This window comes from Aedoeadaptatus coli, assembly GCF_900343085.1.
Classification (GTDB): domain Bacteria; phylum Bacillota; class Clostridia; order Tissierellales; family Peptoniphilaceae; genus Aedoeadaptatus; species Aedoeadaptatus coli.
In genome coordinates this window covers 1-57,671 of record NZ_OPYI01000005.1, presented here as the reverse complement: position 1 = coordinate 57,671, position 57,671 = coordinate 1, and the positions used below count along the sequence as shown (strand labels likewise).

Here is a 57,671-nt window from a genome sequence, read left to right as displayed (position 1 = left end):
CGAAAAGGTACACGGCCAAATAGCCGTTGCCGTCAAGGACGCCGGTGAGGGAATAGGTGCCCAAGGCCATGGCGAAGACGTAGATGGTAAAGAGCCCTTCTTTTCTGAAGTTCACGTGCTCCGTAATAAAGAAAAACACCTTTGTCATGAGAAAGCCGATGACCAGGGCGAAGCCGATCTGCTTGGCCACCAAGACGGGAATGGAAAGATCCGATCCCAAGAGGATGCTCAAAAAGATCATGGTCATGGTGTAGGCCGTCGGGTCATTGGAGCCGCTTTCCAGCTCCAAAAGGGGCGCCGAGCGGTACTTCAGGTTCAGATTTTTGCTCTGCAACACGGAGGAGACAGAGGCGTAGTCCGTGGAGCCCACCACGGAGCCGAAGAGCATGGATTCGATCATGGGAAATTTCAGCACGTAGTGGACGAAGAGGCCCGTCACCGCCGCCGTTATGACGACGCCCAATGAACTTAGTATGACGGCGGGCTTTAAGACGGGCATGCCCATTTCAAGTTTCGTACCGTAGCCCCCGTAAAACATAATGATAAACAGGGCGAAGGAGGCGTACTGCTCCATAAAGTCGTAATTTTCGAAATTCAGTCCCGCCCGACTCGCGCCGATCCCTAAGAGAAAAAACAGCAAGAGGGCGGGGATGCCGAATTTATGGGAAAAGCGAATGGCCATAAGGGCCAAAATAAACACGACGGAGACAAACAGCAACAACTGATTCACGACACACCTCTTTCAAACGCCAGCAAGGCGCGCTTCTTCTCGTCGCCGCCGGCGTAGTGGCCGACGGTGCCGTCTTTGTACACGACGCGGTGACAGGGGACGGCGATAATGTGGGGATTTTTCGAAAGAGCTACCCCCACAGCACGGGCCGCCCCGGGAGAGCCCACGGCCCGGGCGATGTCTCCGTAGCAGCGCGTCTCGCCAAAGGGAATTTTTTTCGTTTCGGCGTAGACTTTTTTCGCAAAGGCAGAGGACGCTTCTTTAAGGGGCAAATCGAAGGTTTTTCGCTTTCCCGAAAAATACGCCCGAAGGGCCTCCGCCGCTTCCTCGCATCGCCCATTTGGATTCGAGGGGCCTGCTTCTGCGGCGAATGTGAGGGAGAGAATCAGTCGATCCGTGGCTTCAATTTTGATCGCGCCCACAGGCGTGTCGATATAGGCAAAATAAACCGTCTCGTTTTTCGCTTTCATTTCTCTCCCCCTTTCCGTCCTATTATATCAGAGATCTTCCGAAAGGTCGGCGATGAAGAAATCCGTTTTGTTCCACAAAAAAATCGACAGGTTTCCCCGTCGATTCCCTATCTTCTTTAGCCGAAGAGCTTTTTCTTCAGTCGGGCGAAAAATCCCGGCGCCTCTTTCTCTTCGCTTTTTATAACCACGCTGTCCTTCTTCTTCGGCCCTGCGTCCTTTGCAAAGCGATCGGCTTCTTCGATTAAGTAGTTCTGCGCAATAAAGTTTTCCTTGTTTTCCACATGGGCGTAACGCTTCGAGGGCAAGAGCTCCCGCCGCTTCACGTCGTCTTTAAACATAATGTCCATAAAGTCCAGAATCCGCTTTTTAATGTCCGGATCCAGGATGGGCGCCGCCACTTCCACGCGCTTTCTGAGATTTCGCGTCATGAAATCCGCCGAGGAAATATACACCTCGGCCTCCTCGCCGCGACCGAATTGGTAGATGCGGTGGTGTTCCAAAAAGCGCCCCACGAGGGAGTAGACGGAGAGATTTTCCGTACGCTCGGGAATTTTCGGCACGATGCAGCTGATTCCCCGCACCATCATATCCACGGTGACTCCGGCATTGGAAGCTTCGGAGATCTTGTCGATCATTTGTCTGTCGGAGATGGAATTCATCTTCAGGCGCACATAGCCTTCGCCCCCGGCCTTTACCTTTTCGATTTCTCTGTCGATGGCTGCTTCCACGCCTTCGGGCAGAGTCTTCGGGCTCACCCACAAATGGTCGTAGGTGCCGTTTAATTCCCCGATGAGGAAATTGTCGAAGAGGCGATTTACGTCCCTGCCGATGCCCTGATGGGCGGTCATAAGGGCGAAGTCCGTGTAGAGCTTCGCCGTCTTTTCGTTGTAATTGCCCGTGGCGATTTGCGCCATGTAGACGGGCTTGTTATCCATAACCCGGGTGATTAACAAAACTTTCGAGTGGCATTTAAATTTGTTAAAGCCGTAGATCACGCGGCAGCCGGCTTTTTCCAAATTCGACGACCAGAGAATGTTGTTTTCTTCGTCGAATCGGGCGCGAAGTTCCATTAAGACCAAGACGTCTTTTCCGTTTTCCGCCGCTTCCATGAGCTTTTCCGCCACCAGAGAATTTTTTGCGATGCGGTACAAGGTGATTTTAATGGACACCACCGTGGGATCCTTGGCCGCTTCATCCAAAAGGCGAATGATGGGATCCATGGATTCGTAGGGATAGGACAGAAGAATGTCTTTCGCTTCGATTTGCGCCATCATGGGTTTTTTCTCGTCCACGTAGCGGCTGTTTTTCGGTTCGAACGGCGCATCCACGCTCTCCGGCCCCATTAAGGGCTCAAGCGCGTCCACCAGGCCGAAGAGGTAGCCCAGGCGCACCGGGCTCGTCGTGACGAAGACGCGGCTTTCATCCAGAGAGAGCTTGTCTAAAAGTATATCCAGCACCCCTTGAGTCGGCATGCGGTTCAGCTCCAGGCGCACGGGCACGAGGCGCTTTCTCTTTTTCAGCATCTTCTTCATGTGGGAACGATAGTCTTCGGCAAATTCGTAGTCCTCGTCGTCCCAGTCGATGTCGGCGTTTCGCGTCACGCTCATAATGTAGCTGTCTTCGATGTCGTAAGATTCGAAGAGCATGGCGCCGTATTTTTCGATGACCTTCTCCAGGAGAATGTATTTGTTCTTGTCCAGGCGAATGGTTCGATTTAAATTGGGCGGCACCTGAATCACCCCGATGGAGCGCACATCGTCGTCGCCTTTCTTTCTGAGGCGGTAGACGATGACGATGCCCAAATTGGGAATGTGCGGGAAGGGATGGGTCAGGTCCACGATTTGGTAATTTAAGTAAGGGCTGATGGTGTTTTCGAAGTAGGGCAAGAGGATTTTTTCCTCGTGCTCCGTCATTTCTTCACTTTCGATGGCATAAAAGCCTCGAGCGCGGCATTGGTCTCTTAAATCCTCGTAGACGTAATCCTTTTTTTGGTACAAAATCCGCACCTGCTCCATGATGGCGGCGAGCTGCTCGTCCTGATCCATGTCGGATTTATTGTCGATGACCCGCTTGTGGAGCATGGAAAGGTCGGTGAGAGAGCCGACCCGCACCATGAAAAATTCGTCTAAATTTGAATCGAAGATGGACAGAAATTTCATCCGCTCCAGAAGGGGCACCTGCCCGTCCTGTGCTTCGTCCAATACCCGCTCGTTAAAGCGCAACCAGGATAATTCGCGATTTTGAGTGAAAGAAATGTCATGCATTATTAGCCTCCTATGATTCGGCTGATAACGTACCCCTCCCGGATCCCCGTCTGGGCGACGGCGATTTTTTCCACGTGAAAATACTTGGCGATTCGATAAAGAATCGAAAGACCGGGCAGCAATGTATGGATACGGTCTGCTTTTACCTTTAAAATAATTCCCATTTTTTCTTTATCTTCAATGTCCAGCAAATGCTTCATCAGGGTCTTCAAATCGTCGGTGTTCATCTCGTCGTTGTCCGGATGCTCGTCGAAAAGGGTGTTGTACATTTTAAGCGTCGCCCGGGCACTGCCGCCGACGGCGCAGAGGATGGGATATTTGCCCCGCTCGATAGCCTGAGCGTTTAAGAGAAATTTCAGCCGCTCGTCCATGGCCTTGCGCTCGTCGTTGGTTAAAAACAAGCCGTCCACGTAGTCGCGGAACACGGACAAGGACCCGATGTCCAATGAGGCCGAATCCACCACCCGCCCCTCGCGAAAGAGCACGATCTCCGTGGAGCCGCCGCCGATGTCTGCGAGGACGCCGTCTTCGTGGCCCGAAATCGTCCCTTCGGCGCCGACAAAAGCCAGGTGAGCTTCCTCCTCGCCGCTTAGTATTTCGATGTCCATGTCCAGGGCCTCTTTCACCCGCAGGAGCACCTCGTCGGAATTGTTGATGTTTCGTATGGACGCCGTGGCGATGGCGTGGGTGTAGTGAATGTCGCCCAGCTGATCCAAGATAAAGGCGAAGTGGCCCAAAGTCTCGATGAGCGCGCGAATCCCTTCTTCCGTGAGACATCCGTCTTTTCGGTAGCCGGCCAAGCCGACCGTTTGCTTTTCATTGAATAGATTTTGCGCCACGCCGTCTTCCACGCGGAAGACCGACAGGCGCACGGTATTTGAACCGATGTCGATGACGCCGTGCATCATGCACCCCCTTTTTATTGTAACGGTGAATTGTTTTGTCTTTGTAAAATTTAATTTAAGCCTGTGTTCGGATCGGCGATGTAGCGGGCGATGTAATCTTCGTAATTCATCTTGGCGTCTCTGAAACTTCCGTCTTCCTTGATCTCAATGATGCGATTGGCGATGGAGGAGATAAATTGATGGTCGTGGGAAGTAAAGAGCAGATTCCCCTTAAAGTCCATGAGCCCGTTGTTCACCGCTTCGATGCTCTCAAGATCCAGGTGATTGGTGGGTTGGTCGAAGATCAGCACATTGGCGGGATCGATCATCATTTTGGAAAACATCATCCGCACCCGCTCGCCCCCGGAGAGCACGTCGGCTTTTTTCAGGGCTTCGTCCCCGGAAAAGAGCATGCGGCCCAAAAGGGAGCGCATGACGATTTCCGACTGGTCTTCGCTATAATCTCTCAGCCAGTCGATTAAGTTTTTGTCCACGCCGTCGAAAAAGGCGTTGTTGTCCCTGGGGAAGTAGCGCATGGTAATGGTTTGGCCCCATTTAAATTCGCCGCTGAAATCGTCGCTGTGGCCCGTTAAAATTTCGAAGAGGCGAGTAATGGCCACTTCGTTTCCGATAAAGGCCACCTTGTCGTCCTTGTCCAGGCGGAAGGACAGGTCCTTAAAGAGCAAGCTGCCGTCAAGTTCCGAAGAAAGATTTTCCACGGTGAGAATTTCATTGCCCACTTCCCGGGACAAAGTAAAACCGACGAAGGGGTAGCGGCGGGAAGAGGGGCGGATTTCCGTCAAGTCGATTTTATCCAAGAGCTTCTTGCGGCTCGTGGCTTGGCGGGATTTGGATTTGTTGGCGCTGAAGCGGGCGATGAAGTTTTGCAGCTCTTTAATCTTTTCTTCCTTCTTTTTGTTTTGTTCCTTAATCAGCTTCGCCGCCAATTGCCCGGATTCGTACCAGAAATCGTAGTTCCCCGTCACCATATTGATCTTGCCGAAGTCGATGTCCACCATATGGGTACAGACATTGTTCAGGAAGTGGCGGTCGTGGCTCACGATGATGACGATGCCTTCAAAATCCGCCAAAAAATCCTCCAGCCACATGACCGCCCGCACGTCCAGCCCGTTGGTGGGCTCGTCCAAGAGAAGAATCTCCGGATTGCCGAACAAGGCTTGGGCCAAGAGCACCTTCACCTTTTCCGATTCCCGGAGCTCATACATCATCCGGTCGTGTTTTTCCAGATCGATCCCCAAGCCCTGCAAGAGGCGGGAGGCGTCGGCTTCCGCTTCGTAGCCGTTCATTTCCGCAAAGCGCGCTTCCAGCTCACCGGCGCGAATGCCGTCTTCGTCGGAAAAGTCCGGCTTCATGTAAATGGCGTCCTTTTCCTTTTGAATGGCGTAAAGCTCCTCGTTTCCCTGAATTACCGTGTCCATGACCGTGAACTCTTCATAGGCGTAGTGGTCTTGCTTTAATTTCGATAAGCGTTCATTCTTGTCCTTGGACACGTGGCCCGTGGAGGGCTCCTTTTCGCCGGAAAGAATCTTTAAAAACGTGGATTTCCCCGCGCCGTTGGCGCCGATGACGCCGTAGCAATTGCCCCGTTGAAAGAGCAAGTTTACGTCGTCGAACAATTTCTTATCGGGAAAAATTACACTTACATCTGTTACTTGTAACATCATTCACCTTCTCATTCTTCATTCTAGTTGCACATATTGTACCACGAAACGGCCCCGCCTGAGGATAACGCCGCGCCCATCTTGCAATTGAAAATGTTTGCCGCATCCCGCCGAGGCGACTTGTGCTATAATGAGAGAAAAGGTCTAATGAAGGACAAGAAAGAGAGCACTATGAAATTTACAGATCAGAACAACTACACCCTCTTGGCGGATTTCTATGAATTCACCATGGGCAACGGTTACTTTGAAAACGGTATGCAAGACGAAATCGTGCATTTCGATATGTTTTTCCGCGCTGCACCGGACGATGCCAGCTACGTTATTTTAAGCGGCTTGGAACAACTCATCGAATACTTGGAAAACTTGAGCTTCGACGACGAAGACATCGCCTTTTTGCGCTCCAAAGGCATGTTCAGCGAGGAATTTTTAGACTACCTGGCGAATTTCGAATTTGCCTGCGACGTGCGCGCCATTCCCGAAGGCACCGTCGTCTTCCCCTCGGAGCCCTTGGTCACCGTAAGAGGCCCAGCCATTCAGGCCCAATTGGTGGAAACCATGGTGCTTCTCACCATCAACCACCAAACTTTAATCACAACCAAGGCCAATCGCATCTGTAAGGCCGCCGGCGGACGGGCCGTCACCGAATTCGGCTCCCGCCGCGCCCAAGGTTACAGCGGTGCCAATCTGGGCGCCCGCGCCGCCTACATCGGCGGATGCAACGGCAGCGCCAACACCTTGGCCGAACAACTCTACGGCGTCCCCGCCCTGGGCACCATGGCCCACAGCTGGGTCCAAATGTTCGACGAAGAAATCGACGCCTTCAGAGCCTACGCCAAAGTCTATCCCGACAGCTGCTTCCTCTTGATCGACACCTACGACGTGCTGGATCAAGGACTCCCCAACGCCATTCAGGTCTTTAAAGAACTGCGCGAAGCCGGCCACGAAGGCCGTGGCGTTCGCATCGACTCCGGCGACATCGCCTATCTGAGCAAGCAGTGCCGAAAAATTTTAGACGACGCGGGCTTCCCCGACGTCACCATTATGGCATCCAACTCCCTGGACGAATACGTCATCGAAGACTTGTTGAAACAAGGCGCCCAAGTGGATTCCTTCGGCGTCGGCGAGCGACTGATTACGTCCAAGAGCCACCCCGTCTTCGGCGGCGTGTACAAACTCGTGGCCACGGAAGCTGACGGCGTCATCAAGCCCACCATTAAAATTTCCGAGAACGTGACGAAAATCACCACCCCCGGCGTCAAAGACATCTACCGCTTCTACGACAAAGATCAGGGCAAAGCCATCGCCGACGTCCTCACCGTAAAAGGCGAAGAAATCCCCGAAGACGGCTACGAAATCTTCCATCCCCTCTTTACCTGGAAGCGCAAGACACTGAAAAACTACGAAGTGCGCTCCCTTTTGGAAGACATCTACATCGGCGGCAAACTCGTTTACGAAAGCCCGAGCCTGGAAGCCATTCGCGAAAAAGTGCAGCGGGAACTGAACAGCCTCTGGGACGAAGTGAAACGACTCAATACCCCGCAGGAATACATCGTGGACTTGAGCCCCGAGCTTTGGAAGATGAAGGACGAACTTTTAAAGAAGCACAACTCCAATTAAAAAGAAGGCACCGATGTGCCTTCTTTTTAATTGGGCAAAGCGCCGCTTTTCCATTTCTTTTTTCTACTTCGCTGAGAATTTATTCTCCCATGGCTTAGGAACTCCAAGGCGGGCGCCAGCCATATAAATGCGTAGCCAACTGATAGACGTGTTGCTTTCTATTCTGCTTAAAATACCATTCCCGCACGGTTTTGAGACCCGGGGAAGGGGCCAGGGCGTTGCGATTCGCCCTCTGCCCCTTCCCCGGGGCCCCATCCCCATCCACCCACAAACGCCTTTTAGCAGTGCGAAGCCCTGACGGGCTTCGATTTGTATTGGTCCGTGTCGCGGAAGAAAAATTTTTAGTAGGGCAAATCTACTTTTTGAAAGGGATAGAAAAAAATAATTATAATACTTCTTCCCATTCTTTTTCTTTAAACCCAACGAGTACTCCGTCATCAAAAATAAGAAGTGGTCTTTTCACCAACATCCCGTCGGTAGACAGTAACTCATATTGTTCTTCTTCGCTCATGTCTTTCAGCTTATCTTTAAGCCCGAGTTCCCGATACTTCATGCCGCTGGTGTTGAAGAATCGTTTCAGGGGCAGGCCGCTTTTTTCGTGCCATGCTTTCAATTCCTCTGCCGTGGGATTGTCTTCCACGATGTGGCGTTCGGTGTAATCGACGCCCCGTTCGTCGAGCCATTTCTTTGCACGTTTACAGGTGGTGCATTTAGGATAATGGATAAATAACATATTTTCTCCTTTCATCGACTCGTGTCGTTAGTGTCGTTCAAATCGCTTTTTATTCACGACCGTTATTCCGAGGCCCACAAGCAACAGGGCCATGGCGGCGAGGAGGATGGGCCGCGTTCCTTCTTTTTCCAATAAAATGCCGGCAGCTGTGGTTCCCGCCATAATGGCGAAGTTAAATGCCATGGACTGCACGGCATTGGCCACGGCCACGCCTTCAGTGACCTGCCGTGCCGTGGCCGTTTGAAACATGCTGCTCATGGCGCCGAAGCCCAGGCCCCAGAGGACGAAGGCGGCGTGAAATAAAATCACGGATCCGCCGAAGCAGAAGGCGGCCATGGTGGCTGCGCCGGAAAGGTAGAGGGCCACAAACATGCCGTACAACCGGCGGTCGATGAAGATCATGGAAAGAATCACGGCCAAAATCGATCCCGCGCCGAAGAAAAGTTGCGCCACGGCTACGCCCGGGTAGTTCACTTCCGCCACCAGATTTGTCACGTAGGTGTAGACGCCGTAATTGGCGCCGACAGCCAAAAAGGTGAGGGCGATCATGATCAGCACGCCCGGATTTTGAAGCATGGACAGAGGCGAATTGCCCTTGCTCCGCGTCTCCCCCGCCACTTTCGGAAGCGCCGCCCGCGAAGCCGCAGCAATGACCGCCGGCGCGACGGCCAAAACGAAAAAGGACGCACGATAGCTGAATTTGGTGCCGATCCAGGTCATCAGGGGCAGCCCCAAACTCATGCCCACGGTAATGCCCGACATAATAATGGCCACGGCCCGCCCCTGATCGCCCTCGTCCACCAGGGCCATGCCGTAGGCCGTGATCATGGGCCAGAGGGTGCCGGCGCAAATGCCGCCTAAAAAGCGGCCCGCCATGGCCACTTCGTAATTCGGTGCCAGGGCCACAATGCCGTTAGCCACGGCAAAGCCGAGCAAGAGAATGACAAGTAGACGCCGCCGCTCAAAGGGCACCGTCCACGCCACGAGGGGCAAGCCGAAAATCGCCGAGGCGATGGCGTAAGATCCCACCAAGCCCCCGGCCTTTGCCGTGCTCACGCCGAAAGCCTCGCTCATTTGCGGCAAAACCCCGGAGGGCACGAGCTCACAGAGAATGGCCAAAAGTGTCACCGTGGCCATGAGGAGCAATAGGGGCGCGTTCTTTTTACTGTTTCTTGTATTTTCCAAAACGACCTCCAAATACTTTAGTCTGCCCTATTCTATCAAAAGATCGCCGAAGACGGAATTTTTCCCGCAAAAAAAGAGCCTGTCAAAGGCCCTTTTCAGTGATTTTCTTTTTGATTTAAGGAGCAGCAGTCCAGAGGTGCGTCCCCAAAGGCTTTCTTATTTTCGTCGGCCAATTTATCTAAGAACTGTTGCCATTTGTTCTTAATCGCTTCGGTAAATTTCATTCTTTCGCCTCCTCGACGAACCCTCAGTTTCTTACGTTCATTTAATTCATACCAATTGAGCCTATATTCCAATCGCGCGACCGAAAAAAACATTGTATTTTCAGAAAAATAGGACCCCGAAAGGTCCTTTTGGAGTAACCTAGGCCAAGTGGCGTTCTTCTTCTAAACCGACCCGCTCGTCCATTTTCATTCGAATCTTCTCGTATCGTTTCAGGTGCACCTCGTGGCTGAAATTGGTCATAAGCAAATCATAGGAGGAATCGAAGTAATTTTTTACACCTGCTTTGGCGCTCGCTCCGGCCATCATGTAAATAAAGTAGAGCCCCTGCAGAATGGCCCGCGTCACCAATGGATCGCCGGCGGAATAGAAAATAATTTGACTGAAAACCGAGTAAAGCTCGTCTTCCACGGAATAGCTTTGGTAAATGATCTTCGTATCCCCGTCTTCTTGTAAGACGATAAACTGATTGGCCGTGGAGAGGAGTTTGCCGAGGAGCGTGGAAATTTTATTGATACAGGCCACCGCCGTGTTCGGGTCCTTCGTCCCCGGACTCAGGGCCAAGACGGAAATCTCCGTGAGAATCACCAGGCCGTGATGGTAGTCGTCTTGAATATTTTTAAAAATATTAATCACCATGGCCCCGCCGACGACATCGATCAGTTCTTCGATCTCGTCTCCGCTGAGATTCTTTCCGCCGAAAAGCTTCAACACACCCACAGACTCCCCTTCCGTGGCGTATTCGCCGATTCGTTTTTTAATGGTAAATTCGGCCTTGATCCCGTCCAGCGCCTTTAAAATCGCCTCGGTTTGAATGTCGTAAAGGTACCCTGTCGTCGCGGCCAACACGGGAAACTCCTTCGCGTCCTTGTCGTCCTCGTAGCGCTTCGCACGTTCTCGACGGGCCACCTCCCCATCGATCAAGGCGTCGCAATCCGTGTACACCCCTTCGATAATGTTCGATATTTTGATGTTTTCAAGCACCTGCTTCGCAAAGACGATAAAGCCGATCATGGCCACAATGGCATAGGCGATGGCGAAACTCCCCGCCATGACGTGGTCCTCCGCCGCCACATTTTGGAGCAGAAGAATGCTGATGATCGAATAGAAAAAGCCGCTGATGAAAATGCCGAAGAGGCCCAACACATCGGTGCGGTCGATAAAGGTTTGGAGCATGCGCGGGGACACGCTGCTGCTGTATTTGTTCAGCACCGTGACGATGGTGGTAAAAGAAAAAATACTGATGGTCAGAAAGACGCCGGAAATATTGGAGAGAAAATCCATGGTTACATCCGCGGACAAAAGCAATTGATCCGGCACACGGGCCTTCAGCTCGGGGTACCCATGGTCGAAAACCCACGTCAAAAGGAGAAGTGCCATCGTCAATGCCACATATTTCATCATCTTAAACAAGTTCTTTTCGTTAATAAACCATAATTTGATTTTCGCTCCCATGGACCGTCCTTTCTCTACATCGTCGACCTATTTAGTAAACAGTTTATCATTTTTCCGAGGTAGAGAAAAATGATATAAAAAGAAAATCGTTTCTTTACATACACAGGGATCACATTAAAGCAAAACCCCGCCGATCATAAAACCTGCGGGGCTTCATTTATATTCTCTTCTGATTCTTTCTTACAACTTTTCTCTCTTTCGCGAGAAGCCGCCGAGGGCGATGGCCATCGTCATGAGGAAGGCGCCGGCGACGGCAAAGAACACGGTGCCGGGCCCGGCGGCTTCGGGGAAGACGCTGTGCTCGTTGACGATATTATAAGGCTTGTAGTTTGTGCCGTATTTCGGCGTCCAAGCTTCGCCGATTTTTTCTTCTTCATAGAGTGTCGCCAGAACATTCTGCGGATCCTTTTCGTCGATTTCTTCAACCATTCGCCCCTCTTTGGCGGAATCCGCGGGAATGGTGTAGCGCAATCGAATCGGTGCATCAAGCGCCCGGTAACCCATCGGGGCCATATCTTCGGTCAGCTCATAGGTTCCCGCCGGCCAATTCGACGGAATAATAATCTTGAGTCCGGTTTCGCCCGTTTCTCCGATTTTTTCATAATCTTTGGACAAATCGAAGGTAAAGGTATCCGTATATTCCTTCTTCACTTCATCAAAGGGAACAGAAGTAAGTCGCAGGATCAATTTCCCTTTTTCAACGCGCTCTTCGGTGCCGTCGGCCTTCTTGCCCAGCTTGTTTACATAGAAGACAAGATTCGGCAGATTGTAAATATCCGCGCCGCTTTTGCCGGGGACCGAATTTCCGTCTTTGTCCTTAACCATGAAAGCGACTAGTTTACCCTCTTTGTCCATGACCTTGAGGTCTTGCACCTCGCCGGTTTTTTCCGACACGGTAAAGGTGGCCACCGGCGTGGTGATTTTCCTATAGCCCTTCGGTGTGGTAACTTCCATAAGCCGATACTCTCCGGGCTCCAGTTTTTCAAAATGGATTTTTTGACGCTCGATCTCGATCTCTTTTGTACCGGATTCCGGCTCGGTAATCTCTACTTTTTCTTTAACGGTTTCCGTCGATTGATTCGTATAACTATCTCTGACATCGACCCACTGTTCTTTCGGCTCGGTACCGTCTTCGGTGCCGCCGGGTGTGGTTTCGTCGCCGGGTGTCACTCCTGCAGTGGGATTGTCTTCCTCCACATGCTTCTTTTGCAAGGTGAATTTTGCACCGGCGAGGGGTTTGCCGTCGCCGTCCACCTTGTAGAAATCCACTTCATTGGGCGCGTTGGTCACCTTCAGCAGTTCGTGCTTTTGGTTCACGATGGTGTAGTGATGGGTGGGCTTTTTGGTTCCGTCCGGCTGTGCCTTCTCTTCATAATCGTAAAGATAAGACACGTCGAAGCCGGGAAGGGGTTCTTCTTTGACCCGGTAGACGATTTCTGCGGCTTCGCCGGTGGTTTTGTCGATTTGGCTCGTGGGCAGATCCGTAAAACTGCCCTTCCAACTCGGTCCGCCGACGGTTAGTTCCGTCGGCTTACCTTCGCCGACAAGGGTTTGGAGTTCGTCTCCCTCAATGGGCTCTTGCGTACCGTCGCCCTTAAGGCGATAGGCCAACAGCTTTACTTTCACGGGGACCTGATCATCCGTCGTCGTTCCGGCGCCCCACTGAATGGTTGCCTCCACGTCTGTCTTTATGACTTGGGGCTCCATTTGAGCGCCGATGTAGAAGGTTTGTTTCAAAGAATCGTCGTCTTGAATCAAATTCGTCTTCGTCTTGAACAGGGCGTCGTGGTACTCCGTCGCCTTGTATTCAATTGGCTTCCCGTCATTGTCGTAATAGGGCAAAAGCTTTTTGAAGGATGAACGCTCGTAGGGGCTTTCCATTCGCTGGCCCACGCCGATCTTGGTCTCCTTATCGTCGGAATAGGCGGTATCCGAATACACGAGAACTTGCGAGCTCTTTCGCTTCGATTCGGCCAAGGGATTTTTCGGTGCCGTCGGCGAATTGGTGCCCGTCTCAGGGAAATCGGCAAAGCTTTTATTGTCCGCGTCCGTATTTCCGTACCAGTACTTCGTTACCTCCGTTTCCCAACCGGGGATCCTTAATTGAGGAATGGGCATGGGGGAGGTTTTATCCGCTTTCGTGCCGTCGGGATTTGTCCACGAAACCTTCAGGCCCGTGGTATTGGCGTCGTTAATGTTTTCAAAAACATTGAATTTCGCCGTACTCGCCTGGGAATTAGCCTTCACGTAGTAGGAAAATTCCAGAGGCTTATTCGAAGTCATTGTGAAATTCGATTTCGTCAACGATCCCGTGGCCTCGTCATAGCTTATCTCTGCCGCGGCCATGGATGTATCAGAGGGTTCTTCTCGCCAAAGGACATTGTCCGCCAGGCGAATGCGCAGATCCAATGTGTCGCTGCTTCCGGAGCCGGATGTGATGTTCTCGGCAATGGCGTTTATGGCATTGTCGTAGGCGGCTTCCATGGACGTATCATCTACCTGATTCCAATATTGGTCTTTATCCGGCCAATACTTTTTTGTCTTTTGCAAAAAATGAATCTTGGAGGGATCCGGCAAACCATTGTCCTTGTAGTCCTTCGATTGAATAAAGTAATTATCATAATCCGACGGATCCAATTCCACGAGCCAGTCGACATTTGCGATTTTTTGTATCTTGGCGAAAGTACGTCTCGCATCTGTGGATCGGCCCTCATCCCACCACCATAAATATTTTTGACTGACCGTAGGAAATCCTTGTAGATGGAAAAATACTTTCTTCTTAGCTTTGGATCCATTTAAAACATCATAAGCTTTTTGCATAGCCTGAGACAAGCCCGCTCGGCCAAAGAATCCCGTAAAATCCCACCTCGGCAGAGGATCATTTCTATTCGCTTCCACTGTCGGATGCATGTTCAAGTTATTATTAATCGCATCATTTATGTCCGCGCTTGTGTAGGGATTGTTGAAAAGATAAGGCTCGTTTAAATCACGCCCGCCGGCGCCCAACAAAGTGACCTTGGCGTGGGGGTATTTTGTTTTGATTTGATTGAGCAATTCGGTCAAACGACCATCCTGAACGACATTACCCCTGTTGTCTTTTACGCCTCGGAAATAATAGTCCACCCAATCGTACATGGTCGGGTAGGGCTCGAGCGTTCCTCCCACAATGCCCGCCCACTGGACGCGGTCAATTTTATCACCTGCCCGAGTGGATATAAGATTTCTCTGAGCAAATGCCGATGCATTGTCCATCAAAATAACCAGTTCCATGGTCTCGGGCATTTTTTCCACTTTCACATTGACCTTGTATTGGCCGGGGGTGGATCCGTCCGGCGTCATGGTCTGTGTGATTTTATAGTCGGCTTTGCCGTCGCCGTCTACATCTACTTCCTGAATGTTATTCGGCCACTTGGTCTGATCCACTTCCTGCGGATTATTGTATTGATATTTCCCGCCGCCTGCCGAACGCAGAGGCATCGCCGACGCCGGCGCATTCGTTTTTGCAAAGCGGGCCGTCAATTTCGACAGGGGGCTTGAGGGAAGTCCCGCAGGGCCACGGGAGCGAAGCAGTGTCGCATTTTCCGTTCCGCGGCTTTGGGCCACGGGCGCTTCCTTCGCGCCCGGTTCGGCTTTCGTCACCGTGGTAACGACGCCCTTAATGTCCGGATGGTTCGGATCGAGGGCTTCTTCTTTTACCTCTACCGTCCAGGTCGTATCTCGCAAAAGATAGCCCGGCGCCGGTTTGGTTTCCTTTAATTGGTATTTGCCTAAAGGCAGGCCGGAGAAGGTGAGATCGCCGTTTTCATCCGTGGTTTTCACTACGGCTTTTGACGTGTCCGGCGTGCCGTCCTCTTTCAATGGCGTTAAGGTAAATTCCGCGCCTTTCAGAGGCTTTTTGTCTTTTTCATTTTCTGCATTGTCGGTCTTGTGGATGGAGAAGCGACCTTCCATGCGGCCGTTGACCAATTTGCCGTCGGCCGGATCCATCTTGATGATTTCTCCGTCTTCGTTTACGGAAAAAACGGACATGGGTATGGGATTTCCGTCTTTATCTTTGGGAATTTCGTAGCCTTCCGGTGCCTTGGTTTCATACAATTTATATGAACCCGGGGCCAAGCCTGAATCGGAGAGGCGGCCGTCGCGATCGGAACGCAGGCCGTTTTTGACATCGGCTTCATTCGCGCCGTCGACGCGTACCAGTTTAAATTCCGCCCCTTCCAGGGGAATGCCCGATTCGTTGACCTTGGTCCACTCGATGGAATTTTTCGCATTGGACACTTTCACCGACGCATTAAACTCGACGCCCGTGGCCGTGGCCTCGTGCTCGTAAAATTTCATGTAGGTTTGCGCGGCGGCCCAATCGTAATCGTAGTAGCTGTAATTGTAATACCGACTCCAATAGCCGTTGTGATAGCCATAAAGCTTGGCCACCATGCCCAAATCCTCCGTAGACGAGGGGTCGTAGCCCGTGGTCACCTTGACGATATAAGCTCTGTCTCCGCTTGCCAGTTTATCGCCCAAGTCGATGGTAATTTTTCCGCTGTTGCCGTCGATTTGCGGATTCAATCCCGCAACCGGCGTCAGATTGTCGGGAACAAGGCCCCAAGAAGGAACCATGGTATTGGTGCTTCCGCTTCCTCCGTCATAAACTTTTACATCGGTTAAGGCATTGACCAAGACGGAGCCTTTCCCCGTAATTTCTAATTTTGATTTCTTCAACGAATTGGTCAATGGATTGACGTAGATATAGGTGGTGGCGGTTTTCTTGTCGGGATTATAAATAGAATACATGGTCCCGATATTGGAGCCGCCGGTTCGTTGGGGATAGTAATAGGGCTTGTAAAATACTTGGAAGTTCGAACTCGAAGCTGTCTTGCCTTTTAGTCCGTAGGTAAGTGTCACGTTCTTCGTCTCTTGCGGCACCTTCACCTTGTCGATGAACAGCACCGTGTGAAGCTTAATTTCATTGGCCTTAAATGTCTTCATTAAATTGGTAAAGGTGTAGGTGATGGTGCGGGTTTCGGGATCGAATTTGCCTTCGGCCAATTTGCCGCCGTTTGCGAAAATATCCAGCCCCTGTTCCGCCGAGCGAACCAAGCCGTAGGTGTCCACATTGTCCGACAACTGAACCGTAAACGTGTCGCCGGGGACGATGGCTTCGCCGTCAGTCGGCACCTTAATCACCGAATCCACGGTTAGGGATTCCGCCTGATTGGGGTAAATGGTGTTGACGCCATTCTCCACATGGGGCGGATTCCACGTAACCGAATCCAAGGTAAGGCGACTCGTTACATCTTTTCCACCGACATAGGGCACGTCGGAATCTTTTCCCAACATGACGTGGATTTCTTTTTTGCTCACCACGTAGCCTTCCGGTGCGGAAACTTCTTTAAGAATGTATTCGCCGTAAGCCAGATTTGAAAATACCGTCTTCCCTTCTGTATCTGTCTCGGTCGATGTACGGCTTCCGGCGGCATCGCTGTCCACCGGCCCCGCGAGTTGGAAGATGGCGCCTGGCAGCGGATTTCCGTTTTCATCGACCTTATTGACGGTAAGGTTTGCCTCCCCTTGCGGAATACTTTCGATTAGGGGAAACACCAAATTTTGGCTGCCTGACGGAGAAAAGGCCACGCTTTTCTTTCCATCGCCGTCGGCCGTGACCGTGATGGTGGTGTAGACCTTGGTGGAATCGATGGAGTATTTCTCCTTAGCCGCGTCTGTTGAAACTTGGGGCGTGGCTTTTAAGGTGTAGGTGCCCACGTCCAAAGCCGCCGCATCGAAAAGCTCTTTATTTTCCGAATAGACTAAATTGCCTGCGCTGTTTGAATTAAAGTAGCCCTGAATGTTCGCTTCTCCCTCTTTATAGAGACGAAAGGCGATGCCTTCAGCCGGACGATTATTCGTATCTTTCGCCGTCATCGACACCGCGTCGGTCGGCGGGGGCGTCGGCGGCGCCTCTTTGCTTTCAAGAACGATGTTCGTGCTGCTATACGTCACCCTCCCATTGGTAATATTAAATTGAATAAGTGATTCATTGGGATCTATATTATACTTCGACCAATCGCCTAATTGATTCGATGCCACCACGTCGTAATTGCCTTGGTAAAATCCTGCATTTTCTAGAGCGATTTTCTGATATTTATTGTTTACGTAAAGCAATAGGGTCCCGTTTTCAGCTTTGCCGTAATAGTATACACCGGAATATGTCTTGCTTTTTAAAGTGAAATATACATTGTTGACTGCACGCCCATTCTGATCTTTCACCGTAAAATACGTGCCGACGGATTGACCCACCGGCGGCGTGTAGTAATCATCCGGCGAAAGTTCAGGCGTTGTATCAAAAAATGTCTCGGAAGATTGACTCGCCGAGGGGATGTAGAAATCGTCGGAAGACTCGGCTACAGGCGGCACGTAATAATCCTCTTCAGAATCGGCAAAGGACACGGATTGAAAAAGGGGCATAACAAATGAAAGGACCATGCCTATTGCCAGCAACAGGGCCCATCTACGTTTTCGATCGTCTTTCTTCATGAACTTCATGGCAACTCCTCCGGAGGCACGTTTCTCCACGGGTTATAACGGACAAGGGCGTATGATTTTGTCCTTCCCTTTACAAAGGAAAGCAAATCATAGAAATTATTCATTTGTGAATGGAATTTAAATTATCTTATTATAATTTTAATCTTCTCTACCCCCCCCCTGTCAATTTTTAATTCTCTCTTCCCCGCTATTTTTCGCCCTTTCTCAACAATTTATTTCGTAAAACAGACTTTGAATCTTTCGCCTTTTTCACTGTTCTTTTTTTAAGCGGAATCGATTATAATCGGAGCCATAAGGAGGGGCCTATGGACGAGAAAAGAAAGCTCAAATTCACCTTTTACTCATTTGCGTTTTTGCTCATCTTCGGCATGGTCGGCTACAAAATTCTGCTGGATGTGGATTTCATCGACGCCTTTTACATGACCGTGATCACCATTTCCACGGTGGGCTTCGGCGAGATCGGCACCACCAGCGATGCGTCCGAAATGTTTTCGGTCCTGATGATTTTTTTAGGCGTGGGCATTGTGGGCTATGCCTTTTCCACGGTGGTGGCCATGTTCGTCGAAGGGAAAGTGGGAGATTTGTGGAAGGGAAGTAAAATGGACAGAAAAATTTCCGCGCTCAATGATCACTACATTATTTGCGGCTCCGGCGAATTGGCCGAGGTCATCATCAATAAATTTATTCACGAAGAAATGGCCTTCGTCGTCATTACCGACAATCGAGAAGACCTGGACGATTACAGTCACCACGACATTTTGGTCGTGGAAGGCCATTCCACGGAAGAAAGCGTGCTGGAACACGCCGGCATCGAGCGGGCCAAGGGGCTTTTGGCGACGCTGGATTCCGAGGTGGACAATATCGTCACCGTGCTCACGGCGCGAAACATGAACAAAGACATTTACATTATCGCCAATTCCGTGAGTAAATCGGGCAACGACAAATTATTAAAGGTGGGCGCAAACAAAACCCTCTCCGCCGTAGAAATCAGCGGCAAGCGCATGGCATCGCTCATGATCAAGCCCAACATCATTAATTTCCTCGACGTGGTTACCCGCATCGGCGACGTGGAGCTGGATCTGGAGGAAGTGGCGGTCTTCCCGGGCTCCTACCTGGAAAACAAAAATTTAATCGAAGCGGAGATCCCCAGAAAAACAGGCCTCGTGGTCTTGGCCATTAAGAAAAAGGAAGACGGAAAGATGCTCTTCAATCCGCCGGTGGACTACACCTTTCAAATCGGCGACGTGCTCATCGTCTTGGGGCGGGAAGAACAGATCGACAAGTTGCGCCACTTAGGCGACGAAATAAAAGATGAAATGAAAAATGAAGGAAAATAATTTCAGGCGACCGCAAAAGGTCGCCTGTTTCCGTTTCTATGTAAAATTCGGTACCGAATTTCTTTTCTTTCCGCTTACAAAACTCCATTTTCAGCTGTTTTCCATTGCACCCTAATCCGCTCATTATTCCGCATTATTTCCCTTTTATGCTTGTTAAATTAAAATTTAATCCGACAATGTCGTCAAATTCGTTTACTAAAGTAAAACGTTATATTATAATTGGAATGGTAGATAGGAATCCTCGGATCCCATGCACGCATATGATTTTTTTAAGGAGGAGAACATGATTAACAAAAAGGTACGACTACTGTCGGTCCTCATCGCCTGCGTCATGTTGCTCGCAGCTTGTGGCGGCGGCGCAGCAAACAACGGCGCAAACAAGAAGGCTGAAGGCCAAGCGGCTTCCGGCGAATCCGACGGAACAAAGATTTTACGCACCAACAACAAGTCTGAACCGGGCACTTTGGACCCGGCCATCGCAAAGGGTACCCACGAATCTTTCGTCCTTTTCCACGCATTTGAAGGTTTGATGCGCTACGACGAAAACGATAAGCTCGTTCCCGCACAAGCTGAATCTTACGAAGTATCCGACGACGGCATGACCTACACCTTCAAGCTGCGCGACGGCTTGAAATGGTCCAACGGCGATCCGTTGACTGCCAAGGATTTCGAATATGCGTGGAAACGCGTCATCGATCCGAAGTTGGCTTCGGACTATTCTTTCCAACTCACCACTTATGTTAAGGGTGCGGAAGAATACTTTAACGGCAAAGGCTCCATCGACGATGTGGGCATTAAGGCGTTGGACGACAAGACTCTTGAAGTTCAATTGAAGGCTCCGACCCCCTACTTCTTGGACATCACCGCGTTCTATACCTTGCTTCCTGTCGACGAAAAGGTCGTCAGTGCCAATCCCGACTGGGCAAAAGATCCCCAAAGCACGGAATTTGTCTCCAACGGCGCCTTCAAGATTACGGAATGGAACCACAAAGAAAACATCAAGATGGTTAAGAACGACAATTACGTTGATGCCGATAAGGTAAAATTAGACGGCCTTCAATTCGATATTTTGGAAGACGATAACACGGCTTACCAAAAATACGAAGGCGGCGAATACGATGTACTCGTTCAACCGGCACCGGCTGTTACGGCAAAGGCTGTTCAATCCAAGGATCCCGAACTTGAATTAGGTAAGGACCTGGGTGTTTACTACTTCGAATTCAACACCACGAAGAAACCCTTTAACAATGCCAATGTTCGCAAGGCGCTCTCCATGGCCCTCGACCGCAAGACCATTGTTGAAAACATCACCCAAGGCGGTCAAATGCCGGCTGAAGGAATCATTCCTTACGGCTTGAACGACGATGCAGGCAAAGACTTCCGCGAAGCCAACGGCAATCTCATTACTGAAGATGCTGCAAAGGCAAAAGAACTTCTGGAAAAAGGCCTGAAAGAAGAAGGCATGACCATGGACGACTTAAAGAACTGCACCCTTTCGTACAATACGGATGAAGCGCACAAGAAGATCGCCCAAGCATTGCAAGAAATGTGGAAGCAAAAACTCGGCATCGAATTAAATCTCGAAAACATGGAATTCCAAGTTTTACTGGACAACCGCAAGGCCGGTAACTTTGAAATCGCTCGTGCCGGTTGGATGGGCGACTACAAAGACCCGATGACCATGCTCGATCTGTTCATGACCGACAATCCGCAAAACGACTCCAGATGGTCGAACAAGGAATTTGACGCCCTCTTGAAGAAGGCATCATTCACCGGCGATCAAAAGGTTCGTATGGACAGCATGAAGGCTGCAGAAAAGATCATGATGGAAGAAATGCCCGTCATCCCCGTTTACTTCTATACGCAACCCAGATTGCAAAAGCCCAATGTCACCGGCGTTTATAAACCGCTTCTCGCTTATCCGAGATTTATCTACGCAGATATCGAAGCGAAATAATAAACCCAAGATCAATTAAATGACAGGGATAATAATAGAGAGAACCGAAAGCTGGTTCTCTCTATTGTTCATCTCGGTTCCATTTTATGCAAAACGGAAAGGACGCACGATGAAAAAATTTGTGTTGAAGCGATTGCTCATGGCAATTGTCACAATGTGGGTCATCATCACCATTACATTTGTGATCATGCACGCCGTGCCGGGCGATCCCTTCGCGCGAGAAGGAAAAATGCCGGAACAGGTGTATCAAAACTTGCGCGCACAATATGGTTTGGATAAGCCCCTCGGCGAGCAATACGTTATTTACTTAAAGAACATTATGAAAGGCGACTTCGGCAAATCCATGAAGTCTCAGGCCGAAACGGTCAATCAAATGATTAAGCGCGGCGCACCCGTGTCGGCGCAAATCGGTTTGCAGGCCTTTATTATCTCCATGATTTTGGGCCCGGCCCTGGGAAGCATCGCCGCTTTGTACCAGAATAAGCTGCCCGATTACATCACCATGATTATTGCCATCATCGGCATTTCGGTGCCGAGCTTTATTTTTGCCACGCTGCTGGTTCAGTTCGTGGCCAAGCAGGTGGCGTGGCTGCCCATCAGCGGCTGGGGCACCTTCAAGCACTCCATCCTGCCCTCGCTCTCACTGGCCCTCATGCCCATTGCGGCCAGCGCGCGGCTGATGCGCTCGTCCATGCTGGAAGTGTTAGGGCAAGACTACATTCGCACCGCCCGCTCCAAGGGCCTGTCGAAGTTTAAAGTCATTATGGGACATGCCGTACGAAACGCCATTTTGCCCGTCGTCTCCACTTTGGGCACCACCCTTTCGGGCCTTTTGACCGGTTCGTTCGTTATTGAAAAAATCTTCGGGGTTCCCGGCTTGGGCAACTTCTTGATCTCCTCGGTGACCAACCGGGACTACACCCTGATTATGGGCACGACGATCTTTTATTCCATCGTCCTGATCATTCTGCTCTTGATCGTAGACATCCTCTATGTCATCATCGATCCCAGGATTCAATTGACGGGAGGGAAGCGATGAAAAACGAAACGACTTTTAATCCCATCGATCCCTCGCTCTTTACCCCGGCTCGAAAAGACGACAATGCCGAGCGCATTACCCGGCCGGTCATCGGCTACTGGTCCGATGTGTTCCGCCGCCTGCGCCAAAACAAATTGGCCATGGTGGGCTTGATCACGATTATTCTGCTTTTGATCATGGCCTTCGTGGGACCTGCCATCGTGGGCTTCGACTACTCCACCCAAGATTACACCAGGCTCAATATGGAGCCCAATAGCGTGAATCTTTTCGGCACCGACGAATTGGGCCGCGACCTCTTTACCCGGGTCTGCTACGGGATTCGCTACTCCCTCTTGATCGGGATCTTGGCCGCCGCCATGGACTTTGTCGTCGGCGTCACCTACGGCGGCGTCGCCGGCATGGCCTCCGCCCGCGTGGACAACATTATGATGCGGATTGCGGAAGTGGTCTACGCCATTCCCTATTTGCTCATCGTCATCCTGATCTCGGTTATGCTCTCCAACGATCAGGGCGCCAGCCTATTTACCCTGGTTCTCGCCATGAGTATTACGGGCTGGGTGCCCATGGCCATTATGGTCCGCGGCCAGGTGCTGCAACTTCGCGAAAACGAATACGTCACCGCCGCCCGCTCCCTCGGTGCGGACAAGGGCTACATTTTAAAGAAACACATCATCCCCAACACCCTGGGCCCCATCCTCGTTAATATCACCCTCACCGTGCCCCGCGCCATTTTCTCGGAAGCCACCCTGAGCTTCATGAGCTTGGGTCTGCAGCCGCCCCAACCCTCCTTGGGCGTGCTCTCCAACGACGGCCTCGGGGTCATGGGCATCGGCCTCTTTTATCAAATCTTCTTCCCGGCTCTCATGATCTCTCTTATCATGTTCTCTTTTAATGTGCTGGGCGACGGTTTGAGAGACGCCCTGGACCCGAGACTTAGAAAGTAGGTGGCATCGTGACAAACAACATTCTGGAAATACAAGATTTATCCGTCTCCTTCGCCACCTTCTTCGGCGAAGTGGAAGCGGTGCGCCACGTGTCTTTTTCCGTCGGAAAGGGAAAGACCCTGGCCATCGTCGGCGAAAGCGGCTGCGGCAAGAGCGTCACGGCCAACGCCGTCATGCGGCTATTGCCCCAACCGCCGGCCCTCTACAAGACGGGCAAGGTGCTCTTTAACGGCGAAGACCTCCTTCAGAAGACGGAAAAGGAAATGACCGCCATTCGCGGAAACAAAATCGCCATGGTCTTCCAAGACCCGATGACCAGTTTAAACCCCACCATGAAAGTGGGGGCGCAGATCATCGAAGGCGTGAAGCGCCACAGAGACATCACAAAAGAAGAGGGCGAAAAGCTCGCCATCGAGATGCTGAGAAAAGTATCGGTGCCCAATCCGGAAAAGCGGATCAACCAATACCCCCACGAATTCTCCGGCGGGATGCGTCAGCGGGTGATGATCGCCATCGCCATGGCCTCCAATCCCCATCTGCTTATCGCCGACGAGCCTACCACGGCGCTGGACGTGACGGTGCAGGCCCAAATCTTAAAGCTCATGAAAAAGCTGAAAGACGACATGGATGCCTCCATCATCATGATTACTCACGACCTGGGCGTCGTCGCCGACATGGCCGACGATGTCATCGTCATGTATGCGGGTGAAGTCATCGAAGAAGGCACCGTCGACGAAATTTTCGCCGCGCCCAAGCATCCCTACACCGTGCGCCTCTTGGCCGCTGTGCCGCAACTGACCATGGACAAGGAAGAAACCCTTCACGCCATTGAAGGGACGCCGCCGGATCTGTACAAACCGCCGGAAGGCTGCGGCTTCTACGATCGCTGCTCCGAAGCCATGCGCATTTGCGAAAACCAAAAGCCCGAATTCATCGAACACAGCGAAGGCCACCGTTGCCGCTGCTGGAAGTACCACCCCTCCTATCCGAAAGCGAAGGAGTTGACACATGAATGAACCCATTCTGCAGGTAAAAAACCTGTCCAAACACTTTAAAGTAGAAAACGGCTTTCTCCAAGCCGTGGACGGATTAAATTTCGACATCTACAAAGGCGAAACCTTCGGCCTCGTCGGCGAAAGCGGCTGCGGCAAATCCACCGCCGGCCGCACCATCCTGCGCCTCTACGAGCCCACCGCAGGCGAAGTCCTCTTTGAAGGGCAAAACATCTACGATCTAAACCCCAAAGAAATGAAAGAGCACCGCAAAGAAATGCAGATGATCTTTCAAGACCCCTACGCCTCCCTGGACCCGCGGATGACCGTGGAAGAAATCATCGCCGAGCCCCTGGTCATCTACGGCATCGGCAACAAAAAAGAGCGCAGAGAACGGGTCATCGAGCTCCTGGAAATGGTGGGCCTAAGCGCCGAGCACAGCCTCCGCTTCCCCCACGAATTTTCCGGCGGGCAGAGACAGCGGATCGGCATCGCCCGTTCCCTGGCCCTGAACCCGAAATTCATCATCTGCGACGAGCCCATCTCCGCTCTGGACGTCTCCATTCAGGCGCAAGTCGTGAACCTTCTGAAAGACGTGCAAAAGAAACTGGGCCTCACCCTGCTCTTTATCGCCCACGACCTTTCCATGGTGCGCTACATTTCCGACCGCGTCGCCGTCATGTACCTGGGCAAACTCATGGAAGTCGGCACCACGGAAGACTTCTACGCCAATCCCCTGCACCCCTACACGAAAGCCCTCCTTTCGGCCATCCCCATCGCCGATCCCGAGGAGCAACGCAAACGCGTGCAAATCGAATTGGAAGGCGACGTGCCGAGCCCCATTAACATGAAGCCCGGCTGCCGCTTTGTGGATCGTTGCCCCTACGGCGACGATACCTGCCGCGGAAGAGATCCCGAAATGGAAGAAATCCTCCCCGGCCAATACGTGGCCTGCTTTAAAGTGCGGGAAATCAATAAAGATCGACTGTAAAATGATAAGACCCCTGCGGCATCTGCGCCGCGGGGGTCTTTTTTGTTGGGGAGATTGATTATACTGAAATATCCTTTGGGGTAGAGCAACCTCCTCATTAAATAATTTTTGCTTTTTCATTTCCGTGGTTGTTCATTCTGCGGAGGGCTACTACAAACTACTAGAAACTACTACGAACTACTACAAACTACCAGAAACTACTACAAACCGCTAGAAACCGCCACAGACAGGTGCAAGCTACTACGAACTACTACGAATTACTACGAAGTACTCTGAATAAAATTCAAGATCCCTTCCCACAAAATTAAGGCACAGCATTTTCCCTTAGCTTTCATGAAGATAAATCTATATGAAATGATCATGTCTAGATTATAGTAGATGATTTCTCTCTTGACCTCTCGATTTCCTTCCAGTTGAACTTGTCGGAATTTCCGACGAGTTGATTCTTTATCTAATTCCCCCTCGAGGTATATGTTTTTTATATGCTCTAAAACATTTGAGCGCGACGAATGAAACAAGTCCATAAGTTGAGGGACATTTAGCCATACTGTTTCATCTTCTAGTTTGACCTCGAGTCTACTTGAGCCATCCTCACTTTGATAGATAATCATTTCTCCGTTTAAGTTCTCTTTATTCATGTCCCTACCACTCCCTTAAGTAAACATTTTATGAAAAAGACTCCTATCCAGTGAAGACTTGCCCTAATTTCTACTTCTACATAAAACGTCGGTTCTTTTCATGTTTTCACTCGAAACCAATATTCATATCTATTTTATCGTCAATTTCATTCTTTATCCACTTCCCATTCATGCATTTTCCCCATTCAGCTTTCTTCCAATCAAAAACCCGACGACATCTTAAGCTCGTCGGGTCCGTATTAATTACTCGCTCATTATGCCGTCATCATGACGCATGAAAAACTTCAGATATTATATACCAGGGTGATGACGGATACGATCAGGCCGACGAGGGCAAGGACGAGCCATTTCTTTTCTCGCTCTTTGGAAAAGTAATAGCCCACGGCTCCGGCGAAGGACAGAATCGTTTGGGAGGCGATGGCCAAGATCTTCGGGTAGGTATTGGAGGGATTGCCCGAAAGATCCACTTGCACCGTCACCATTTCCGGCAAGTAGATGTAGCCGAAAATCCCCAGCGCAATGGACGCGGCGAAAATCCCGACGACGACGATTTTCTTATTCATTTTTTCCACCATCACTACATCTCCTTTTCAAATGTTGCGCGCCAATACAGGCCATAGAGCTGGATGGACAGGTAGACGGCGACGATGATGACGATTTGCAATTTATCTACGCCCATTAAGGAAAACATAATGAGCATGGCGGCGAATAAGTAGATCATAAGGTCGTAGGCCTTGGATTTGGCTTTTTCCGCGATTACAATATTCCTCTCGTCGTTCTTTTCGATTTCGATTTGCCGCCTCAGCGCCTCGTTGTCTTTCGTAGAGAAATAGCTGATGATATTTCCCGCGAAATGGCCGAACACGCCGCAACCCATACCGATCAATAGATAGTACATGGCATCGAGGGGTTTCTCGGCGCCGTATTTGTGGCCGAAAACACCGAGGAGCACCAGTGCAAGTCCCAAAAGCGCAAAGAATGTATTTTTCAAAACCCTGTTATTTTTTTCCATCTTCCTCTCCCTCTTCATAGATAAAAATGTCTTCAATGGTCAATTGAAAGTACGCCGCAATTTTAAAGGCCAATAGTATGGACGGATTGTATCTTCCGTTTTCCAAGGAACCGATGGTCTGCCTGGACACTTCGAGAATGTTTGCCAGTTCCGCTTGCGTGATGCCGCGTTCCTTTCTTATTTCTTCGAGTCTGTTTTTCAGATGCGATCACCTCCGAATGACAAGCTAGCTTTACATTTAGTGTAACCGGTCTTCTCTTTGATGTCAAGCTTGCTTTCCATTTATCGCGCAATTTTTTCTCAAGCAAATACATCTGTTCCACGACACCAAAAAAGCACCTACTTTTACGTAAGTGCTTTATCTCAGTTTCCATATCTCATTCCTCCTCAAGCCATCCGCGTTTTTTCCACCCGCGAAATTCCGCCCGGGCCATAATGACACACAGAAGGCAGGTGAGGCAGTCTGCAATGGGCACGGCGAAAAGGGCGCCGTCCAATCCGTAGGTTGCGGAGAGGGTGAGTGCCAGGGGGATCAAGAGGACGCCCTGCCGCAGAAGGGGGATGGCCAGGGAGCGGAGGGGTTTTCCGATGCCTTGGAAGAAGGAGGCCGTGGTCATGTGGATGCCGTAGAGGAAGAAGGCCATCATGTAGAGCCTAAAGAAATGGGCCGCGCAATCCTGATAGAGGGGATTGTCGGAGACAAAGAGGGCGGCGATCTGCCGGGGCAGCAGCAGGTAGATGGCGCACCAGCAGGCGGAGATGACGAGGGCGATGGTCGTTGCCATGCGGTAGGTGTGGCGCACCCGCGCGTAGTTTTTCGCCCCGAAATTGTAGCCGTTAATGGGCTGAATGGCGGAGGAGACGCCGACGAACATGGCGTGGGCAATTTGGTATACTTTCATCATCATGCCGTAGACGGAAAGGGCCATGTCGCTGCCGTAGATGGTGGCGGCGCCGTAGATGCGCATGAGATTGTTGAGCACGATTTGCACCAATGCAGTCAATACCTGTGTCAGAAAACTGGGAAAGCCCAGCTTTAATATCCGAATGGTCAAGGCCCGAGTCGGGCGCAAGGCGGTGCGCGTGAGGCGCACGGTCTCAAGTCGCCGCAGGTAGAGGAGGCACAGGCTTCCGGCGACAACTTCGCCGATGACCGTGGCGATCCCCGCGCCGACGACGCCCATATGGAAGCCGAAGATAAAAATCGGATCGAGAATTACATTGATGGCGGCGCCGGCCATCATGCATTTCATCGTGTATTTCGGCGAACCGTCGGCCCGAATCATGGCGGTGAAGGCGGGACAGATGAGTTGAAAGGGAAAGCCGACGGCGATGGTCCTGAGGTAGGCGAGGGATTCGTCGTAGGCCGTGTCCGTGGTGCCGAAAAGCCGCACGATCCGCGGCGCGAACAGGGCGCCGACGATGGCCATGACGAGGCCGCTCACGATGATCCAGGTAACCCCGTGGCCGAAGATGCGATCCGCCGTATCCTGGTCTTTTCGCCCCAAACACAGGCTGACGTTGGCGGCGCAGCCGTCGCCGAGCATGAGGGCCACGGCGTTCACGAGGATGGCGACGGGAAAGGCCACGTTTACCGCGGCCATGCCGGTGATTCCCGCGCCTTGGCCAACAAAGATCTGATCGACGATGTTATAGAGGTAATTGACCATAAGAGTCAGGGTCGTCGGCACCGAGTAGCGGATGAGGAGCTTCGAAATCGGCTCCGTCGCCAAGGGGCTGTCGACGGTTTGCATCTTTTTCACCATGCACCTTCCTTTTTGCGCTTTTCACTCACGAGGAAGTGCGCCGCAAATAAAAACATCCGGCGCTAAGGCTCCCAAGGGAATTGCCTGCACCGGATGCTTTTTTTCGGAAGACGAAGGGAAAGGGCATCCGGCGACAAGCCGAAAAGCCTCCTTCTCCCTTCCAGACTACACTGTTGGCTTCGGACTTGCACCGAATCGGCTATGCGCTCGCGGGCTTTTACCGCCAGTAGAATACATTCGTTTCCGAAGAAAACTTTCATCTTTAATTTATCACCATTTTATGGCTCGGTCAATGATTTCGTTTAATTTTTTGTTTTTTCGGGTGTTTATCCGATAAAATCGCATCGGACGCGCCGTCAGACGCAGAAAAATCGAGCAAAGGCGCAAAGGCCGCCTGCTCGATTTCATTCTTTTCCAGGTCAATCTGTCTGTTCGCCATTTTCTTCTTCCAATTCCTCGGCCACTTCTTCCTCCACGGCTTGTTTGATTTTTGAGTCGTCGATAATCGAGGCTTCGGCAATTTTTTCCAGTTTTTCTTTGTCTTTTTTCGTAAATTCCAAGTCGTCGTCCAATTTCTTTCGTGTCAGCCGACTCAGTTTCTTTCTTTTTTTGATCTCGGACTTGATTTCGCTCCGCTCCCGAATCCACGCGGCGATTAATATCAGGATGAGGATCAGTCCCAAATAGCCTAAGATCGGATAGAGAATGGCCATTAATTTTTTAAATCCCAGGAAGGACAGGCCGAATCCGGCCAAAGTAAAGAGGATCAGATTGCGCTTAAAGGTGCCTTCTGTGGCGGAAAAGCGCCTGGCGGCGGAGTAAAAAAGGGACATGCCCGTGTTAAAGATCATGCCGAAAATGATGACGGACATGGCGAGGCCCATGGCGGGATGCACGCTGTCTAAAACGGTCTGCATGGGAATGTCCGCATCTTTCACGATTTCCAAGGCGAGAAAGAGCGTCACGCCGACGAGCCCCGTGAGAATGGCCACGAGGGCACCGCCGATCATGCCGCCGATGCGCGCTTCGGCCGGGTCGGTTTTGCTGCCCCCTAAAACGAAGGCCATGGAAATGCCGCTGATCATGCAGAGGCCGAAGTAGTTGATGGTGGAGAGGGGAAGGTTCGGCAGGGCAGGAGGCAGGGTTTTTCCCAGTGCGTCCAAAAGCGCCACGTCCGGCGTCGCCTTAGCCATGGTGTAGACCGCGCCGATCAAGGTAAAGACCAGAACCAGCGGCGTAAAGGCCCCGATGATTTTGGCCACTTTATCGAAATCCAACATGCCCACGACGACAATGAGGGCCGTGCACAGGAGGGAGCCGATCCAGGGCGCCAGGCCGAATTGTTGCTCCAGATTCGATCCGGCGCCGGCGATCATGACAAAGCCCATTAAAAAGCAATTGACGATGAGGGCGTAGTCCATAAATTTCGTCACGGCGGTAGAGGTCACCTCGTCCAGCACGTCGATGTGACTTTGGGCGACGAAGTGGCTGCCTAATTGCAAGACGATGCCGCCCACCACCACGTGCAGCACGCCCACCGCGGCGATGCCGTAAATCCCCGGCAGACCGAAGGACAGAAAATACTGCAGGAGCTCCTGTCCGCTGGCCAGGCCGGCCCCGGTGAGGACGCCGACGTAGGCGAAAATAATGCTTAGTGTTTTTTTATTCATTAAGACTCCTTTGTAAAATGCAATAACTTAACTTAAATAGTTTATCATAAAATTTCCTCTCATCAAAATCGCCCGCTTTTTCCGCTTTTTTCACCTTCGATACCGACAAATTATCCCTTTCGTCAAATAGGATACTCACACTTTTCGCTTCAATCGTCCTTATGCAACAGAAAAGCCCTCGCACGGGCTGTATTTAAGAGGCTCCTCGTCCGGTCTCTCATTTTTACCATTTCTTAAAATGGATTACCCGGCATCCCGCGCTCTTCTTCTCTTTCACCTTTTATCTTCAGCAGATAGGCGCAGTAGGCCGCGGATATAACCGCCGTGGCGATGACGTAGATCCACAAAATGTTCGTCGTCTCTATGCCGTATTTCGAGCTTGCATTGATAAAGCCGTGGATCAGGATGCAGGGCCAAAGGCTCTTGCTCTTATAAAAAACAATGGTAAACATAAAGCCCCACGCCACAGCAAAGATGATCTGGGCCACGGTCTCCGGGCCGGCTTGTCCCGTAAGCAGGTTGATGATGTGGCCCATGCCGAAGGTGACGGCCACGATGACGATGGATTTTCGCAGGCCGTCTCGCGGCACCAGGGCTTTAAAGAGGAAGCCGCGGAAGATCACTTCCTCGACGAAGCCGATGAGGAGCATAGACAAGCACGCCCACAGTTGGGCGAGGCCGCCGTAGGCGGGAGCGATGCCGTTCCACAGATTGCCCGTGGCCAAGAAGCACATGGGGAGAAAGTAGAGGAATCTCTTGCCGTCTTTGGGCCACATGTTTAGCCCGTATTTTCCTTGTAAATCGTATTTTTTCACCCACAGGCCGATCACCGCCGCCATGGCAAGGAGGACGAGGAGCAGGTAGATGCTTTCGTCGCCGAATTGCCCGCGAAGGCTCATGGTCACCACGCAATAGAGAGCGATCCACAATAGCGCGAAGGCCAATTCGTTTCTTTTGTACAGGCTGTGCATGTCGTTCCTCCTCTCTTTTTCATTCATTGGCATGGAAAAAGCGGACCCGCGATCCGCCTTTTCCATATGGATAAATACCCTGCACTCCGATCCCTTTGTGATCCCTCATGCGTCTTTAAGGCAGGGACTTTCAGCGAACAGGGATAGGCTAAGTCACTCGACGGCAAAGGGATCGTCGTCCGCGCGGTCGTTCCAAATATACTCCGATCGGGCGGCATTTTCTTCTGCCGCGGCGCGTCCGAAAATGTCCGACACAAAGCCCAATGCCATGTCGATTCCCGCGGAAACGCCTGACGATGTGTAGTACTTTCCGTCGCGAACCCATCGCGCCTTGGCGATCCAGTCCGCGGGACCGGTGGTTTTTACCCAATCAAAAGCGCGCTTGTTCGACGTCGCCTTGACTCCTTTCAACAAATCTGCGGCGGCCAACACCGCGGAACCTGTGCACACGGACATAACATAGGTCGCCGAATCGGCGAGGGCCCTTAACTTCTCTAAATAGGCCTCGTCTCCCACCAGCTTGCGCGTTCCCATGCCGCCGGGTACCAAAAGCACGCTGTCTTCGGGCAAACTGTCAACCGTTTCCGTCAGAATCTGTGCCCCTTGAAAGGTTGTCATCAAGCCGCCTTCCATGGAGATGTAATGCATGGACGCATCTTCCGTGGCTCCGAATATCTCTACGGGCCCGAAAAGATCCAGGGATTCACATTGATCAAATAAAAGAAAATAAAAATTCATATTCGTCTCCGATTCTTATTTTTTCCTCCCATGGTCTCCAATGAATCCACGGAATGCGACTCAAAGGATCTGCCTTCTCTTAATTTCTTAAAAACGCTACTTTTTGCGTTCAGATACTATTTACCCTTTTTTTATTTTTTTCTCTATGCTTTTCCGCACAAATTTTTCGTCGCACATTTTGGCCTCTGCATGTTTCCGTGCCCGGAGCTTTCCGCCGAATGCATGTTGATCATCGGTAAATCCGCTTGTACTTCTTATGCACTTGATGCAACAATTCGGAAAACTCTTCCGATTTCGACTCCAACAGACCGTGGCTGGTGTTCTTCATCAAATACAGATCCTTTTGCGGCGCGCGCACCGCGTCGAAATAGGCTTGTGCCAGCTCATTATTCGCCTGATAATCCATGTCCCCGTTGATGTTGACATAGGGGACCGGATAGGTCGTCTTGCCTTTCAGGGAAAATGCCTGAAATTCATCGGACAGATAAAAATCAAGGTATGCCCGCGAATCCCGACGGAAGTACATAAACCAATCCTTCAGCGAGTAATTGGGATTAAATAATACCACCCCGGGCAGGCAATAATCCGTCCCGTCTTTCATCATGCCGTAGCCGTACTTTTCCAACTGGCTTCCCGCTGCGTAGGCGCTGAGAAGCAGCACGAGAAGGATGCCCAAGATGCAAGGGATGATTTTTAATGCCTTTTTTGTTCTGCCCATTAGATCGCCCAAAATTTATACATTTCAAAGGTGACGATGACCATGCATTGGACCATGGCCAAAAGCACGGTGATGAGAAATTTCCGTCGTTCTTTCTTTGTCACATTTCCGCAGGCATTTTTTCGTGCCAAAAACAGCGTCAGTGCCATAAGAATAACCAACACGCCGAAAAGCGCGCTTTGAATCATGTAGGATTCCGGCCTTCCGATATTCCCCGTACTGTATCCGGTGCTCAGTCGCGCAAAAAGAATGACGAGATTCGCAAGGGCAAGGGCCATCCACCCCGACAAGACATAGGCGTGCTTTCGTAGCGAATCGGCGGAAACATGGCGCTTTTTCTTTATTAAGGAATCTACGATAAGTCCGCCGACGATTTTTACGAATCCGCAAAGGCCCGCAAGGATGAAAAGGACCATGCACGTTAGATTGGCGATCGCCTGAACCGTGGACAAGGTGAAGTCTGAAAAGGGCGTTTCCACCGTTTTATCTTCTTCGTACCACCAATTGTCCAAATCTTCTTCACTGTAGGTGATCACGCCCATGGCTCCCAAAAAAGACAGGGGCCCTTCAATGATTCCGCGGGTATTGAGCAAAAGACCCTTCGGTACCTCTCTTTTCACCCGGGCGAGGGGCGAGTCGGCAAACTTTCCGTAAATCAGCTCATACATATCGTAATTAAAGACGGTTTCGTGGGCTTGATTGGTCATCAATACCATCCCCACACCGCTGACAGGGTCAAACTGCAACATGGAGGAGCAACCGAAGGTGTTTCCGCCGTGGCCGAGGGTCTCAACGCCGTAGTAGCTCGCGAAAAATCCGTGGAGATTTTTTTCCACATCTGTCGATCCGTAAAAAGCCGTGGGGCTTTCCATTTCTCTTAAAGTCGCCTGTTTTTTAAACAGAGGCGAGGGGTGGGCCTCATCGGGCGTCAGTGCCCGGGCAAATTTCCCGAGGTCTTCGATGGTACCCGCTGCACTGCCTGCCGGGTAGAGTAATATATAATAAAGTCCGGCGCCGCCGATGGCTTCGCCTTCGGTATCGTAGCATTTCAACTTCATTCGCCGGTCATGCACCCATTCGTTGTCCCCATAGTTGGGGCTTATGGAGGTATGCTCCATATGGAGGGGTTTAAAGATGTGTTCATGTACATAGCTGACATAATCCATGCCGGAAACCCGTTGGACGATGTAAGCCGCCAAGGCCGCGCCCCAGTTTGAATAGGCCGTGTGTTCTCCCGGCGCATACACCTGCTTCGGTTGCCTCGTCCTTAAAGTCGCTTCAAGGGATGTCAACTCGGAAGGATCCGCCGTCTGAATAAAATAAGTATCTTGAAAACCAGCCTGATGGTTCATTAAATCGACCATGGTCATGGGCTTATCATAACGCAGATTGGTAAGAAAACCCTCAGGCAAGTATGTTTGAATGTCCGCATTCAGATCGATTTTCCCTTCTTCGACCAGTTGCATGACGCTGACCCAAACCATGAGTTTGGAGACGGATCCCCATTCGTACACCGTGTCCTCATTGGTGGCAAGCTTTTTTTCTTTGTCGGCGTAGCCGAAAGCATTTTCGTAGATCGTCCCGTCACGATCGTAGACGAGAACATTCAAGCCGCAGGTGGTTTTCTCGTGGTCGCTAACATACCCTTCGATTGCCGTGGGAAGATCCCCGTTCGCCAGACCCGAAGGAAGCGTTTTTTCAGCCCCTTCCGCCGAAGCTTGTGGCGAGAGAGCGAAAGTAAAGATCAAGCTGAACACCAAGGCCAAGCTGAGTATTTTTTTCATCCGACACCCCTCCTTATGCCCATTTTATTCTTGAAGTCTGTTCCCCATGTCATGGGGGCGTAAAATCTTCGTCAATTTCAGAACAGCTTCAATGCTTTTCTAAAGCCTGTATCCGACATTCGGGCAACGCAAAAAATCGACGTCTGCTTCATGGCCGACGCCGATCTTTTCTACTTTCCGAAACATATTTTTTTCTTGTTCAGGATAAAGGAGCCGAGGAGGACCAGGGCCAAGCCCACGGCCATATTTAGGGTAAATGTCTCGCCTAATACGATGACCGACAGAAGGGAGCCGAAGATCGGTATAAACAGTTTGTAAACGCCGAATTCGTTGGCGTTGTAGCGCTGGAGCACCGAGGTCCAGATGGAAAAGGAGGTCGCCGAGATAAAGGAGCCGTATAAAATCATGAGGCACGCTTTCGGCGTCAAGGCCAAGGGCCGGCCGGCGATGGCGAGCCCCAAAAGGATGAGCACCACGGCACCGATCATAAATTGAAAGGACGTGAGGATAAAGGAATTGACGCCTTTTCCGTACTTTCGAATCATTACCGAGGCCAGGGCGTTTAATGTGGTGGCGATGAGCACGAAGCCTTCCCCGGCAAAGCGAATGCCGCCCGTTGCTTCCGCCGGTCCGTTGGAAATAATGATGCCCGCGGTCCCCAAGATCAGGGCGATGAGAATATTCGGGTTCACCTTTTCGTTCGGGATCAGAATCGCCGAAATCAACACGACGAGAAAGGCATTGGTGGATTGGATGATCGACGATTTCACGCCGGCCACATGGGATAGGCCGATGTAATAGAAAATATATTGCAAGGACGTTTGAATCAAGGCCAGGATCACGACAAATTTCCAATTAACTTTTTTAAAGGCGATGGGCCGCCCCTTTTCGCTGATTTTAAAATAGACGAGGGTCAAAAAACCGGCCAACAGAAACCGAATCCCCGCCACCAGTATTTTTAGTCCCGCGTCCCCTTGGCCGATGCCCAGCTCCGTAAAGGTGGATTTAATTAAGGGGATGGCGCTTCCCCACAAAAGCATGGCAAGGATACTTAATAGTACGGCATTTCTCTTTTTTGATAACAACTTGACCTCCGCATTTTCTTTTATTTTCAACGCTCGTACATCTCTTTGACGAATCAAAAACCCGACACGGCAAGGGAAGATAGGCCATGTCGGGATTCGCTTCATTTATTTCTCTTTTTTCTTCATGTTCATTCCCGCCGCCATGCCCAGTAGCATGCCCACAGAAATTCCCATGGGTATATTTTCTCGTCCCAAGGAAACTGCAACGGCGGCGCCAAGCGCCATTCCCGTCGCCATACCTTCGACGAAGTAAGTCTTCTTTTCTGTTGCGACCCCGCTTTTCGATTGCTTTACCGCCTTTATAATAACATAAAACATGGTCGCAACAATCACAATTAAAGGGAGTATGATTTTCAGTGATTTTATATTTTCAAAGTTCATGATTCTTCATCTCCTTTTTGGGTTTTTAGATTTATACCCTACGGAGATGAAAAACCACATTTTTGATACAATATATCACTTGACTTCCGGCACGCTCCTCCCAAGCAGTCTTAAAGATGAGCGTTCTCTTGTCCGAAATTTTCGACAAGCTTCCATTTCCCTACAAAAAATTAAAGGAGAAGATTGAAAACTCGCCGGTCGTATCGTAGGTGCCGTCGTCTCTCAATTCCCACGATCGATTAGCCCTTGCCCATAACGGACATGAAACGCTTAAACATCAGATTGGAATAGCCCTCTTCTTCCACGAGATCCTTCCAATTGAGAACGGCCTCCGCGTCGGTGACTTCATCGGGCAGCATCATGCTTCCGTCCTTCAAACTGATGGAAGGGGAGAATGCCGTGATATCGTCTCTGAAGCGAATGGTGATCTTGCCGTTTGGCGCCGTTTCGCTGATGTTTTGGCAGATAAATGTGGCGCCGGTGGTGCCGAGGGTGTCCAAAGAAGGATTGTCCACTTCCTTTAACTTTCCAGCCTCTGAAATCTCAAGTTCCTTCAGAGAGACGGAGGCGTTTTTGTACTTTGGAATGACCAGGTAGCATTCCTCCCCGTTCAGACAAGGCCTGTCGCCGCCCTCGCTCTCTTTCACGGAAATGAGCATGTTCGGATCTTCCCAATTTGTGAACACGCCTGTCCATGCGTGCAATTTGGCCAGGGTCTCCTTCAAGCTCGCTTCGTCGAAGGCGGCGCCCAGGTGAATGATAAAGGCCTTGTGGTTTTCATCCTCGGGATCGACGCCGAGTTTTCTCGCCATTCTTACGTACACCTCGGAAAGCGGATCCGCGTCAAATTTGTCTGCCCTCAGTTTCAAAAGCGGCGGACACGGTCCCTCGTCCGGGTCGATGGATTGGGCGCAGACAAAGGTGGGTGCGCCCACTTCGTCCAAAAAGATTCGGCGATCCCGCGCCTCGCCTTTGTCCCACAGATTGTTGAGAACCAAGCCGGTGTAGCTGCTCGGATTGTAGAAATAGGACGTATCGGTGACATCTCCGAAATAGAGGCTCGTATCCAAGTCCTGGGCTTCCACCAAGCTGTTTTCAATGAGGCCCGAAAGCTCGCCCTTCTCCACGCCGAAATGCTTCATAAGAGCATCGTCGTCCATAAACTTTCCGTCGGGGAGAGAGAAGTTAAACACGGTGTAATGAGCCGCCCCTTGTTCCCAAATATCGTAGTTTTCGATCATGACGCTCAACACATCCTCGTCTTGATACGCGGAAAAAGAAGCGCAAATCCCCGTATCGAAACCTTCCATTTCCTTCTCGTGCTCGGCGTAGGTGTCTTTCATGTGTTTTACCATGGCGTCGATCTGCTTATTTGCCGCAGCTGCGTCCTCGGAATCCAGTAGAATCCGCGGCACGTGGATGCCGCGCACGCCCCGCTTTGCGGAGGCCGAGTACTTCTCGTCGACGAAATCCTTCCACACCTCTCGGTCTTCCACATAATAAGAAACGGATCCGATCGTCGCCCCTTCAACAGGCTTTAATTTGGCCACTGCCTTTGAGGCGCCGCCATTCGCCGCCGCATTTCCGCGATTTGCGTCGTTCTTTCCTGACCCCATGGAATTGTTTGCGCATCCTGCGAGGAGTACCGCCGCCAAAAAGAGCATCAACAGCTTCGAATTTTTTTTCATACCATCGCCTCCTTTAAATAAAAATATATCCACTTTGCTTTATTATAATCTATAAAGCGGTATGGAAGGCTTCTTATGTAAAACATAATCGAGAAAGCAATATGCTTACGATTATGTTGACTTAAAGTGTGCGCAAGTAGATACGTGATTTATTATTTCAAGATTCATCTTGTTTTTTAAGAAGTTTTTTATACTCTTCCTCCAACTTTTCTCTCTCAGTTTTAGATATATCCATTGCCAATCTAGAATTGATAGTAGATAGCCTGAAATCGCGCAATAATTTTTCCCCATTATCGCTCTTGTTGAATTTATTCTTTCTTTCTTTGTATTGTAGTAAGTCACCTTTAAAACCAGTAATTCTTTCATCCTTAATGATTAAAAGACTGTTTGCTATGTTATTTATAAACTCTTCATCATGGGTTACAAAAAGAAATGGTCTATCATAAGATTTCAATAGATTTTCTAAACTTTCAATTGCTCTTATGTCTAAAAAGTTTGTCGGCTCATCAAAAATAAGATAGTTAAAGTCAGCCGTCAGAATTTTAGCTAATTTTACTTTAGCTTTTTCGCCATCGCTTAAAACTCCGATAATTTTATGTGCATTTTTATTCCTAAAGCCCAATTTTGCAAGCACAATCCTTGCCAGGGTTTCATCATAGATAGTTGTATTCAGTACATTCTCTAAAATACTATTATCTTCCTCTAATGTCTCATCCATCTGACTTAAATAACCAATTTTGAGATTCGGATGCACCCAAATATTCTCTTTATTAAGAATCATTTTTAATAGAGTGGTTTTCCCACTACCATTATCGCCGATAAGCGCCACCTTGGAATTGTTTTCTATTGTAAATTCTGACTTCTCAAATAGAACTTTTCTATTAAACGCTTTATTTAAATTTTCTGCCCTTATTAATACTTTAGAGTGAATCCGTTTATTATCCGGCACAGATAACTTTATGTCCTCTCCTTCCTTTGGTTTTTCTTTCGCGTCAAGTTGATGTATTCTTGACTCCACTGACTTTACTTGCTTATCAAGTTTCTTCTTGTTTTCCTGACCGCCCATCTTATGAAGTCTGGCTTCTGAATTTCCCATTCTTTTAGGTGTGGTTCTAACTTTTGACGCCTGTTCCTTTATATTAACTGCTAGGTTTTCAAGCCTTCTTTTTTCTCTTATATAGTTTGTATATTCTTTTTCTTTGAATTTTTGCCTTTTTTCTCTTTCTTCAAGGTAAAATTGATAGTCTCCATTATACTCTTCAATCTTTCCATCTGATAATTCTAAAATCTTATTGCAGGTTTTATTAATAAAGTCACGATCGTGCGAAATGATCAGGTATCCCATCTTTCTTGAATTTAATTTCTGTATTATTTTCTCTTTTTGCACGATGTCTAAATGTGATGTTGGCTCATCCATTAAGAGAAACTTAAAATCATCAGACAATAGATCGAAAAGCTTTAATCTTCTAAATTCTCCCGGGCTATACCTCTCGTCAATATTTAGTTTTGCCTTAGAATAAATTTCATTGGAAATATATTTGTCTTCAACACCATCATTCAATAGATAGTCCAAATCTCCGTCGACATTTACTATCCCCGTATATTCCTTATCAAACCCTAAAATAAGTCGAAATAGTGTTGTTTTACCCGCACCGTTGTCCCCGATCAGAGCAATTTTATCGTTCTCGTTAATCGATAAGCTATTGATTTCAAGTGGTTGTTTATCAGGCAATATCTTTCTTAAGTTGTTTATATTTATCATAAATCCTCCTTTGATTTTTGAGAGGATTTCTTTCCTCTCTTATCTGTTTCTTGTGTTCTTTGTGTTAATCATTTTTCTATACCTCCAAATATTATTATTTTTTGTATACCCGTATTAAAAAACATCAAGCCTCTATCGCCATAAAATAAACGGATTCGGCCGTCTCATCACCTCATCCAATCATTCTACCATAAATCAAGATCGAAACTCTCCAAGTACTTTAAGGAAGCATTTTCGTTTCTGCAGACAGATATTTTCAAACCTCACACTTTCGTGTGATGTAAATAAACATCCTTGCCCCTATAATTTATATAAACTCAAAAGACATCCGTTACGGAAACCATAACTGTTTGAAGGGAGGATTTGAACATGAAGATGCGTTTTACGGCCTTGAAAAAAGCGGTGCCCTGCGCTTTCGTCATGGCGCTGCTCTTGACCCTCTCCGCCTGCGATAGCGGAAAAGATCAGGTCACTGAATTCAAAATCAGAAACGACCGCGTCGGCACGGAGGTGTCCTTTAATCTCCCCGGTAGCGAAGAGGATTGGGACGTGGTGGATCATCAATTCGGCACGACCTCGGAAGATATCAGCTACTATCCCAAAGGCGACGGTTTAGACGGCACCAACAGCTGGAGCGTCCAGGCACAACTCTCCGCCGAAGATACATTCTATAAGAAAATAGTCATCGAAGGGAGAAGAGCCCGTGGACGACAGCCAGAGCGTGGTGGAATCCGATTCGGGCATGCGATGGCTTAAAACCACAGGCGACGGCGACTACAATGCTTACGTCACTTGCCTGGACAAGTATTTGAACGGCTACCATGTCGTTCGATTTATTATCTTGCCGAACGGCGAACTCGAGGAAGGCCAAGAGCCCGACAAAGAACTTTTCGACAAAATTGAAAAGACGATTCTGAACAGCCTGAAATACGACAGCGAGTACGAGGGCAAGCCGGACTATTCCGATGCAGCCTACACCGGCACCCATCAGGTGAAATGGCCCTTTGAAATTCCCTTTGAAAGCAGCGCAATCAAGGTCGAAGAATTTGTGGATGACAACGGCTTAGTGGTCCGCTTTAAATACGAAAGCCCCGAAAACCCCTCCGTCGTCTACCGCATCGAATTGATTCGCGATTTCATGCACAATCCTGAAGAAAGTGACGGCAAATCCTACATCAATGAGCACTTTGTCAATAATGAGGATCCTTACAAGGAAGAAGGATTCGAGGTCATGAAAATCGCCGACTATGAAGCGGCGATGCGCTTCAATCAAGAAAATATCAAAGATGAAGTGGTGATCGAGATTCCCGAAGACAAAGTGAAACAACACCTCGTTCTCGATATGTTCACCTTTATCGACAGCGAGAACGACGCCGACAAAACCGATGAAAAGAACAAACAAAAGATCATCGATATGGCGGCGGCCATTGCAAAGAGCGCTGAATTCACCGGTTCCCCCGAATCCGGTGAATAAATAAACCGCAAACTTGTTTCCTTCTATAAAATCAAAACACTCCGGTTTAGGGTAATCCCCCATTCCGGAGTGTTTTGATTTTTTTGTTTCATTGTGGTACGGTTATCGCCTATTATTCCAAGGTAAGAAGAAGCGCCATCTTAAACTTCTTCGTCGCTTTTACTGCGTGGAGACCGCCCTTTGCAAAGTGAAAATTTTCGCCGGCACGAATGGCGTGATCCTCCCCCTCGTATCCGATCACAGCCTCGCCGTCCAACGCAAAGACGATTGCCTCGCCGGGGGCGGCGTGCTCCGAAAGGCCCGTGCCTTCATCAAAGGCCATCACCACAAGTTTCATTTTGTCATTATGCACCACGTCCATGTTGACGATTTTGTCTTCTGCATAAGGAACAAGGTCTTCCAGTTTAAAAACTTCTCCTGCTTTAACTAATTCGTTCATCCTGCTCTCCTTTCCTATTGCTACTTCCGTATATACACTGCCCTCTGCCGTCCGCATGCCCACGGGGACGTCCGTTTCTGTTAAGATGCATTCTCCGGCGCGCAGCTTTTGCGAAAAGCCGTCGTTTTCGTAAACCTCCACGCTTCCCTCCGCCACGATCAATAATTTATGATAGGGATAGATTTCCGCGCTGATGTCGGTATGCTCGGCCAGGGAAAAATACGTGATCCCACTATCGCCGCCGAAGGTTTTTGAGACGGTGCATCCAGGAATCGGCGGATTCTCCTTTCCTATGGAAAAGACTTTGCCAAGGGTTTTCTCTTCGTTGACCTCCATGTCGTTCATCATTTTTTCCTCCTCTCTCGCTTTTCTACTTGTATTATAGTAAAATCGTAACAACACGTACGTTGTTGCGACAACATACCGGAGGATTTTATGAATACTTTTTTTCTCGCGAACACGCAGCTTTTCCGCGGCATTAGCGAAAGTGAAATAAAAGAGCTCCTCCTCTGCCTAGGGGCCTATAAGCGCAAATTCCAAAAGGGAGACGTCATCTTTCGAGCCGGATCGCCTGTCGATGCGTTCGGGCTTGTGGAATCCGGAAGCGTCAATATCGTCGTAAATCTCTATTGGGGAAACAGCATTATTTTCGGGCATATGGGCAAGGGAGAGGTCTTTGCGGAAAACTACGCGGCCATTCCCGGAAAAGAGCTCCTGTGCGATGTCGTAGCCTGCGAAGATACCGAGATCGTCTTTCTGAGTATGAAACATGTTTTGACGACTTGCCGGAAAGGATGCGCGTATCATAACCGCATCATTCAGAATATGCTCCGCATCTCCGCTCAAAAAAATTTAAACATGTCTTCCCGCATGATGCATACCGCTTCCAAATCTCTAAGGGAAAGGCTCCTGTCTTATTTTTCCGAGCAGGCCTTGAAACATGGAAGCGCGCACTTTACCATCCCCTTTAATCGGCAACAGCTTGCCGATTACCTCGCCGTAAACCGCAGTGCCATGTCCAATGAACTTTCTAAAATGCAGGCGGAAGGACTCATTTCTTACCGTAAAAATGAATTCCTGTTAAAGGAGGTCGTACATGATGAATGAGTTTCGATGCAAGCGCATTTATGAGCCGACGGCGGACACTGATGGTTTTCGCGTGCTCGTGGACAGGCTCTGGCCGCGGGGCATAAGAAAGGAAAATGCCCGAATCGATTTATGGGCAAAGGAAATTGCTCCATCAAAGGAACTTCGAAAATGGTTTTCTCATGACCCTGCAAAATACGATGCGTTTAAGACGCTTTACAGGCAGGAATTGAATAGAAACCCGGCGTCACAAGAATTTAAAAATTTGTGCATGCGAAAAGCGGAGGATCAACAGGTGACTCTGCTGTATGGTGCAAAAGACGAGAAGTATAATCATGCCGTTGTCTTGAAAGAATGGTTAGAAGAAAGAACCGATCCGTAAGAAAGCTGTTGATCCCATGCAAGGAAAGCGGAAGGTACAGCGCACAGGACTCCGCATATCTTGTGGCATCATTTGTTCGCTCGACGAGCGCCTAAAGCACATGATCCGGAAACCTTCACGCGATGTGTGATGATTATGCGGAATGTGCAACATATCAAAAAAGATTCTCTGTCCATGGTAGCGACAGAGAATCTTTTTTGTTGCGCAAAATTATGCTTTGTCCCCGAGGAAATGTTCTTTTGCAAACTCCATGTCCTGTACCAATTCCAGGGTACCGAGGTATTTGTTGTCCTTGTCCCGCACAGCCATGTATCGAACAAGCATGGTTCGTCCTTCTTTTTCCATCCATACTTCCACAAAATCGCGACGGCCCTGTCTGAAATCGTCGATAATCTGACGCACCATGGGTTCGATTTTCGGCGGATGGCAAGCGAAAACCTCGCGGTTCAGTGCCATGAGGGGGCGTTTGAATACCTTCGGACCTTCGTCGAAGAAGCGATTGATATTGTCTGCATCGACAAAGGTAATCTCCATGGGAATCGTGTTCAAAAGGGCGGTCAGCTCCTCGATCCTCAGGCGACCGCCGGGCATGACGATCTCCCCTTCCGAAGCTTCATCCACCGCCTGCGCCATGTTTTCGGCATCGCTCCACATCTCTTTTTCTACGCCGAAGCAGGCAGCATAATCTTTGGCATCCCGATAAATGCCGTACCATTCTTCTTTCGAAAAATTAACCGCACAGATTGGAAACAGAATGTTCTCTTCTTTATAAATCATCTCTTCCGCCCGAGTAAGCACGGCATCCAGCCTCGTGTTCCATTTGTTGCCGCGTTCTTTTTCCTTCGCAAGGGAAGAGAGCGTATCCCGAATTTCATCGTCTACCGTCCACATCACATCGGAAGGGCCGGAGATTCCGTAGTGAACGTTGAGCAAGGGGTAGAGAAGATCGCCTTTCTTGGCGTAGTGAATCGAAAGCTCGCGAATTTGAGGAAGGACCGATTCATCTCTGCTCTCTTTAAATTTTGTGAGCAGCGCAGATAGCGCCTCGTTTTCTTTCTTTAGAGTGGAAAGGGGATGACCCGGGATTTCTTCGAGGGCCGCGGACTTGGCCTTATTCTCTTGCCCTGCCACCTGCGCCTTTTTTCTTAAGACCGAGGCCTCCACTTCCTTTTCGGCATTGGCGATTTTCTCTTCAGCGGTCGATCCGTGAAACAGAGCCGAGTGAACGTCACACAAGCGCTGCACCTCGCTGAGAGGCGTGCCTTCTTTCAAAAGCTCCTGCTCCGCCTCCATAATCTCGGAGGCTTCCACTTCTCCGAAATCGCGGACAAAATCCGCCCGCACGTCTTCAAGCGCTTCTCCGTCACCGAGTCTTTTCAAATAAGCTTTTAACTGCTCTCTACGCTCTGAAGATGGGCGACTTGTTTTTTCCTGCTCTTGAACTTTCGATACAGATGCCATCTCCGGCATGTCACCGACGATATCAAACCCGTTGCGCATCAGCGTGGTCACAACATCTATCATGGAGATTTTTTTCATCTTCGCGCCCTTTGGAATGGTCATCATCTTTCCTACAGAATGCAACATGGATTTTTTTGTAATTTCAGTAAAGCCCAGTCCCGCCATAATATCGACCAGTTCCGGGTATTGTTGTGTCAGCTCGAAGACCGTTTTATTCAAATCAAGTTTTTTTGTCATATGAACAGACTCCTTTCGTTTCTTCTTTTCTTAATCATAATCGGAAAGGAAACCAATGTATGTTGTTTTAACAACGCTTCTGTTTAAATGCCTACATTTTCCATCAATGATCGAATCCTTCAACAGAAGCCGGTGCCATTAGGATGCCAAAATTTTTCCCATGCCAAATCTTGATAGCGACAATCTCTCTTCGTCGGAATTGCTTCGGGCGTTTGGCGTTCGTTTGCGGTCATTTTCCTTTATTTAGCACGTCTTCCGTTTTCTCCGTCGCTCAATCGCACCGATTTCAAATGATAGTCCGACTTTAATTTCTTGAAAAAGCTTCCGATGTTGTAATTTTCATGAAAAGACAGGGTGGACTCGATCATGGAAGCATCCTCCATGTCCTCGTCGAGGATGTCTAGCTTCCTCACCTCCACGCCCTGTTCCGACGTAAAGTCCAGAAAACGATCCATCTCGAAATTCGGCGTTTGAAACACCATGATATAGGTCTTCGTCCTTCGATTAGTAATCCAATCGCCGATTCCCCTAAGCGAGATCAACGTGATCAGGCAAATCACCGTGGCGATAACGGCGCCTTCGTAATAGCCGATGCCCGCCGCAAGCCCGATGGCTGCGGAAAGCCACAAGGTCGCCGCCGTGGTGAGGCCGGATACCCCATCCTTCGTTTGGAGAATGGTGCCCGCACCTAAAAAGCCGATGCCGCTGATCACCTGGGCCGGAAGCCTAAGGGCGTCCCATTTTTCGCTGCCGGATAATTTTCCGACGCCGTCGATGCCGATCAGCATAATTAAACAGGCGCCGACGCTGACAATAATATGAGTTCTGAAACCGGCCGCTTTGTGTTTCCTTTCCCTTTCCATGCCGATAATCGCCCCTAAAAAGGCCGCCAGAATGATTCTGCCTGCCACTGAAAATACATTCATTCCCTGCCTCCTTTAATCCCGCTTCGTACCGTTTTAAATCATTTATTTCGCAAAAGCCAATCCTTGCTTGAGATGCGCCGAATTTTAATATGTCTTAACATTACCATGATAATAACTTTACATCAAGACGCGGGCATTAAGGCTAGTAACAAATTGAAAGTATCCAAAGACAGGTGGCGGTGAACGTCTGCGATGCCGCATCCTCCTTGGATTGCCCTACGCCTTTTCCGTGCATGGAAAGTTTCCTGAAATTTGAAATAAGAAAAGCACCTACGCGCGTAGATGCTTTCATGAAATTTGCGTTTTTTAAGACTTCAACAATTCAATGATTTTATCCTGCGCCTCCCTGCCTTCTCTGAAAAACCGCACCAAAGGATAACAGTGGCACATGCCATTCCCCACAATAATTTCGTAGGACGCATGGTGTTTTTCCATGGCTTTTTTAAATTCATCGGCAAAGGCATAAAGGCATTCATTTTCGCCGTAATAAAAGTATGTTTTCGGGAAGTCCGTAAAATCCCCCACCGTTCCGTCCAACATATATTCAGGCAGGTCTGCATCTCCTTTTGCAATCTCCCTTGCCGTCTTTAGATATGTGGGATCAATCATTATGTCCTTGTGGTTGAGAGCATTGACTTTCTCCCATATTTCTTTATTTTCATCGAGGCTTAAGTCGGGTATGCCGCCGGGTGAAACTGAAATAATTTTGCCGGGCATGGGAAGGGGCCGGCCTAAGGCATTGTTATGTAGAAAGATCCCAAGGGAAAGGCAAGCGCCGGAGGAAAAACCGAGGACACTTATGTTCTTTGCCTTGTAATTTTCGGTCATCAGCCGATAGGTTTCAAAGCAAACGTCGTATGTCTTGTCCACCTTTACATCCTCCGAACAAAGGGGATAGAACAAAAACCAAACGTCTTTATCCGTTTTCTCCATGATTCTTTCCGCCAAAGAAAAATCCAATTTGTCCGGCTGCGTAATCATGCCGCCGCCGAAGAGATAGAGAACCGCAGCCTCCCCGGCCATTTGATCTTTTTGGTAAGAAAGCAGCCTGTATCCCATGATCTCTCTGTGGAAGAGAATATAGTTTTTCCTCTCGGCCCGCTTCATCGCCTTCTTTAAATCAAAGACCGCTTTCGCATTTTCTTTCCTCGCATAGGCGAGCATCTCTTCCTTGTTCTTTAAAAACATCTTTTTGACGCCGAGAAGTCTCACAATCGTCGATGCCGCCTTATACATTACACTCATCTTATTTCACTCCTTGAAGATCGCCCTGCGGTTCATTCTCTATCGCCTGTAATAAAATAATCGCAACAATCCGCGCCGTTGGCGATGGTGCCTTTTCTGTGGAGTACGCCATGTTGAAGGCTTATCATCACCTCGTCCAGCTCGCAAAACAAGGGCATTAATTCGGCTACCCCGAGCTTCTCCGTGTAGGCGCAAATCGGGCAACGGGTGATTCTGTAGTAACAGGCCCCCGCGTAGGGCTCTCCTTCAAAATCCACTTTAAACGACGTGGGGAAGCGCTTTTCCTTTTCCGGCGTATACCATTTAACATACTTCAGAACCTTTTTCTTGTTGGCCGCCTTCCCCCACTTCGTATTGAGGTCGACGAGAGAAAAATACGGCCGGACAAAATAAAGGGACCGACGCATCGTCTCCTGCACGATTTCAGGCGGAATCTTTTTTTCGCTTGCCAAATAGGGGGCGACAAACACGAGGGCAAACATCTCATTGTAGGCCATGGGATTGTCCTCGCCGATATCGTCCGCTTCTTCTACAAGCTTTCGATACACCTTCTTGCTTTTTTTGATGATTTCGCCGGCATAGGCCCGCCCATATGTATCCGCCAAGACTTTTTTCATCGGATGTCGAAACAAACAGAAATAAAAACCACGATATTTCATCACTCATCCCTCGTTCCTTTAAATGATCTGTTTTTTCGCGATGAATGCCAGTTGCTCTTTTCTGTCCAAATGATAATCACAGGAAAACCCGGCCTTCGTAAGCATATTCGTCAAGTCGTCGGGTGTGTAGACTTCCATGGTAATCTTTTTGGCTAAAATCCTTACATCTCTTCTCTTCATCGACGAGACTTCATTGCATATGAGAAACTGCCCGCCTCTTTTTAACACGCGGTAAATTTCCTTAAAGCACGTTTCAATGTCGTTCCAAAAATAAATCGTTTCAAAGGCCGTGACGATAGCCATGGATTCATCCTTAAAGGGAAGGCGCTTCACATCCCCCACGAGAATTTGGCATCTTCCGGACTCGATCGCCTCTTTATTTCTCTCACGCGCCATGTTTACACCGGCTTCCGAGTGGTCCATGCCGTAGACTTTGGCCCCTTGAGTCAAGAAATACTCTATGTTTCGACCGCCGCCGCAGCCCAAATCCAAGACCGTATCCCCTTTATTCATTTTTATGTAAGACCTTCCCCACTTCGCTAATTTTTCATGGCCCTGATTCATGCTCATTAACATCAATCTGCCGGAAAAATTATCTTCCGGTTTTCTGAAATTTTCTAAAAAACGTCGAAACATAGCCCCCTCCTTTTGATACTTATTATCATGCATATTATACCATGTCCCCTTACGACTATTTAACGGAAAAAAACGGATTTCAAGATTTCTTTTGAAATCCTAAAATCCGTTTTCTCAACAGCTTTACAGCCCATTATTTTATGTTCGAAGTGTCCGAGTCGGATAAGATGACGCACCCGCATCGGGATCATAAGCGTACCTCGTAATCGCGACCTGCCCGTCCCTTTCAATTACCGGCAGCTGCTCCGCCTCATCCTCCGGTTCGGGGCAGGCGCCGTAGGGGATATTATTTGATACAATCTGTATTTTTGTTATTGCGGGCTTTCTCTCTCTGCGCATCTTTTATCTTCCTTCCGTCAAGTCGACGACCTTGCCGGGCGGAATCTGTTTCGTATTTCTTGCTAAGTCAGATGGTCGATTCTATCCTATTTCGAAATAGTTCCGCAGGGGACCCGGTTCGAAATGTATTTCCTTAAATAAGAACAAAGCGATTCAAGTGTTTGGCTACTTTTCATTCAAGTATTTGGCCGTTTTTTATTCAAGTATTTGGCCGAAATGACGGCGAATTATTCTTATAGTCCGAAATTAAACCACAAAAAAACGAGCCCGAAGGCTCGTATCGTGGAAGGAATCGGTGGGGCGGAGAATTTTACAGGCTTTCCCAGAAGCCCCACCACTCGGCCCAATTGTTTTTTGCCATGGTGCCGGGGCAAATTTTTCGCGACGCATCGAAATGGCGCACCACATGGTCTTTCGGAATGCGGTAGAAGGCCATGAGCTCTTTCACTAAATTGCGGGCGTGGGCCAAGGCGGCCTTGCGGTCGATGCCCTCGTTGATGCAAATTTCCACGCCGATGGAATTGCGATTGGTGATGCCGTGGGCTCCATGTCCGTCGCCGCAGTGCCAGGCGGCGTAGGCATCTTCGATGATTTGCACCACGCCCTTATCGTCCACGAAATAATGGGCGCTCGCCTTGCGGTTGCCGCCGGAGAAATAGCGGTAGTGGGCCATGGCGTCGGCGCCGCGATCGGGATTGCCCGTGTCATGGACGACGATGTAGGCGATGCGGGCGCCGTTTCTCGACGAATAATTATAGTGAATCAACTGTTTGTTTAGAAGCATAGATCCTCCTTAAATGGTTCATGGCGCGGGATTTCGTGTTGGCCACCGTCTGATAAGAAATCCCCAGGCGGGCGGCGATTTCCGAAAGAGACAGATGGCAGAAAAAATACAAACTCACCACCGCCCGCTCCCGAAACGGCAGATCGTTTACGATTTGGTGTAGCTCCTCGGCCCGCTCCAGGAGAATAAAATCCTCCTCCGTGTCCGCCACGTCGGCTACGACAGCTTCCATTTCCGCCGTGAGGGGCACAGTGGGCTTTTTCATGCTGCGCTTCAAATCGTCCATTAGGAAATACGACAGGCACTTTCGGTAATAGAGATGAAAGGGCACGCCCCGCTCGGGATCGAAGTCATCCACGGCGTCGAGGAGAATGAGATTCGCCTCGCCGTAGAGATTGTCCGGATCCTGCGCGTAGGGCTGAATGCGGCGGATCGTGGCCCGGGTAATGGGCACGAGATCGACGAGCAACTGGGCCAGGGCCTCGGGATCACGGGCTTTGGCACGAGAGATAATTTGGCTTTCCATAGAGACTCCTTTCACGATGAGGCTGAACAAATGTTTTGTTTTCTTTTTATTTTACCACAGGATAAACATATGTTCAATGAGAGGCTATAAATCGGACGAGATGTTATCTCGTCCGATGGATAGGGGAAATAATTTTTTTTTGTTTTATTTTACATGGTGCTTTCTTCTTTTCTTATTTTTGTTTGTCGTTTTCCGATTGCGGAGCGAACGTTATGGATTCAAGTTACTTTCTTACTTAAAAAATGATTCCTACATGGCTCTGAGACCCGGGGAAGGGCCTAGGGCGTTGCGATTCGCCCTCTGGCCCTTCCCCGGGTTTCAAAACCGTGTATGAATGGATTTTTAGGCGAAGTAGAAACTACCACGAAACTTCGTACGCTCCGCATTTTGAAGATCAGCACCCCGCCTTGAGGGGCAGAGGGCGTACAACTATACATCCGTTTCGTGAAGGCTTCGCCTCCCCGAAACGGTGTAAGACTGCATCTGACCTTCCTACGACTCGCTGCGCTCGTCGGGATAGGTCATGAAATCGCAACGCCCTTTTTCCCTCCCCGGAAAGAATCGGATGAAAATATGGTGTGATAGGGATAAAAGGAAGTCGAATCACAAAGGGTATGCCATCGGGAAGTAGAATCATAAGGATGGCGGAAGAAAAGCAAAGTGCAATCACAAAACAAAATCGAATTTTCGCAAAACTGTGTTTTTTTGCAATGAAATGAGGGACCAATCAGGTCCCTCTTTCATTGCATTTTGCTTTCGATTGTGTGGCTCAGGGCGGCGATGGTCTCGGTGAGTTTATCGAGTTTTTCTTCCATTCTCAGGATGAAGTAGCTGGCCACGACGATGGGAAAGCCGGTGTTGGCGATGAGGGACAGGATTTCGTCGAGGGTCATGGGGGGGCCTCTTTATTCGTTTACGGTAAAGAGGGTGTCGGATGTGACGGTGACGAGCTCGGCTTTTTGGGCGGCGACGAATTTGCCTTTGGCGCGGAAGATGCCGGAAGCGACGATGGCTTGGGCGCCGGCTTTGGCGGTGTTGCCGTCGAGGCCTTCTTTGGGCGTGTTGACGCGAAGGGTAGCTTGCTTTTGGCCTTCATCGACGAAGGTGAGATTCAGGTATTTCTTATCCATGGTTTACCTCCTTATACCAAGGTTTCGGTGGTGATGATTTCCACGGCGTCGGCGGGCTTTTGGGTCAAGGTGTTAAAGGCATCGGCGGCCTTTTTAACGGCGGCGTTGTCGGCTTCGGGCAATAGGCCGGAGTAGGATGCGGCTCTGCGCTTGGATTTGCCGGCGCTGTCCGTTTCCAAATAGACGAGTCGCAGGGATTTCTTGATGTCTGTCATGTGAATTCCTCCTTCACTTTTACGATAGAAAATCGGTGGATTTTTTACCTGTGGGATGGCGTACAATGGGAAAAAGATTCGCGGCCGCTTCCCCCTTCACTTAGTAGATAGAAAACCGAGAGGATTTTTACCTATGGATTTCGGAGAAAGGGAGAACTTTTTGCGGCTCTTTCGCCCCTCACCTGTTAGATAGAAATCCGGCGGGATTTTTACCTATGGGTTTCGAAAATAGGGAGAAAGGCTTTGCGGCTCTTTCGCCCCTCACCTATTAGATAGAAATCCGGCGAGATTTTTACCTATGGATTTCGAAAAAAGGGAGAATTTTTTTTGCGGCGCTTTCCCCTTCACTTAGTAGATAGAAATCCGGCGGGATTTTTACCTATGGGTTTCGAAAATAGGGAGAAATGCTTTGCGGCTCTTTCGCCCCTCACCTATTAGATAGAAATCCGGCGAGATTTTTACCTATGGATTTTGGAATTTATGACACGAAAAAGGAGCCTAGTTTTCACTAGACTTCCCAATGGTTGACATAGAGCCAAAAAAAAAGAACCCCGAAGGGTTCTTTTTTAGACAATCACTTACGCAATTTCAGTAACTGTCGGGTTGGTTTTAATAGCCGGAGTCTTAGCACCAGCAGCATCGTTGAGTGCCTTGATCTTAGCGTTGAGGTCAGCTTTTGCCTTATCAACGTCAGATTTTTCAAGCATGTCAACTTTCAGTGCGTTAAACTCATCTACAAGGGCTTTAAGTTCTTTTGCTGCTTTGTCGAAAGCGGCTTGATCAGCTAATTTAGTAGCGTCTTCCACTGCAGCGACTTTTTTGTTGAAAGCATCTAATGCAGCTTTTTGTGCTGCTTTATCGTCAGCAGCTTTTTTAACAACTGCATCTGCTACAGGGAGCCATTTATCGCCGTAAAGTACTTCAAGGTCATAGGCTTCGTTTTCGTTGCCTTGAACATTATCCTTTAATTTGTAACGAATGTTGGCATTGTCATCATTGGCTTTTAACCAAGCTTGTAAATCTTCAGTTTCAGAGTTGCTCATCCATACCAAGTCGCGTTTTACGCCATCGTCAGTATTGTAGAAGGAGTTGAGTTGGTTAACAATCACTTTGTAGTGGTTGTTTGTTCCATTGTATTCCTTAACATCAGCAGCTTTGACATTCTTAGCGTAGTATTGGTTGCCTTGGTTATCAAGAACAACACCTTGCAATACGCCTGCAAGTTCAACACCCTTAGGCATTACAGATACGATGTCAACAGTGTTAGCATCCGTTGCGTCGCTACCGGGAACATTGCCTGCCAAGGTACGGAATTGAATCAAAGCACCTTCTTTTAATTGACCGTTCAAGAAGATATCAGCTTCGCTGTCAACAACTAATCTAGCGGTGTTGCCGAGTTTATCTTCTACGACAAGTTTGGCGCCATCTTTATCGATAACCTTAACGATGGGGTAACGTTCGGTTTTGCTGTGGTCGATCACTTTTTCAATACCGATGCCGGCAGCATTGTTGTTGGTCCACTTAATAACGTCAAGCTTGTCAGCGTTGAAGTTGTTGGGGAAACCACCACGGTAAGTTGCAACGTCTGCAATTACTTCTTTGCCGTCTACATCTTCTAAAGTGATGTTGTATTTGCTGGTAACGTCGTTTTTAACACGAAGGGTAACTTCGCCATTGTTATCTTTTTCAACTTTGTTGAATACTACAACGGTCGCTTCGTTGTAACCCTTAATAGCGGTGGGGCTGGAAGTTTCGTGGTCTTTAGCAGATTCTACATCGTTGTATCCAACGTACACTCTGTCAATCCAGTTCGTTGCAGCAGGATTACCTACGATGCGGAGTGCTTCGTCTGCGTCCTTAACTTCTGTTAATTGGTTCTTCTTAGCATCAGCTACGAAGTACTTGGTAGCTTTCGTAAGCTTAACTTCTACGCCGCCGGTGGTAGCAGAGGGATCTCTGAAGAGAATCGATTTTGCATCGCCGTCTTTGTAGTTGACTTTGGCGAGGAATCTGTATGCTGTTTCAATGGTGTTGTCAGCAACGCCATCCCAACGATTGTTTTCGCCATATCTGGAGCCAATACCAAGTGCTAAGAAATCAGGGTTACCTAATTCCAATACGTGGGTAGCTTCGCCCTTTTCGTTTACGAGGACTCTAACGAGAGAACCGTAGTAGTATTCAGCATTGGAAATTGCACTGGCTTTTACAATGCGAGGGTTAGTGGGTTCAGCATTTACATCATAGCTACCATATTTGTAAAGAACAAATGTGGTGTTGTCCGTTAATTTAACGGTTTTTGCCATTTCGCCTTGGTTGATGGTGATTTCGCCATTTTTGATTTGAGACAAAATACCCATGGTTTCGTTGGCGGGCATGACCTTGATTTCTTTCAATCTGTACATTGCGTTGAAGATCATGGTGAATGCGTCTTCACGGTTGACGGCCTTGTTGGCGTCAGCGACGGTTACATCATCAAAGATGCCCAGATCAGCAGCCCATGCCATCCATTGTGCCGGCCAGTTTTTGTTGGCTTGGTCGTGCATAGCTTTGGTGAGATCGGTTTTGGTCAAGGTAACCAACATTTTTGCCAATTCGGCGTAGGTTACGTTGTTGACCGGTTTGAATACATTGCCCGGGTAACCGAGTAAGAAGGGAAGGTTGTTTGCCTTGGAGGGTTCGGTACTACCTACGTTGATGTAGCCGTTTGCCCAGTAGTTAAGAGCTACGTCTTTGTAGATGGTGATGCCCTTTAAGGCGTCAACTTTGTTTTCATTGCCGGTAGCGAAAACGAGGAGCTTACTAACTTCTGCACGTTGGATGGTTTTATCCAATGCGAGATCGTTGTTTTTCGGGTCTTCGTTTACTTTACGACCGGAAATGTAACCTCTGTCTTTCAACCAGTCGATCTTTGCTTTTTTGCCTGTGAGTTTGGGAACTACCGTTTCAGCTGCCTTGGGAGCTTCTTTGGTTTCCTTTTTTTCAGCAGGTGCAGCAAAGACAGAGCTGAATGTGCCGAGTACCATGACTAGTGCGAGTACAAGGCTAAGAAATTTCTTGTTCATCTTGTCTTTCGACCTCCTTATGAATTTTCAGATTCTTCCAGGCATATTCCTGTGAATCTTACACCATTATACCATTGAGCGGCCCTTGCTTCAACTATTGAAGTAAAGTCTCTCAATGTCATGAGAAAGCCTTTTATGCTTCGGTTTCTCGATGTAGCTTCATTATACACGAGTCCCCCATGTATTTAAATTACAGTTCTATGACAGGGGGTTCTTTTTTATTATTTTGTAACTTTTCGAAGGCGAGGATGGCGCGGGCGGCTTCTTCGATGGTGGTGTTTTCAAAGATTTCATCGGCGGCGGCTTCGTAAATGGGCTTTCTTTCCCTATAAAGTTTTCTCAAGGTTTCGATGCCGCCTTTTGAGAGGGGGCGGCCGTCGGTGGCCAGCTCTTCCAGGGGGCGGGTGACCCAGTAGAGGGTGCCGGTGCGCTTTAATACTTGGGTGTTTTCGGGATCCAGGAGGCTGCCGCCGCCGGTGGCGATGACGACGTTTTTCTCTTCGGCGACTTCGATGACCGCCTCCTTTTCGTAGGCGCGGAAGGCTTTTTCTCCTTGTTGTTCGAAGATTTGGGGGATGTTTCCGTGTTTTTTGATGATTTCGGTGTCGATGTCGATGCATTTTCTATGCAGTTTTTCGGCGACGGCTTCGGCGACGGAGGTTTTGCCGGCGCCGGGCATGCCGATGATGACGATGTTCTTGGTCATTGGCTTTCTCCTATGATTTGATGCAGGGCGATTTCTTTTTGCCGCTCGATCCAGAGGTCGAGGATGGCGATTGCGGCGGCGGCTTCGAGGACGGGGGGGATGCGGCGCACGAGGGCGGTGTCGTGGCGGCCTTTTATTTCCAGCTCTGTGTTTCTGCCCTCGCGATCGACGGTGTGTTGTTTTTTTCCGATGGAGGGGGTGGGCTTGACGGCGACGGTGATTTCGATGGCCTCTCCTGTGGTGATGCCGCCGAGGATTCCGCCGGCGCGGTTGGATGTGGTACGCAGGTTGCCGTTTTCTTCTATATAGGGGTCGTTGTTTTGGCTGCCTTTTAATCGGGCGGCTTTCTCTCCCGCGCCGAAGGCCACGCTTTTTACGGCGCCGACGGCATAGAGAGCGTGGGCCAGGGCGCTTTGGGCGGAGGCATCCCGCGAGCCGCCGAGGCCTATGGGCACGCCTGTGATGGTGAGGCGGACGATGCCGCCGAGGCTGTCTTTTTCTTTTTTGGCTTTTATGAGTGCTTTTTCCTGCGCGGCGGGGCTTTGTTCTCCCCCGATTTCTGTGACCCGTGATGTGATGTGGATGTTTTGTGTCTTTAGAAAATCGGCGGCGATGGCGCCTGCGGCGACGAGGGGGGCGGTGAGGCGGCCGCTTCTGTGTCCTGCGCCTCTCGGGTCGTCGGCGCCGAAGGTTTTTACGTGGGCGGTGTAGTCGCCGTGGCCGGGGCGGTAGGGCATGTGCTCGTAGTCTTGGCTTTTTATGTCTTTGTTGGGGATCCAGATGGCCAGGGGATCGCCGGTGGTTTTCCCTAAGTAGGTGCCGGAGAGGATTTCCCAGGGATCGGGCTCTCTTCTCGTGGTGTCATACCGGCCTGAGGGTCTCCTGCGGGCGAGGGCGCGGTCGATGGCGGCTTCATCCACGGGGATGTGGGGGGGCAGGCCGGTGATGAGGGCGCCGACGCCTTTGCCGTGGCTTTCGCCGAAGAGGGTGATGGAGATGTTTTTTCCCATGGTGTTCCTTTCTGTTTCTATTTTATGTTTTTGTTTTCGTCGATCAGGGGGAGTTTTTCCACGGCGGCGTAGAAGCCGGGCCAGCTTTTGTTTGCGGCTTCGGGATTTTTCAGGGAGATGGGGCCTGTTGCGGCGCAGGCGGCGGCGAAGGCGGCGAAGGCGATGCGGTGATCGCCGAAGGTGTCGACGGTGCCGGGGGTGATTGTGCCGGGGGCGACTTTCAGTGTGTCTTCTGTGGCTGTTGTGTTTATACCCAGGGCGCGGAGCATGGCGGCGGTGGCGGCGATGCGGTCGGTTTCTTTTGTGCGGAGGCGGCGGATGCCTGTGAAGGTGGCGCCTGTTTGGGTGGCGAGGACGGCGAGGGGCATGAGGAGGTCGGGGGTGTGGGTGAGGTCGACGGGGGTGTTTTCTTTTATGGATTTGATGTGGTCGTAGATTTTTCTGTCGCCCTGGAGGCTGCGGGCGGGGAGGTTTTCGAGGCGGATGCGGCTACCCATTTCGTTGGCGACGATGAAGTAGGCGGCGTGGCTGAGGTCGCCTTCTACATGGGGGGTGATTTTCTGTATTTGGCCTTTATGAACGATGTAGGTATCCTGTGTTTCTTCTATTTCTACGCCGGCTTCTTTTATGAGGGCGGCGGTCATGGCGATGTATGGCCGGGAGGCGGGGTTGATTACGCTCAGGGTGGTGTCGCGATTTTGCGCGAGGGCGGCGATGAGGGCGCCGGTGGCGAATTGGCCGGTGGTTTCGGCGTGGATTTTTGCGTTTTGAAATGCGAGGCGGCCTTTTGTTTCCAGGGGCCAAGGGCCTGTAACTTTCACGCCGTTTTCTTTTAAGAAGCGGATGCCTTCCTCCATGGGGCGGGCGGCGAGGCTCTCCCCTGCGGTGAAGCTGACGGAATCCGCCAGCGCCGGGGCCAGGATGAGGGCGATGCGCAGGGTAGTGGCGCTTTCGTTGACATGGATATGGATGGGGGTGGGGATGTTTTTCGGTATGGGGGAGATGGTTATATGATAGGTGTTTTTTGTATGTGCGATTTTTATGGTGCCGCCCAGGGATTTGATGAGGTGGATGGTTTCCTTGATGTCGTTGGAGATTTCAGAGAGATAGATTTCTCCCCCGTGAGGCGCGAGGGCGGCGAGGATGATTTTTCTGTGAACAAGAGATTTGGAGGGCGGGAGGGATAGGGATCCCTCCCGAGGCCCTCCCTGAAATGTGAGGAGCATATGTTTTTCCTTTTTTGTTTTGTTCTTTCTGTTCTTTTGTCTTCGCGATGAAAATGCGTAGCGGACGGCATTTCGTGGTGTTTTCTACTTCGTTTAAAATTTCATTCCTAAATGGCTTTGAGACCTGGGGAAGGGCCTAGGGCGTTGCGATTCGCCCTCTGGCCCTTCCCCAGGGCCCCATCCCACTCCACCCTAACGCTTTTCTAATGTGCAAATGCCTGACGGCATTTGATTCCTGTTGGGCTTCTTCGCCGAAAAAAAGATTTTGAGTTGGGCGAAGTTTCTTTTTCACCCGTAAGAGTTCTTCGCCCGACTCGCTTTCTACTTTCCGCGACGCGGCCCAGTAGGAATCGGAACCCGTTAGGGTTCCGCTCTTTATGAAAGCGTTAGGGATAAAGGGTGGGGGTCCGGGGGAGGGATAAGGGCGAATCGCAACGCCCTTTTTCCCTCCCCCGGGAGTATCGGTTGAAGGAATGGTGTGAAGGAAAAAATGGGTTTGTTTGTCTCTTCTATCCGTTGACATAAGAATGAAGATCTATTGAATAAAGAGAAAGGGGTGTGTTCCCCGTCGAGAAATATGTATTTTTAAATAGAGAAAGGACGTGTTTCCACGTCCTCTCGCTATTTGTTTCTGTGTTTATTCGACAATCTTGGATACAACCCCGGAGGCGACGGTGCGGCCGCCTTCTCTGATGGCGAAGCGCAGGCCTTCGTCCATGGCGACGGGGGTGATGAGTTCGACTTTAAAGGTGGCGTTGTCGCCGGGCATGACCATTTCGACACCGTCTGCTAAGGTGATGTCGCCGGTTACGTCGGTGGTTCTGAAGTAGAATTGGGGACGGTAGCCGTTAAAGAACGGGGTGTGGCGTCCGC

Annotated in this window: 50 protein-coding genes and 1 riboswitch (1 of these 51 running past the window's edge); of the genes, 11 read left to right on the top strand and 39 right to left on the bottom strand. The window is 49.7% G+C overall.

All coding sequences use genetic code 11. The features are described 5' to 3' along the window. The 5 genes from DG046_RS03635 to DG046_RS03615 all read right to left on the bottom strand — a co-directional run. A protein-coding gene (locus DG046_RS03635) for a potassium/proton antiporter (protein WP_255419579.1) crosses the window boundary here: on the bottom strand, positions 1 to 730 show its beginning. Its footprint begins 935 nt before the window's first position; the window shows 730 of its 1,665 coding nt (coding positions 1-730); the start codon lies at positions 728 to 730; the stop codon falls past the left edge of the window. Continuing rightward, complete coding sequence (locus tag DG046_RS03630; protein ID WP_108831222.1) at positions 727 to 1,200, bottom strand: methylated-DNA--[protein]-cysteine S-methyltransferase; 474 nt, start codon at positions 1,198 to 1,200, stop codon at positions 727 to 729. Before DG046_RS03630 ends, DG046_RS03635 begins: the two co-directional genes overlap by 4 nt. A 116-nt stretch (positions 1,201 to 1,316) precedes the next feature. Beyond that, complete coding sequence (gene ppk1 / locus DG046_RS03625; RefSeq protein ID WP_108831221.1) at positions 1,317 to 3,464, bottom strand: polyphosphate kinase 1; 2,148 nt, start codon at positions 3,462 to 3,464, stop codon at positions 1,317 to 1,319. A 2-nt stretch (positions 3,465 to 3,466) separates the two neighbouring features. Further along, the gene (locus DG046_RS03620) at positions 3,467 to 4,372 is read right to left on the bottom strand and encodes a Ppx/GppA phosphatase family protein (protein ID WP_108831220.1); all 906 of its coding nucleotides are present in this window, start codon (positions 4,370 to 4,372) and stop codon (positions 3,467 to 3,469) included. 47 nt (positions 4,373 to 4,419) lie between these two features. Continuing rightward, on the bottom strand, positions 4,420 to 6,030 hold the full coding sequence (locus DG046_RS03615) for an ABC-F family ATP-binding cassette domain-containing protein (RefSeq protein WP_108831219.1): 1,611 nt from the start codon (positions 6,028 to 6,030) through the stop codon (positions 4,420 to 4,422). Positions 6,031 to 6,201: 171 nt separating this feature from the next. Here DG046_RS03615 and DG046_RS03610 point away from each other — a divergent pair, with 171 nt between their 5' ends. Beyond that, on the top strand, positions 6,202 to 7,647 hold the full coding sequence (locus DG046_RS03610; RefSeq protein WP_108831268.1) for a nicotinate phosphoribosyltransferase: 1,446 nt from the start codon (positions 6,202 to 6,204) through the stop codon (positions 7,645 to 7,647). A gap of 385 nt (positions 7,648 to 8,032) precedes the next feature. On the opposite strand, the gene DG046_RS03605 is transcribed toward DG046_RS03610, so the two are convergent. From DG046_RS03605 to DG046_RS03590, 5 genes are all read right to left on the bottom strand, one after another. Then, the gene (locus tag DG046_RS03605) at positions 8,033 to 8,380 is read right to left on the bottom strand and encodes an arsenate reductase family protein (protein ID WP_108831218.1); all 348 of its coding nucleotides are present in this window, start codon (positions 8,378 to 8,380) and stop codon (positions 8,033 to 8,035) included. A 27-nt stretch (positions 8,381 to 8,407) separates the two neighbouring features. Continuing rightward, positions 8,408 to 9,565, bottom strand: a complete 1,158-nt coding sequence (locus tag DG046_RS03600; RefSeq protein ID WP_199909578.1) for an MFS transporter — start codon at positions 9,563 to 9,565, stop codon at positions 8,408 to 8,410. A gap of 95 nt (positions 9,566 to 9,660) precedes the next feature. Continuing rightward, positions 9,661 to 9,789, bottom strand: a complete 129-nt coding sequence (locus DG046_RS09915) for an LDCC motif putative metal-binding protein (RefSeq protein WP_255419578.1) — start codon at positions 9,787 to 9,789, stop codon at positions 9,661 to 9,663. 139 nt (positions 9,790 to 9,928) lie between these two features. Next, the gene (locus DG046_RS03595) at positions 9,929 to 11,242 is read right to left on the bottom strand and encodes a DUF2254 family protein (RefSeq protein WP_108831217.1); all 1,314 of its coding nucleotides are present in this window, start codon (positions 11,240 to 11,242) and stop codon (positions 9,929 to 9,931) included. A 180-nt stretch (positions 11,243 to 11,422) separates the two neighbouring features. Continuing rightward, the gene (locus DG046_RS03590; RefSeq protein WP_108831216.1) at positions 11,423 to 17,782 is read right to left on the bottom strand and encodes a SpaA isopeptide-forming pilin-related protein; all 6,360 of its coding nucleotides are present in this window, start codon (positions 17,780 to 17,782) and stop codon (positions 11,423 to 11,425) included. A gap of 305 nt (positions 17,783 to 18,087) precedes the next feature. Between DG046_RS03590 and DG046_RS03585 the strand changes: the two genes are divergently transcribed. From DG046_RS03585 to DG046_RS03560, 6 genes are all read left to right on the top strand, one after another. Further along, a complete protein-coding gene (locus tag DG046_RS03585; RefSeq protein ID WP_108831215.1) occupies positions 18,088 to 19,119 on the top strand; it encodes a potassium channel family protein in 1,032 nt (343 codons plus the stop codon). A 283-nt stretch (positions 19,120 to 19,402) separates the two neighbouring features. Further along, entirely contained in the window at positions 19,403 to 21,076 is a 1,674-nt protein-coding gene (locus DG046_RS03580; RefSeq protein ID WP_108831214.1) for a peptide ABC transporter substrate-binding protein, read from the top strand. A 109-nt stretch (positions 21,077 to 21,185) separates the two neighbouring features. Continuing rightward, complete coding sequence (locus DG046_RS03575) at positions 21,186 to 22,115, top strand: ABC transporter permease (protein WP_108831213.1); 930 nt, start codon at positions 21,186 to 21,188, stop codon at positions 22,113 to 22,115. Next, on the top strand, positions 22,112 to 23,059 hold the full coding sequence (locus DG046_RS03570; RefSeq protein WP_108831212.1) for an ABC transporter permease: 948 nt from the start codon (positions 22,112 to 22,114) through the stop codon (positions 23,057 to 23,059). The genes DG046_RS03575 and DG046_RS03570 overlap by 4 nt, the downstream gene beginning before the upstream one ends. An 8-nt stretch (positions 23,060 to 23,067) precedes the next feature. Next, positions 23,068 to 24,075 (top strand): ABC transporter ATP-binding protein, encoded by a 1,008-nt coding sequence (locus DG046_RS03565; RefSeq protein ID WP_199909577.1) that lies wholly within the window; start codon positions 23,068 to 23,070, stop codon positions 24,073 to 24,075. Continuing rightward, a complete protein-coding gene (locus DG046_RS03560; protein ID WP_108831210.1) occupies positions 24,068 to 25,042 on the top strand; it encodes an ABC transporter ATP-binding protein in 975 nt (324 codons plus the stop codon). Before DG046_RS03565 ends, DG046_RS03560 begins: the two co-directional genes overlap by 8 nt. 922 nt (positions 25,043 to 25,964) lie before the next feature. On the opposite strand, the gene DG046_RS03550 is transcribed toward DG046_RS03560, so the two are convergent. The 13 genes from DG046_RS03550 to abc-f all read right to left on the bottom strand — a co-directional run bounded on the left by DG046_RS03550 (position 25,965) and on the right by abc-f (position 39,255). Then, positions 25,965 to 26,243 carry a DUF1648 domain-containing protein gene (locus tag DG046_RS03550; protein ID WP_108831266.1) on the bottom strand — a complete coding sequence of 93 codons (279 nt, stop codon included), beginning with the start codon at positions 26,241 to 26,243 and terminating at the stop codon, positions 25,965 to 25,967. Between the two features lie 14 nt (positions 26,244 to 26,257). Beyond that, positions 26,258 to 26,692: a hypothetical protein gene (locus DG046_RS03545; protein WP_108831208.1), complete on the bottom strand. Its 435-nt coding sequence runs from the start codon at positions 26,690 to 26,692 to the stop codon at positions 26,258 to 26,260. After that, a complete protein-coding gene (locus DG046_RS03540; RefSeq protein ID WP_108831207.1) occupies positions 26,679 to 26,894 on the bottom strand; it encodes a helix-turn-helix transcriptional regulator in 216 nt (71 codons plus the stop codon). The genes DG046_RS03545 and DG046_RS03540 overlap by 14 nt, the downstream gene beginning before the upstream one ends. A 175-nt stretch (positions 26,895 to 27,069) precedes the next feature. Beyond that, positions 27,070 to 28,458 carry an MATE family efflux transporter gene (locus DG046_RS03535; RefSeq protein WP_199909575.1) on the bottom strand — a complete coding sequence of 463 codons (1,389 nt, stop codon included), beginning with the start codon at positions 28,456 to 28,458 and terminating at the stop codon, positions 27,070 to 27,072. Between the two features lie 144 nt (positions 28,459 to 28,602). After that, positions 28,603 to 28,713: riboswitch (FMN riboswitch) on the bottom strand. A gap of 164 nt (positions 28,714 to 28,877) precedes the next feature. Next, the gene (locus DG046_RS03530; RefSeq protein ID WP_108831206.1) at positions 28,878 to 30,128 is read right to left on the bottom strand and encodes a YkvI family membrane protein; all 1,251 of its coding nucleotides are present in this window, start codon (positions 30,126 to 30,128) and stop codon (positions 28,878 to 28,880) included. Between the two features lie 233 nt (positions 30,129 to 30,361). Further along, the gene (locus tag DG046_RS03520) at positions 30,362 to 31,099 is read right to left on the bottom strand and encodes a CPBP family intramembrane glutamic endopeptidase (protein WP_108831204.1); all 738 of its coding nucleotides are present in this window, start codon (positions 31,097 to 31,099) and stop codon (positions 30,362 to 30,364) included. A gap of 153 nt (positions 31,100 to 31,252) precedes the next feature. Then, positions 31,253 to 31,837, bottom strand: a complete 585-nt coding sequence (locus DG046_RS03515) for a DJ-1/PfpI family protein (protein WP_108831203.1) — start codon at positions 31,835 to 31,837, stop codon at positions 31,253 to 31,255. Positions 31,838 to 32,066: 229 nt separating this feature from the next. After that, positions 32,067 to 32,555 carry a hypothetical protein gene (locus DG046_RS03510; RefSeq protein ID WP_108831202.1) on the bottom strand — a complete coding sequence of 163 codons (489 nt, stop codon included), beginning with the start codon at positions 32,553 to 32,555 and terminating at the stop codon, positions 32,067 to 32,069. Then, positions 32,555 to 34,339, bottom strand: a complete 1,785-nt coding sequence (locus tag DG046_RS03505; RefSeq protein WP_108831201.1) for a serine hydrolase domain-containing protein — start codon at positions 34,337 to 34,339, stop codon at positions 32,555 to 32,557. The genes DG046_RS03510 and DG046_RS03505 overlap by 1 nt, the downstream gene beginning before the upstream one ends. A gap of 170 nt (positions 34,340 to 34,509) precedes the next feature. Further along, complete coding sequence (locus tag DG046_RS03500; protein ID WP_108831200.1) at positions 34,510 to 35,424, bottom strand: DMT family transporter; 915 nt, start codon at positions 35,422 to 35,424, stop codon at positions 34,510 to 34,512. Between the two features lie 105 nt (positions 35,425 to 35,529). Next, positions 35,530 to 35,805: a glycine zipper domain-containing protein gene (locus tag DG046_RS03495; RefSeq protein ID WP_108831199.1), complete on the bottom strand. Its 276-nt coding sequence runs from the start codon at positions 35,803 to 35,805 to the stop codon at positions 35,530 to 35,532. Between the two features lie 239 nt (positions 35,806 to 36,044). Further along, complete coding sequence (locus tag DG046_RS03490) at positions 36,045 to 37,493, bottom strand: hypothetical protein (protein ID WP_108831198.1); 1,449 nt, start codon at positions 37,491 to 37,493, stop codon at positions 36,045 to 36,047. A 157-nt stretch (positions 37,494 to 37,650) separates the two neighbouring features. Then, positions 37,651 to 39,255, bottom strand: coding sequence for a ribosomal protection-like ABC-F family protein (abc-f, locus tag DG046_RS03485; protein WP_108831197.1), 1,605 nt, complete (start codon positions 39,253 to 39,255; stop codon positions 37,651 to 37,653). Positions 39,256 to 39,624: 369 nt separating this feature from the next. Here abc-f and DG046_RS03480 point away from each other — a divergent pair, with 369 nt between their 5' ends. Together DG046_RS03480 and DG046_RS03475 are read left to right on the top strand one after the other, a co-directional pair. After that, positions 39,625 to 40,011 carry a hypothetical protein gene (locus tag DG046_RS03480; protein ID WP_108831196.1) on the top strand — a complete coding sequence of 129 codons (387 nt, stop codon included), beginning with the start codon at positions 39,625 to 39,627 and terminating at the stop codon, positions 40,009 to 40,011. Then, positions 39,959 to 40,729: a hypothetical protein gene (locus DG046_RS03475; RefSeq protein WP_108831195.1), complete on the top strand. Its 771-nt coding sequence runs from the start codon at positions 39,959 to 39,961 to the stop codon at positions 40,727 to 40,729. The genes DG046_RS03480 and DG046_RS03475 overlap by 53 nt, the downstream gene beginning before the upstream one ends. Before the next feature lie 112 nt (positions 40,730 to 40,841). On the opposite strand, the gene DG046_RS03470 is transcribed toward DG046_RS03475, so the two are convergent. Further along, positions 40,842 to 41,516, bottom strand: coding sequence for a cupin domain-containing protein (locus DG046_RS03470; protein ID WP_234411451.1), 675 nt, complete (start codon positions 41,514 to 41,516; stop codon positions 40,842 to 40,844). Positions 41,517 to 41,603: 87 nt separating this feature from the next. On the opposite strand from DG046_RS03470, the gene DG046_RS03465 reads away from it, so the two are divergent. Continuing rightward, positions 41,604 to 42,275 (top strand): Crp/Fnr family transcriptional regulator, encoded by a 672-nt coding sequence (locus DG046_RS03465; RefSeq protein WP_108831194.1) that lies wholly within the window; start codon positions 41,604 to 41,606, stop codon positions 42,273 to 42,275. Continuing rightward, positions 42,265 to 42,636, top strand: a complete 372-nt coding sequence (locus DG046_RS03460; RefSeq protein WP_234411450.1) for a DUF488 domain-containing protein — start codon at positions 42,265 to 42,267, stop codon at positions 42,634 to 42,636. Before DG046_RS03465 ends, DG046_RS03460 begins: the two co-directional genes overlap by 11 nt. A gap of 210 nt (positions 42,637 to 42,846) precedes the next feature. On the opposite strand, the gene DG046_RS03455 is transcribed toward DG046_RS03460, so the two are convergent. The 15 genes from DG046_RS03455 to DG046_RS03380 form a co-directional block, all read right to left on the bottom strand. Next, positions 42,847 to 44,334 (bottom strand): DUF438 domain-containing protein, encoded by a 1,488-nt coding sequence (locus DG046_RS03455; RefSeq protein WP_108831193.1) that lies wholly within the window; start codon positions 44,332 to 44,334, stop codon positions 42,847 to 42,849. Between the two features lie 239 nt (positions 44,335 to 44,573). Further along, the gene (locus tag DG046_RS03450; protein WP_108831192.1) at positions 44,574 to 45,260 is read right to left on the bottom strand and encodes an MgtC/SapB family protein; all 687 of its coding nucleotides are present in this window, start codon (positions 45,258 to 45,260) and stop codon (positions 44,574 to 44,576) included. A 306-nt stretch (positions 45,261 to 45,566) separates the two neighbouring features. After that, the gene (locus DG046_RS03445; RefSeq protein ID WP_108831191.1) at positions 45,567 to 46,505 is read right to left on the bottom strand and encodes an alpha/beta hydrolase; all 939 of its coding nucleotides are present in this window, start codon (positions 46,503 to 46,505) and stop codon (positions 45,567 to 45,569) included. A gap of 32 nt (positions 46,506 to 46,537) precedes the next feature. After that, on the bottom strand, positions 46,538 to 47,164 hold the full coding sequence (locus DG046_RS03440) for an L-2-amino-thiazoline-4-carboxylic acid hydrolase (RefSeq protein WP_108831190.1): 627 nt from the start codon (positions 47,162 to 47,164) through the stop codon (positions 46,538 to 46,540). An 18-nt stretch (positions 47,165 to 47,182) separates the two neighbouring features. Further along, positions 47,183 to 47,800, bottom strand: coding sequence for a class I SAM-dependent methyltransferase (locus DG046_RS03435; RefSeq protein ID WP_108831189.1), 618 nt, complete (start codon positions 47,798 to 47,800; stop codon positions 47,183 to 47,185). A gap of 649 nt (positions 47,801 to 48,449) precedes the next feature. After that, on the bottom strand, positions 48,450 to 48,923 hold the full coding sequence (locus DG046_RS03425) for a peptidoglycan recognition protein family protein (protein ID WP_108831187.1): 474 nt from the start codon (positions 48,921 to 48,923) through the stop codon (positions 48,450 to 48,452). Next, positions 48,892 to 49,449, bottom strand: coding sequence for an RNA polymerase sigma factor (locus DG046_RS03420; protein ID WP_108831262.1), 558 nt, complete (start codon positions 49,447 to 49,449; stop codon positions 48,892 to 48,894). The genes DG046_RS03425 and DG046_RS03420 overlap by 32 nt, the downstream gene beginning before the upstream one ends. Positions 49,450 to 50,189: 740 nt before the next feature. Beyond that, positions 50,190 to 50,342: a YvrJ family protein gene (locus DG046_RS03415; RefSeq protein ID WP_108831186.1), complete on the bottom strand. Its 153-nt coding sequence runs from the start codon at positions 50,340 to 50,342 to the stop codon at positions 50,190 to 50,192. 12 nt (positions 50,343 to 50,354) lie between these two features. Beyond that, positions 50,355 to 50,579, bottom strand: coding sequence for a DUF2922 domain-containing protein (locus DG046_RS03410; protein ID WP_108831185.1), 225 nt, complete (start codon positions 50,577 to 50,579; stop codon positions 50,355 to 50,357). An 11-nt stretch (positions 50,580 to 50,590) separates the two neighbouring features. Further along, positions 50,591 to 50,794, bottom strand: a complete 204-nt coding sequence (locus tag DG046_RS03405) for a DUF1659 domain-containing protein (protein WP_108831184.1) — start codon at positions 50,792 to 50,794, stop codon at positions 50,591 to 50,593. 578 nt (positions 50,795 to 51,372) lie between these two features. Then, positions 51,373 to 53,856 (bottom strand): hypothetical protein, encoded by a 2,484-nt coding sequence (locus tag DG046_RS03400; RefSeq protein WP_108831183.1) that lies wholly within the window; start codon positions 53,854 to 53,856, stop codon positions 51,373 to 51,375. A gap of 190 nt (positions 53,857 to 54,046) precedes the next feature. Then, positions 54,047 to 54,562 carry a shikimate kinase gene (locus DG046_RS03395; protein WP_108831182.1) on the bottom strand — a complete coding sequence of 172 codons (516 nt, stop codon included), beginning with the start codon at positions 54,560 to 54,562 and terminating at the stop codon, positions 54,047 to 54,049. Further along, positions 54,559 to 55,572 (bottom strand): chorismate synthase, encoded by a 1,014-nt coding sequence (locus DG046_RS03390; protein WP_108831181.1) that lies wholly within the window; start codon positions 55,570 to 55,572, stop codon positions 54,559 to 54,561. The genes DG046_RS03395 and DG046_RS03390 overlap by 4 nt, the downstream gene beginning before the upstream one ends. A 17-nt stretch (positions 55,573 to 55,589) precedes the next feature. Beyond that, complete coding sequence (locus DG046_RS03385) at positions 55,590 to 56,798, bottom strand: 3-phosphoshikimate 1-carboxyvinyltransferase (protein WP_108831180.1); 1,209 nt, start codon at positions 56,796 to 56,798, stop codon at positions 55,590 to 55,592. A 637-nt stretch (positions 56,799 to 57,435) separates the two neighbouring features. Continuing rightward, positions 57,436 to 57,671 (bottom strand): EF-Tu C-terminal domain-related protein (locus tag DG046_RS03380; RefSeq protein WP_470207165.1); only part of this gene is annotated, 236 nt, incomplete at its 5' end.

Excerpts from the sequence above, each read along its gene's own strand:
- DG046_RS03630 (WP_108831222.1), bottom strand. The coding sequence starts at position 1,200 with ATGAAAGCGAAAAACGAGACGGTTTATTTTGCCTATATCGACACGCCT.
- ppk1 (WP_108831221.1), bottom strand. The coding sequence starts at position 3,464 with ATGCATGACATTTCTTTCACTCAAAATCGCGAATTATCCTGGTTGCGC.
- DG046_RS03620 (WP_108831220.1), bottom strand. The coding sequence starts at position 4,372 with ATGATGCACGGCGTCATCGACATCGGTTCAAATACCGTGCGCCTGTCG.
- DG046_RS03615 (WP_108831219.1), bottom strand. The coding sequence starts at position 6,030 with ATGTTACAAGTAACAGATGTAAGTGTAATTTTTCCCGATAAGAAATTG.
- DG046_RS03610 (WP_108831268.1), top strand. The coding sequence starts at position 6,202 with ATGAAATTTACAGATCAGAACAACTACACCCTCTTGGCGGATTTCTAT.
- DG046_RS03605 (WP_108831218.1), bottom strand. The coding sequence starts at position 8,380 with ATGTTATTTATCCATTATCCTAAATGCACCACCTGTAAACGTGCAAAG.
- DG046_RS09915 (WP_255419578.1), bottom strand. The coding sequence starts at position 9,789 with ATGAAATTTACCGAAGCGATTAAGAACAAATGGCAACAGTTCTTAGAT.
- DG046_RS03595 (WP_108831217.1), bottom strand. The coding sequence starts at position 11,242 with ATGGGAGCGAAAATCAAATTATGGTTTATTAACGAAAAGAACTTGTTT.
- DG046_RS03590 (WP_108831216.1), bottom strand. The coding sequence starts at position 17,782 with ATGAAGTTCATGAAGAAAGACGATCGAAAACGTAGATGGGCCCTGTTG.
- DG046_RS03585 (WP_108831215.1), top strand. The coding sequence starts at position 18,088 with ATGGACGAGAAAAGAAAGCTCAAATTCACCTTTTACTCATTTGCGTTT.
- DG046_RS03580 (WP_108831214.1), top strand. The coding sequence starts at position 19,403 with ATGATTAACAAAAAGGTACGACTACTGTCGGTCCTCATCGCCTGCGTC.
- DG046_RS03575 (WP_108831213.1), top strand. The coding sequence starts at position 21,186 with ATGAAAAAATTTGTGTTGAAGCGATTGCTCATGGCAATTGTCACAATG.
- DG046_RS03570 (WP_108831212.1), top strand. The coding sequence starts at position 22,112 with ATGAAAAACGAAACGACTTTTAATCCCATCGATCCCTCGCTCTTTACC.
- DG046_RS03560 (WP_108831210.1), top strand. The coding sequence starts at position 24,068 with ATGAATGAACCCATTCTGCAGGTAAAAAACCTGTCCAAACACTTTAAA.
- DG046_RS03550 (WP_108831266.1), bottom strand. The coding sequence starts at position 26,243 with ATGAATAAGAAAATCGTCGTCGTCGGGATTTTCGCCGCGTCCATTGCG.
- DG046_RS03545 (WP_108831208.1), bottom strand. The coding sequence starts at position 26,692 with ATGGAAAAAAATAACAGGGTTTTGAAAAATACATTCTTTGCGCTTTTG.
- DG046_RS03535 (WP_199909575.1), bottom strand. The coding sequence starts at position 28,458 with ATGGTGAAAAAGATGCAAACCGTCGACAGCCCCTTGGCGACGGAGCCG.
- DG046_RS03530 (WP_108831206.1), bottom strand. The coding sequence starts at position 30,128 with ATGAATAAAAAAACACTAAGCATTATTTTCGCCTACGTCGGCGTCCTC.
- DG046_RS03520 (WP_108831204.1), bottom strand. The coding sequence starts at position 31,099 with ATGCACAGCCTGTACAAAAGAAACGAATTGGCCTTCGCGCTATTGTGG.
- DG046_RS03515 (WP_108831203.1), bottom strand. The coding sequence starts at position 31,837 with ATGAATTTTTATTTTCTTTTATTTGATCAATGTGAATCCCTGGATCTT.
- DG046_RS03510 (WP_108831202.1), bottom strand. The coding sequence starts at position 32,555 with ATGGGCAGAACAAAAAAGGCATTAAAAATCATCCCTTGCATCTTGGGC.
- DG046_RS03505 (WP_108831201.1), bottom strand. The coding sequence starts at position 34,339 with ATGAAAAAAATACTCAGCTTGGCCTTGGTGTTCAGCTTGATCTTTACT.
- DG046_RS03495 (WP_108831199.1), bottom strand. The coding sequence starts at position 35,805 with ATGAACTTTGAAAATATAAAATCACTGAAAATCATACTCCCTTTAATT.
- DG046_RS03490 (WP_108831198.1), bottom strand. The coding sequence starts at position 37,493 with ATGAAAAAAAATTCGAAGCTGTTGATGCTCTTTTTGGCGGCGGTACTC.
- abc-f (WP_108831197.1), bottom strand. The coding sequence starts at position 39,255 with ATGATAAATATAAACAACTTAAGAAAGATATTGCCTGATAAACAACCA.
- DG046_RS03480 (WP_108831196.1), top strand. The coding sequence starts at position 39,625 with ATGAAGATGCGTTTTACGGCCTTGAAAAAAGCGGTGCCCTGCGCTTTC.
- DG046_RS03470 (WP_234411451.1), bottom strand. The coding sequence starts at position 41,516 with ATGATGAACGACATGGAGGTCAACGAAGAGAAAACCCTTGGCAAAGTC.
- DG046_RS03465 (WP_108831194.1), top strand. The coding sequence starts at position 41,604 with ATGAATACTTTTTTTCTCGCGAACACGCAGCTTTTCCGCGGCATTAGC.
- DG046_RS03460 (WP_234411450.1), top strand. The coding sequence starts at position 42,265 with ATGATGAATGAGTTTCGATGCAAGCGCATTTATGAGCCGACGGCGGAC.
- DG046_RS03455 (WP_108831193.1), bottom strand. The coding sequence starts at position 44,334 with ATGACAAAAAAACTTGATTTGAATAAAACGGTCTTCGAGCTGACACAA.
- DG046_RS03450 (WP_108831192.1), bottom strand. The coding sequence starts at position 45,260 with ATGAATGTATTTTCAGTGGCAGGCAGAATCATTCTGGCGGCCTTTTTA.
- DG046_RS03445 (WP_108831191.1), bottom strand. The coding sequence starts at position 46,505 with ATGAGTGTAATGTATAAGGCGGCATCGACGATTGTGAGACTTCTCGGC.
- DG046_RS03440 (WP_108831190.1), bottom strand. The coding sequence starts at position 47,164 with ATGAAATATCGTGGTTTTTATTTCTGTTTGTTTCGACATCCGATGAAA.
- DG046_RS03435 (WP_108831189.1), bottom strand. The coding sequence starts at position 47,800 with ATGTTTCGACGTTTTTTAGAAAATTTCAGAAAACCGGAAGATAATTTT.
- DG046_RS03425 (WP_108831187.1), bottom strand. The coding sequence starts at position 48,923 with ATGCTTCTAAACAAACAGTTGATTCACTATAATTATTCGTCGAGAAAC.
- DG046_RS03420 (WP_108831262.1), bottom strand. The coding sequence starts at position 49,449 with ATGGAAAGCCAAATTATCTCTCGTGCCAAAGCCCGTGATCCCGAGGCC.
- DG046_RS03415 (WP_108831186.1), bottom strand. The coding sequence starts at position 50,342 with ATGACCCTCGACGAAATCCTGTCCCTCATCGCCAACACCGGCTTTCCC.
- DG046_RS03410 (WP_108831185.1), bottom strand. The coding sequence starts at position 50,579 with ATGGATAAGAAATACCTGAATCTCACCTTCGTCGATGAAGGCCAAAAG.
- DG046_RS03405 (WP_108831184.1), bottom strand. The coding sequence starts at position 50,794 with ATGACAGACATCAAGAAATCCCTGCGACTCGTCTATTTGGAAACGGAC.
- DG046_RS03400 (WP_108831183.1), bottom strand. The coding sequence starts at position 53,856 with ATGAACAAGAAATTTCTTAGCCTTGTACTCGCACTAGTCATGGTACTC.
- DG046_RS03395 (WP_108831182.1), bottom strand. The coding sequence starts at position 54,562 with ATGACCAAGAACATCGTCATCATCGGCATGCCCGGCGCCGGCAAAACC.
- DG046_RS03390 (WP_108831181.1), bottom strand. The coding sequence starts at position 55,572 with ATGGGAAAAAACATCTCCATCACCCTCTTCGGCGAAAGCCACGGCAAA.
- DG046_RS03385 (WP_108831180.1), bottom strand. The coding sequence starts at position 56,798 with ATGCTCCTCACATTTCAGGGAGGGCCTCGGGAGGGATCCCTATCCCTC.